We start from the raw sequence: 54,028 nt of genomic DNA on the forward strand, positions 1-54,028 counted from the left end.
GCTCTCGCCGGCGCCCTCGGCCGCGCTCGGACTGGGCCACGATCCGGAGGACGGCGTCGACGACGCGGCCGCTTCCGACGACGAATCAGCGGGGGAGGAAGCGGGGGACCAGAAGGCGGAGTGAGCTGCGGAGAGCCGGCGGGACCGGGAGGCGGGCTCAGGCGCGGGTCGGCTCGTGATCGTGGCCGACGAGGAACGCGACGGCGTTCAGTGCCAGCAGCGCACAGAACAGCAGCGGCTGGTCCCACACCGCGCCCGTGGCCACGAGCGGGAGGTAGACGAGCGGGAGCGCGACTGCCGACCAGAACGCCGCGGTGCGAACGGGGACGAGCAGCGACGACGCGGCCGACAACGCCGACCGCGGGAGTTTGTCGCCGGCGATCTGCGCCGGCGTGGAGGGTTCGGAGGTGGACATGGTGACTCTACTCCACCCAAGGATCGGGGACCACGTATAAGGGTGAGTTCGTACCCGACGGTTCGTGCCGTTTCACGTCACACGCGAGGAGTCGGACGACGTTTTACGAATCGTTTAGATCGGTTTAGACAGTTTATAATCGGTAACGAGACACTATCTCAGATCACCCGTCCGTTGGGTGACAACGACCGTCGAGACCCCGGACGAGGGCCTCGACAGCGGTGGCGCTCACGGACGCGGACGACCCGGCAGCCCGGGCGGTCCACCCGGAGGCTTTTGCGCTCCGGGCGCGACCCGGGAGCCATGCCGACCGAACTCCCGGACGCCGAGTACCGTTCCCGCCTCCGCGAGATACGGGGGAAGCTCGCGAACACCGACGCCGACGCCGCCGTCTGGTTTTCCGCGACGAGCATCCACTACGTCTCCGGCTTCGAGCACGTCCAGACCGAACGCCCGGTCTGTCTGGCAGTCACCGACGAGCGCATCGAGATCGTCGTCCCGCGACTGGAGGTCGAGCGCGTCGAGACCGTCGACCGGATCGACGCCGTCCACCACTACTTCGACTACCCGCAGGGGCGGCCGATCGAGACGGTCGCCGGGATGCTCGACGGGCTCGGGGTGGAGGCAGTCGCCGCCGACAGCGACGGCGCGCCGGGCGTGATGGGGTACGAGGGCCCCGCGCTCTCGTCGTTCGTCGACGTGGAGACCCAGTCGTGGGTCTCGCGGATGCGCTGGGAGAAGACCGACGCCGAGATCGACCTGATCCGGGAGTCCGCCAAGTGGGGGAACCTCGCCCACCGCTACCTCGCGGAGTACACCGAGCCCGGCGCCCACCCCGCGACCGTCTCCCAGCGGGCGTCGATGGAGGCCTCGCGGGCGATGCTCGACACGCTGGGCGATCAGTTCGTCGAGAACGTCCGCGGCGACGGCCCGGCCCACGCGGGCTACATCTCGGCTCACGAGACTGCACTTCCCCACGGTCACACCCCCAATCAGCGGTTGGCGCGCGGCGACGTGTTGATCACCGGCGCGAGCGCGAACGTCGACGGCTACAACTCCGAACTGGAGCGGACGATGTTCGTCGGCGAAGTGAGCGACGAGCAGGAGCACTACTTCGAGTTGATGCTCGAGGCGCAGGACATCGCGATCGACGCGCTGGGGCCGGGCGTCCCCCTCTCGCACGTCGACGAGCAGGTCTGGGGGTTCTACGAGGAGCAGGGGATCACCGACCTCGCCCAGCACCACGTCGGGCACAACATCGGTCTCGGCGGCCACGAGCCGCCGTACATCGATCAGGGCTGGGGCGGGTACGACCACGTCGACGACACCGACGCGGAGATGCGGCCGGGGCAGGTGTACACGATCGAGCCGGGGATCTACACCGACGACGAGGGGTATCGCCACTCCGACACCATCGCGATCACCGAGAGCGGGATCGAGTGGCTGACGTACTACCCGCGGGATCTGGCGTCGAACGTGATTACCGAGTAGTTGGCAGGTAGTTTTTCGTCTCGGTTTGGGGTTCAAGCGCGGAGTTCGGTGTTTCTGGCGCGAAGGTGATCTGGGATTTCGGTGGTTCGAGCGTGAACAGCGATAGCGACTCGAACCCTGACCACTTGCGACCGCAACCGCGCCGCACAGCCCTCAGACCTCCCCAGCCGACTCACTCCCTGCGGTCGTTCGTCCCTCGCGCTCGGCTCGCGCACGGAGGCGCGAGCGCTTCGCGCCGACCGCCGCAGCGGTGCGGTGGCGGTGGACGCCTCGCCGGCGCCGTGATCGGCGCCGGCGGGGGGAGGTGTGGGGACTCCGTGCTGCGCCGGACCTCGTGTCCGGCGCACTGCGGCCGCAAGTGGTCTAGCTTCGAGATGCTGTTGCTGTCGCAACCGTTGCCCGATCAGGGACTACCAACATCACCTCAACATCCACCAGAAAATCAACAGAACCCAGTTCCAACACCAGCGCGTCCCCAGTATCGGTGCCCTCGCCCGGTATCGAACCCACTAAGGCGGAAACGGACGATCACCGAGTAATGAGTCTCACGCTCGGCGACGCCAGCGCGGCCCCCGGCGAGACCGCAGTCGGGCGGCTCCGCGTCGGCGAACGCCGCGACGGGAGCCCCGTCTCCCTGCCGGTCTGTGTGGTCAACGGTGCCGACGACGGCGAAACGCTGTACATGCAGGCGGTGTCGGACGGCGACGAACTCAACGGCCTCGGCGTCCTGACCCGGGTCGTCCCGCGGCTCGACCCCGCCGAACTCTCGGGGGCGGTGCTGATCGTCGGTATCGTCAACAGCCACGCGTTCGAGGTCGCCGAGCACCGCAACCCCATCGACGACACGAAGATGAACCGGGCCTACCCCGGCGACGACGAGGGGACGAGCTCGGAGCGCATCGCGGCCGCGACGTTCGACGCCGCGACGCGGGCGGACTACGTACTCGACCTCCACCAGGGCTCCACGTCGCGGATGCTCAACGAGGCCCGGGTGCGGTGTGGGCGCCACCACCGGACCCACGCCGACTGCCTCGAACTCGCGAAGGCGTTCGGCACGGGCCACGTGCTCGACCAGAAAGGCCCCGACGGCCAGCTCGCCCGCGCGGCGCCGGACGAGGGAATCCCCACCATCGACCCCGAGCTCGGCGGCTGCGTGGGCTGGGACGAGGAGAGCATCCAGTACGGCGTCGAGGGCGTGTTCAACGTCCTCCGGCACTACGGCTTCCTCGACGGCGAGGCGCCGATGGCGAAGCAGACCCGCGCCGCGGGGTTCGACCAGTACCGCTCTCCCTCGGGCGGGCTGGTCCGCTTCCGCGCCGGACTGGGCGAGGAGATCCACCCCGGCGACACGCTGTTCGACGTGACCGACCCGTTCGGCCAGCTCGCGAGCCGCGTGACCGCCGACAGCGAGGGGATCTTCTGGCGCTCCCGTCGGCTCCCACAGGTCGCGACCGGCGAGTACGTCTGCTCGGTGGCGACGGGGATCGACTCGTACTGAGCGATGACTGATCCCACCCCCCTCGTCTGCCCCGACTGCGGCGCCGAGTACGCCGACCGCTGGCGCTGCACCTGCGGCCATCCGCTGGAGTTCGCCCGCCAACCGCTGCCCGACGGCCCCGCGCCCGACCCCGCAGCGTTCGACACGCGTGACGGGCTGTGGGCGTTCGCCGACTTCCTCCCCGTCGAGAAGCGCGTGAGCCTCGGCGAGGGGATGACCCCCCTGCAGGCGGCGCCGGAGTGGGAGGCCGAGTTCAAGCTGGAGTACGTGTTCCCCACCGGCTCGTTCAAGGATCGCGGCGCGACGACGACGCTCTCGCGGGCGCTCGAACTCGGCGTGGATCGAGTCGTCGAGGACTCCTCGGGCAACGCGGGCGCGGCGATCGCGACCTACGCCGCCCGGGCGGGGATCGACGCCGAGATCTACGTTCCCGCGTCGGTGAAGGCGAGCAAACTCCGGGCGATCGAGGCCGCCGGCGCGACGCCCGTCCGCGTCGAGGGTTCCCGGCAGGACGTGACCGACGCGTGTGTCGAGGAAGCCGTCGGGGGAGATGCCTGGTACGCCTCCCACGCGTGGAACCCCGCGTTCTTCGCCGGGACGGCGACGATCGCCTACGAGATCGCGCTCCAGCGCGACTGGGACGCCCCGGACGCGGTGGTCACGCCGCTGGGCCACGGCACGCTGTTCCTCGGCGCCTACCGCGGCTTCCGGGCACTGGCGGAGGCGGGCTGGATCGACGACGTTCCGCGAATGTACGGCGGGCAGGCCGCGGGGTACGCACCGATCGCCGCCGAACGCCGCGGCGACGCGGCGGGCTCGAACGACGTGGCCGACGGGATCCAGATCCGCGACCCAGTCCGGAAGGACGCGATCCTCGACGCGATCGAGGCGACGGGCGGCGACGCGATCGCGCTGGGGGAGCAGCCGGTCGCCGACGAACTCGACCGCCTCCACGAGGCGGGGTTCTACACCGAGCCCACGTGTGCGGTCGCGCCCGCGGCGCTCGCGGAACTGCGCGACCGGGGGGAGATCGGAGAGTCGGAGGACGTGGTCGTGCCGCTGACCGGGAGCGGGCTGAAGTCGTAGTCCGGACCGCGCCGAACCGCTTTTGCCGGCGCCGGCGGACCCACGGACGATGGTCGCCGTCGACGCGAACTACTGCCCGACCTGCGGCGCCGCCCTCCGTTCCCGAGCGTTCGAGGGGCGCGAGCGCCGATTCTGGCCCGACTGCGAGCAGTTCGTCTGGCGAAACCCCGTTCCGACCGCCGGCGTCGCCGTCCGCGACGGGAACGCGGTCCTGTTGGTCCGCCGGGGTGGCGGGCCGAGCGAGGGGTTCTGGACGCTACCCGGCGGCTACCTCGAAGCCGACGAGCCGGCGCCCGTGGCGGCGGTCCGCGAGCTCCGGGAGGAGGCCGGCATCGACGCCGACCCCGAAGCACTCCGACTCCTCGGCACGCATCTTCGAGAGCAGACTGACGGCGCAGCGTACCGCGAGCAGCACGTCCTCCTCGTTCGCTACGTCGTCGACCGCGAGCACGTCGACGGGGCGCCGTCGGCGGGCAGCGACGCCGACGCGGCACGGTTCTTCGAGCGCGAGACGCTCCCCGAACGACTGCGCGACCACAACCGGCGCTTCGTCGAGCGGGCGCTGGCGCGGGAGGAGCCGGGCCGATGACCGACTTCCCGCCCAGCTTTTGCCCGTACTGCGGCGCCGAACTCCGGGGTGAGGAGCCCAGCTACCGCTGTCCCGACTGCGACAGTAGCGTGTACCACTCCCCGGCGGTCGCTGCGGCGGTCGCAGTCGTCGACTCGGGAGCCGACCCGCGCGTGCTGCTCGGCGAGCGCGGCGCCGCACCCGCCGAGGGTCGGTTCTCGACGCCCACGGGGCACGTCGACTTCGGCGAGTCACCGCGGCTCACGGCCGCCCGAGAACTCGAAGAGGAAGCCGGGCTCCGCGTCGACCCCCGCGACCTCCGACTTCTCGAAGCGCGCGACCTCGAGACGGTCGTCCCCGAACCGGGGCTGACCGACGAGAAGCAGGTGATCTGTATCGACTACGCGGTGACACTGAGCGACACCGACGGCGAACCGTCGGCCGGCGACGACCTCGCGGGGCTGTGCTGGGCGAGCGAACCCGCGTTCGGCGAGATCGAGTGGGCGTACACCGACGACGCGGCGGTCTGTCGAGCGGCGATCACGGCCGTCGGGGAGTGAGGACCGAACCGTTTTCCCCGCGCCCGCGAACCACCGTTCGTGATCGCCGTCGACGCGAACTACTGCCCGCTCTGCGGTTCGGGGGTCGAGCACCGCGAGATCGACGGCCGCGAGCGCGCCTACTGCCCGGACTGCGAGCGCGTGCTCTGGCGGACGGCCGTGCCGGGCGTCGCCGTCGCGGTCGTCGACGGCGACCGCGTCTGCTGTATCCGCCGCGGGCAGCCACCCGCCGAGGGCGCGTGGGCGCTGCCCGGCGGCCACCCCGAACACGACGAACCGCTGGCCGAGGGCGCCGCGCGGGAGCTGGCGGAGGAGACCGGACTGGCAGTCGACCCCGCCGATCTGGCGCCGGTGCGGACCCGGCTCTCGACCGGGCCGGAGCGCAACCACGCCTCGGTCCACTTCGCGGTGAATCGCGACGCGACGACCGGCGAACCCGTCGCCGGCGACGACGCCGCGGCGGTGGCGTTTCTCACGCCCGCGGCGTACGACGACCGCGAGTCGCTGGCCCACGACCGGGAGACGGTCGAGGCGGCGATGTCCCGGTTCTGACTACCGCTCGGGGTGCGTCGGCGCGTCGAACCCGCCGCGAACGAGCGGTTTCGCGACGTGCCGGCGGGCACACGGCGGCACCTCGTACCAGCCGCGGTCGAGCGCGCGGTCCACCTCGATCTCGACTTTGGCGGGGGCGCTCGTCCCGCAGTCCCGGCAGCGGTACCCCTGACCGCTCCCCGCCGAGCTCATGCGGTTCCCGCAGTCCGGACAGGTCGGCGTGACCAGTTCGGTTCGGTTCAGCGCGCGGACGGCGAACTTCTCCAGCTTGAGCGTCCCGTCGCTCACCTCGCCGCAGACGGTGAGTTCGTCGCCCGGGCGTAGCGCGCGAACGCGGTCGCGGAAGCGCTTGGTCGGTTCGAACGCCGCGGCCCGAATCGCCGCCCCCGACTCACCGCGGATCGGCACGAACACGTGGCCACCCTCCCGCGTTTCGGGCTCGCCAGCGACGACGCAGTCGACGCGGTAGGCGCCGGCGTCGTCGAGGGCTGTGAGGTCGTCGACGGCGGCCTCCCGGAGGTGGGCATCGGTGCCCTGATTCGTCCGGAACAGCGCAGTCCGCTCGACCGGTTCGGCGTCGATGTCCGCAGCCATCTCGCGGAGCGCGTCGGGGTCGTCGCCACGGAGGCCGTAGAGGATCGGCCCGGGCGCGCTGGGGACACAGACCGCCTCCCCCTCGCCGCGGTCGACGGTGTCCCACGCGTCGGGGTAGGCGTCGTCGGCCGCGGCGAACAGTGTGTTCTCGTCGACTTCGCGCGGCGTCCCACAGCGATCGAACTCGCGGTACGCGATCAGTTCGTACGTCCACTCGGAGAAGGCGCCGGCGGCGCCGACCGCCGCGAGCGCGCCGATACGGCCGTGGCCGCTTCCCCACCCCTCGGCGTGGAAGCCGGCGTCGTCGACGAGCGCGAGCGCGTCGTCGAGCTCGTGCATCTCGCGGACGGCGTCGCGGGCGAACCGGGTCACGGCGTCGGGGATCTCGTCGGCCCCGCAGTCGGCGACGACGAGGCCGGGCGAGGTTCGGGGATCGTCGGTCTCGGCGAGCGGTTCGAGCTCCTCGCGGGCGATTTCGGCGGCGCGGTCGGCGTCGAGATCGGTGTGGATCGCGAGCGCGGCGTTTCCGCGAGTCTTCCGCTCGACGGCGGGGTTGAGCCGGATCAGCAGTCGCTCGTCGACGCGCCCGCCCGCGGCCGCGATTCGCTCGGCGATCCGGGCCGCGAGGTAGGTCGTGCACATCCCCCGCCGTCGGGAGTCGGTGTCGTCGACGCCGATGACCGTCACGGCTGGAGGGAGGCGGTCGGCGGGCAAGGGGGTTTCGCGTCGGGCGGAACGTGACGGCCCCCGAGGGTTTTCTGCACAACGCATTTATACGACGAATCGACTAAACTCGTCTATGAGCCGTACAGCGCTTATCGAGAACGTCACGGCGATGCTGCAGGACGCCGGGTTCCTCGTCAGCGAGCGCTGTGCGATCCGGCCCAAGAGCTTCGACGTCGCGGCCCGCCGCGGCGAGGAGCTCGTACTGCTGAAAGTACTCGGGAACGTCGACGCGTTCGACGCCGCCACCGGGCGGGAGATGCGCCGGTTGGGCGAGTACCTCTCGGCGACGCCGATGGTCGTGGGGATGCGCACCCGCGACGAGGAGCTGAAGCCGGAGGTGGTGTACTTCCGCCACGGCGTGCCCGCGATGCATCCGGACACCGCGTTCGACCTGTTCGTCGAGGACGTGCCGCCGCTGATCTACGCGGCCCCCGGCGGGCTGTACGTCAACATCGACGGCGACCTGCTCTCGGAGAGCCGGCAGGAGCAGGACTGGAGCCTCGGGAAGCTGGCGTCCGAACTCGGCGTCTCCCGGCGAACCGTCTCGAAGTACGAGGACGGGATGAACGCCTCCATCGACGTGGCGGTGAAGCTGGAGGAGCTGTTCGACCAGCCGTTCACGTCGCCGATGAACGTGATGGAGGGCGCCGAGGAGGTCCGCGACGCCGAACCCACCCCGGATCCGCCGGAGGCCGACCCCGACGACGAGCACGTGGTGGGCGTGCTGACGCGGGCGGGCTTCACGGTCCACCCGACCACGCGGGCGCCGTTCAACAGCGTGAGCGAGGACGAGGAGCGCCGCGGCCGCGACGGCGCGAAGCTCCTGACGGGGCACTCGGAGTTCACCCCCAGCGCCGAGAAGCGCGCCCGGATCATGTCCTCGCTCGGGCAGGTGACCAAGACGCGCTCGGTGTACTTCGTCGAGGACGAGGCCAGCCGCGAGTCCGTAAAAGGCACCGCGCTGGTGTCGTGTGACGAACTGGCCGAGACCGACGACCCCGAGGCGGTGCGGGACCTGATCCGGGAGCGGGCCGCGGAACCGGGCGAAGCCTGATACGGGTCGTTTTCGAGTTCGACGGGTAGCGAGGTAGTTTTCGAGGCCACGAAGGGTAGCTCGGACAGCGACCGCGACAGCAGCTCTATCGCTGGCAACTGAAACAGCAACCGCGACAGTGACAGCAGCTCGTTCGCTGACCACTTGCGACCGCAGGGTGCCGGGCACAAGGCCCGGCACAGCACCGAATCCCCACCCCTCCCCCCGCCGGCGCCGTGATCGGCGCCGGCGAGGCGTCCACCGCAACCGCCCCGCTACCGCACCACGACCGCCCCGCTACCGCACCGCGGCCGCAGCCGTCGCTGCCCGTCTGATTCACAACGAAAACGAGAACCGAATGCGACCGCTTACGCCGCGCTACCGTACGTCTCTTCGAGGTACTCGACGATGTCGTCGCTCTCGGGCATCCCCTCGACGCCGTGCTCCTCGTCGACCAGCACGGGCACGCCGGTCTGCCCCGAGACCTCCTTCACCTCGTCGCGCTTGTCGTGGCTGGAGGGGACCATCACCGAGTCGTACTCCAGTCCGAGTTCGTCGAGCTTGTCGATCACTTTCGCACAGTACGGACAGCCGTCGAGTTCGTACAGCGTGAGGTTCGCCATCACCGGTGGGTAGGTGATCGCGACTCAAAAGGGACGCGGCGGCGGCGAGCGTGCCGGCGACCTCAGGCGGCAGTTTCCCGGAGCGAGCGGGCAGCGTGGACGACCCGATCGCGGCCGCGGACCAGCTCTGAGACCCCCCCAGCCGAACAGGATCAGCGTCGCGCCGACGACGCCGGTGAACTCCCAGGAGTCGAGCCAGACCGGCTGGAACCACGGCGCCAGCCGGCCCCAGAGCCCCGCGAACTCGGTGACCGGTCCCTCGACGATCGTCCCCTGTGCGTTCGCCGCGAGCCACGAGGAGAACGTCGCGGAAAGCCCGCCGGCGGAGCCGTAGATCGTCTTGTGGCCGCTCACCCCCTGATCGCGCATCGTCGGGCCGTTGGACTCGTCGCCGGTGCCGATGCGCTCGGCGTCGTAGGGGCCCCACGTGGCGAAGTACTCCCAGACGATCTCTCCCTCGGGCGTGATCTCGATCACGCGGTGGTTCATCGAGTCGACGATCAGCGTGTTGCCGTTGGGGAGTCGGTCGGCGTCCCGCGGCCACGAGAGCGACGCCGAGGAGCCCGCGCTCCAGACGTGCTCCCACTCGCCCTGATCGTTCTTGGTGTACTCGATCACGCGGTCGTTCTCACTGTCGGCGACGAGGATCGTCGGGTCGCCCTCGTCCGTCGTCAGCCAGTCGGGGTTGTGCTGCTCGTACAGCGTCGAGTGGTCGCCGTCCTCGCCGAGGCGTTCGGTGATCTGCTTGGACTCGATGTTCACGGCGATCACCTGATCGAAGTTCCGCGGCGAGAGCAGCAGTTCGCTACCGTTGCGGATCACCTCCACGTCGTTGACGTGGGTCCAGTCCTTCGCGAAGCCGCCGTCGGTGGAGTTGGGGTAGTGGTTGCGGAACGTCCACTCCCAGTCGACCTCGCCGTCGACGCGGTCGTACAGCACCGCGCGGTCGTCAGAACACCCGCAGGACTCGTTCCAGTTGCGCATGTTGGCGATCGCGAGATGCGTGTCGTTGTACACGTCGATGTCGTGGGTGTCGTGATAGGGGAGCGTCTCCTCCCAGACGCGCTCTTTGCTCTCCGGGTCGAGCTCGTAGACGTTCGTCCCGTCGGGGTTCGTCGAGACCACGAGCAGGTTCCCGTTGTCCATCGGATCCACGTCGTAGAACCAGCGGGCGCCGATCATGTCCTCGTGGACCCACTGAGTCGTGCCGTTGCCGCTCGCGGACACGACCCGGGCGGGCTTCTTGGCGTTCCCCTGGCCCTGGAAGTGGTAGCCCTGAATCCCGACCACGGTGGCGTTGTACGCCGGCTGTTCCATCGTGCCGGCCTCGAGTTCGCTCACGGCGCTTTCCTCACCGCCGACGCCGAGCGCGGCGCCCGCGGCGGGCGCGAGCAGCGAGAGAACCAACAGAAGCGCCATCCCGCGGACGAGCCAGAGTCGGGATGGGAGACTGCGTTGCATACTCGCGCAAACGCAGGAGCGTGGGAAGGTGTTGCGGTCCGGGGCGGGCTACATCACGCCGCTGGTCCGCACCGCGAAGTAGACCACGAACGCGCCCGCGAGCACCCACTGGCCGACGTGGATCTCCTTCCGCTCGCCGGCGGCGAGTTTCACGATCGGGTAGGAGACGATCCCCGCGGCGATCCCGTACGCGATCGAGAACGTAAAGGGCATCACCATGATCGTCATCCCGGCCGGGATCGCGTAGGTGAGGTCGTCCCACGCGACCTCGACGGCGTTGCCGAGCATCACGACGCCGATGACCACCAGCGCGATGTGGGAGGCGTACTCGGGGATCCCTGCCGCGATCGGGACGAACGCGAGCGAGAGCACGAACAGGACGGCGACGGTCAGCGCCGTCAGGCCGGTGCGGCCGCCCTCCTCGACGCCGGAGGCGGATTCGATGTACGTGGTCACCGTGGAGGTGCCGAGCATCCCGCCGACGGTGGTGCCGACCGCGTCGGCCATCAGCGGCCTGTCGATGTCGGGGAGGTTCCCGTCCTCGTCGAGGAAGCCCGCGGACTGGCCGACGCCGACCAGCGTCCCCGCGGTGTCGAAGAAGTCGACGAAGAAGAACGTGAACACGATCAGCGCGAACGTGAACGCGTCGACGTTGCCGAAGCCGGAGAGGAACGCCCCCGCCAGCGGCCGGATGTCGTACGCCGCGAGGCTGTACGTCGTCGTCGAGCCGGTGAGGAAGATGTCCGTCGCGATCGAGGCGCCGGCCACGTTCTCGGGGTTGTAGGCGGTGTAGCCCAGCGCCGCGGCGACGTAGCCGGCGACGGTCGTGCCGAGGATGCCGATCACGATCGACCCGCGGACCCCGCGGGCGTACAGCCCGAACGTGAACAGGAGCCCGGCGACCGAGATCAGCGCCACCGGGTCCTTCGCGAACACCGGCGAGAGCGTCAGGAACGTCGCGGGATCACCCGCCACGACCCGCATCGACTCGAAGCCGATCAGCGCGAGAAACAGGCCGATCCCCGACCCCACCGCGAGCTTCACCGGCTCGGGGAACAGCTTGATCACGTACTCACGCGCGCCGACCGCGGTGAGCGCGATGAAGATGACCCCCTCGACGACGACCGCGGCGAGGGCGGTCTGCCACGGCACGCCCATGCCGAGGACGACCGTGAACGCGAAGAAGGCGTTCAGTCCCAGCCCGGGCGCCTGCGCGAACGGGCGATTGGCGTACAGCGCCATCACCAGCGTCGCCGTCGCCGCCGACAGCAGCGTGACGACGGCGATCATCGCGCGCATCCGGCCGATTCCGATCCCCTCGATCGTGATCGCGTTCGCGAGCACCGCGGGGTTGACGACCACGATGTAGCTCATGGTCAAGAACGTGGTCAACCCCGCCAAGAGTTCGGTCCTGACGGTGGTGTCGTGGCTGTCCAGATCGAAGTAGTCGGCCAGCGTCTCTGTGAGACCCATCCGTATAGGTGCACATCGAGACGGACGAGTACTTGAGGCTTTCTCTCCGGTATGCACAAACGCGCTCAAACATGACGTTCGAGTGGCGTATTCGCGGGGCTATCCGGAGAGAGTATGCACGAAAGTGGATAATCAGCGGGAGACTGCCGCTGTCAGCGGTCGTCGAACGTCGTCAGCGCGCCCACGGGCGCGTCGGTGATCTCGCGGGCGCGGTCCATCCCCTCGTCGCCGACCGCGATCAGGGTGAACACGCCGCCGACGGTCGCGTTGACCTGCGTCACGATGTCGAGCAGGAGTTCCTGCGTCTCGCCGGAGCGGATCAGGTCGTCGACGACGAGCACGGTGTCGCCCGCCGAGACGGCGTCGGCGGGGAGGTAGTAGGTAAGTTCGATCCCCGACGCGAGCCGCTGGCGGGACTCCACGAACTCCTCGACGGCGGTCTCCTTGCGCTTCTTGGCGTAGGCGATGTCGGCGTCGAAGTAGGAGGCCATCGCGGCGCCGAGGGTGATCCCGTCGGTCGCCGCCGTGAGCACTACGTCCGGGCGGTCGAACGCGAACGACTCGGCGGCGACGGGCGCAACGAGGTCCAAGAAGGACTGGTCGAACACGACCTCGCTGTTGTCGACGTACCCCTCGTCGTCGACGGAGATCCGGGACTCAAGCTCCTCGGCCAGCGCCTCGCGGCCGACGCTCTCGACGGTCTCGCGGGCGCGCTCGATGCCGGGCAGGACGTGCCCGTTGACGTAGCGGTTCAGGTCGCCCGCCGGCAGGCCGGTGAGCTCCGCGAGCTCGTCGTACGTTCGACTGCGCTTCAGCGTCCGCAGGACGGCGACGGCCCGCAGCTGCAGGGCCGCCTTCTCTGCACGGTTCATGGAAACCCTCACGGTTGCACAACCATGAACACGTCGAACGACGATCGTGCGGGAATCCGCAGGGGGAGGCCTACCGCTCGGCCAGCAGTTCGGAGGCGGTCACGAGCGCCTCCATCTCGACGCCGTGGTCCGCGAGGTTCTCCCGGCCGCCCTCCTCGCGGTCGACGACCAGCAGCGCGCGGTTCACCTCGGCGCCGGCGTCGCGCAGCGCTTCGACCGCGTCGACGGCGGACTGGCCGGTGGTCGCGATGTCCTCGACGACGACGACCTCCTCACCCTCACTGAGCCGGCCCTCGATTCGGTTCCCGGTGCCGTACTCCTTCTGCTCCTTCCGGGCGATGACGTAGGGCACGTCGGCGGTGATGCTCGTCGCCGCCGCGAGGGGGACGCCGCCCAGCGCGACGCCGCCGAGCTTCTCGCCGTCGAGTTTCTCGGCGAACGCCTCGGCGATCAAGCGGAGACAGCGCGGGTCCGTCTCGAACAGGTACTTGTCGACGTAGTAGTCGCTGGTGCCGCCGTGGGAGAGTTCGAACTCGCCGAACTGGACCGCGTCGGCGTCCCGGAGCGCCTGAATGAGTTCGTCGGTCATGGGCGTGGGTGGGCGCGGGGTCGGCAAAAACTGGTCGGTGCAGCTCTCACCACGGTTCGTCCTTCACGCCGAGCCAGTACGCGATCCCGTTGGTCGCGAGGTGGAGCAGCGGCGTGACGACGACGACGACGGCGACGCGTGCAGGCGTGAACACCGACAGCGTCCAGTCCGGCGCGAACAGCAGCGCGAGCAGCAAGGCGCCGACCACGAAGTCGAGTTGGTCGAGGCCGGGGAACGCCGCGCCGCGCTCGCGGCCGCTGCGGCGTTTGACGAACGAGGCGCCGATGTCGCCCAGCATCGCACCGAGTGCGAGCCCCAGCGCGGCGTTGATCGGGAAGCCCGGCAGCGAGATCCCGAGGGCGTTCCCGACCGCGGGTGCGGCGGCGTCGAGCGCGAGCGCGAGCGCGACCCCGACCGCGGTGCCGACCGCGGTGCCGCGCCACGTCTTCCCGTCGCCGAGCAGGCGCGCGCCGCCGAGGGTTCGGCCGCCGTCGATCGGTCGGCCGCCGCCCGCGAGCACGGCCGCGTTGTTCGGGACGTACGCCGGGAGCATCGCCCAGAGCGCGCCGGCGATCAGTTCGAGCATGGGCGGATCGATGGCGGGGGAGGCCGTAAGTCCGGTGGGTCAGCCCGGCACGGTGAGGCGGGCTGGACGTGGGTCCGGCCGGTACAGTGAGGCGGACAGGACCGAGGCTACACGCCGAGAACGCCGGCGGGACGGGGCGATCCAGCCCGAACCCGCGCCAGGCCTAAATACGGGGCTTTTTCAGGCCGAAGGACCTCGTTCGAACTATGCAGGGTAGTCTGCCGCCCGAGGCACAAGAGAAGATCGAGGAGCTACAGGACCTTCAGGAGACCACCGAGCAGCTCGCGGCCCAGAAGACGCAGGCCGAGACCTCGCTCAACGAGGCCCAGACCGCGCTGGAGGCGCTCGACGACATCGACGAGGACACGACGATGTACCGAGAGATCGGCGAGCTCCTCGTCCACACCGACTACGAGAGCGCCAAAGAGGATCTCGAGGAGAAGGTCGACAGCCTCGAAGTCCGCGTCGACCAGCTCGAGAAGCGCGAGCAGAAGACCCAAGAGCAGTTCGAGGAGCTGCAGGAAGAGCTCCAGCAGATGCTGCAGGGTGGCGAGGGCGGCGGCCCGATGGGCCCCGGCGGCCCCGGCGCCGGCGCGTAAATGAGCACCGGCGAACCGACCGACGAGGAGGTCGTCGAAACCGCCAGCGCGGCCGCCGAGGGCGTCGTGCTGGACCGCTACAAGCAGTCCGAGCTGACCGACCTCGACGTGACGGTCACGTTCGAGGACGGCGTGCTCGACGTGGACGTGTACCTCAATCCGCCGGAGGACGCCGAGCCCGACGCCGAGGCGGTCGCCGACGAGGCGGCGCTCGCAGCCCAGGACGCGGTCGACGAGCTTTTCGACTGACGGGGGACGCGCCCCCGCGACACTCCCTTTCACCAGCTGTTTGCTCGGAGTGACCGCTCTCTACGTATCGTGAGGGGCGCGTGCAGTCGCGCAGAGATGGTGTCCAACGACCAGCCGGGAACGGTCCGGGTCGCGACCGCGGCGCTCCGCTCGTTGCCGCTGTCGAACGTGAGACTCGGTCGAAGCTGGCGGTCGACAGCGACGCGCTAGGCCACGAAGAACAGCAGCACGCTGATCGCGACGACCGCGAGGATGACCGCGACCGCGAACGCCCCGCCCAGCGAGACCACCGCGTTGGCGTGGGAGGCCAGCGTCTCGGTGCGGTCGTTGCCGAACACGGTCACCTCCGCGCGCTCGGTCGCCATCCCCGCCTCGACGGGTTCGAGGTCTGTGCGGGCCGCCTCGACGAGGTCGGACACGACGGCGATGAACGCGCTGTGGTCGATCTCTGCACCGACCTGATTGTCGGCCTCGACGGTGTTGACGATGTGTGTGTCGGTGGTCATCACCTCCGCGGCGTCGACCGTCTCCAGCAGCTCGTCGACGGTTCGGTCCCGGAGCCACGGCTCCATGTTGTTGCCGTCGACGAGCACGTACGCCGTCTCCTGCCCGTCGACTTCCGTCACCGCGACCCGGATGCCCAGCGGGCCGATCCCCTCCTGGGGCTCCCAGTCGGTCTCGTCCCACGCCGTCCCCAGCGAGAGCGACGCCTCGGGCGCGTCGCCGAGCCGTGAGCCCGCCTGCTCGGCGGCGTTGATCATGTCGAACGAGCGGGGGCTGCCGGGGGTGACGTGGCCCAGATCCGGCCCGTCGAGGCCGTTGTTACAGTTGTGGGCGTCCGCGAGCAGCACGTCGTCGAGGCCGTTCGTCCGGGCGCCCTCCCGCGCCGTGAGGCCGACGCCGTACTCCACGTCGTCGGCGAAGTCGGGCGAGAACGTGTTCACCAGCAGGCCGTCGCCGCCGAACGCCTGCCCCAGCAGCTTGGCGTCGCCCGCGACGGTTCGGGTGCTCCGGGTGGCCGCGCCGTCGTACTCGATGCGCTGGTGGGCGCGGTCGGCGGCGTCGATCAGGCGGTCGACCTCGCGCTCGGTGACGAGGTTGAAGTCGTGGCCGGCGGTGGCGTGTGGCGGGAACGCCAGCCCCTCGGCGGTGTCGGCGACGCGCTCGGGGAGGTTCCCGCCGCCGATCTCGCCCATCGGCCCGGGGTGGATCATCGGGAGCACGAACCGCGCCTTCTCCGTGCCGTCGGGGCGGCGGAACGCCAGTACGGTGACCGGGACGATCGCCTCCTCGCCGAGCTGTTCGAAGAAGTCCTCCAACTCCCGGGTGCCCTCGGCGACGTGGCCGATGAACCCCCGGAGGAAGTCGAGCATCGAGACGCCCATCGAGCGCCGCCAGGGCTGATCGACCGCGACGAGGAACACCCAGACGGCACCGGCGTAGAACACACAGAGCACGTTCAGCAGGACGAACTGTTGGGGCGAGAGCGTCGTCAGCACGCCCGGCGCCTCGGCGGACTCGTGGAGGAACGGCGTGAGAAACGCCTCCATCGCCGGCCCGCCGTCGGCGAGGTAGCGGATCGTGCCGCTGTAGACGAACAGCAGCGCGGCCGCGACCGCGGTCTGAATGCTGGCGGGGAAGATCGCGACGGGGAGCGAGGTGCGCGACACCGCCATCACCACGAGCAGGCGGAGCGCGAACACCGACGCCAGCGCGAACATCAGCGCGTCGAAGACGAACGGCTGGTCGAGTTCGGGGACGAGGTAGGCGATCAGGGCGGCGGCGCTCACGACGGCGACGATCAGGAGTTCACCGATCAGCGCGAGCAGCGACGCGCGGTTGTAGGTGAGGCGCCCGCCCGTGTAGCGGTCGACCCACGGCGTCGCGAAGCCCGCGACCACCGTCGGCACGCCGATGAAGAAGATGCCTTCCCACGCGTCCTGCCCGACGAAGAGGATGCCGCGGAACACCGCGTTCGCGTCGCCGCTGTCGAAGGCGCCGATGCCCGCGACGGCGGCCACCAGCAGGGCGAACGTGAGGCTGGTGTACCAGTTCGGGGCCCGGAAGATGAACCGCGAGAGCCCCGCGAGGTTGCTCTGGGACGCCGTCATCGATACTGGGTGTGACCCGGACGGCCTAAAACCCGTGACTTTCCGTTTCCGGCCCGATCCGGCCGCCGGCTACCAGTTCTCGCAGATGGTCTCGAACGCCTCGAACACCGCATCGCCCTCAGCGGTGTGGGCGACCTCGGGGTGCCACTGGACGCCGTAGAGCCCCCGATCGGGGTCGCTCATCGCCTCGACCTCGCAGACGTCGCTCCGGGCAGTACGCTCGAACCCTTCCGGCACCTCGTCGACCTCGTCGGCGTGGCTGGCCCACACCCGAGTCTCGGGCGCGAGGCCGCCGATCAGCGGGTCCTCGTCGTCGAGGATCTCGACGGTCACGTCGGCGTAGCCGCCGTACTCGCCGCTGTGGGTGCTGCCGCCCAGCTCCTCGGCCATGAACTGCATCCCGAGACAGATGCCCAGCACGGGCACGTCGAGATCGAGATAGTCGGCACAGCGCCCGACACGGTCGATCGAGGGGCCGCCCGAGAGCACGAGCCCGTCGGCGTCGATCTCGGCCGGATCGGTGTCGTTGTCGAGGATCTCGGTGTCGACCCCGGCGTCCCGGAGCGCGCGCCCCTCCAAGTGGGTGAACTGCCCGTGATTGTCGATGACGACGATTCTGGTCATGGGCTAGGTTGGCCGACAGGGCTCAAAAACGCCTCGGAAGCGGGTAGATGTGGGCACGTCCGTGCAACGCCTCAGAGCGAGAACGGGTCGAACCGCTCGTTCCGGCCGTTCCACTGCTCGATGTCGCGCGCCTCGCGGGTGTCGAGGTACACCTCGACCCCGTTGCCGTCCGGATCGTCGAAGTACAGCGCCTTGCTGACGCCGTTGTCGACCGGGGAGACCGCCACCTCGCGCTCGCCCAGTCGCTCGGCGGTCGCCCGGAGCTCCGCGGCGCTGTCGACCTCCCACGCGGAGTGGTAGAGACCGACCCGGGGGCCGCGGGGGTCGGCGGGGACGCCGTCGTCGACCTCCTCGGCGCCGATCCCCTGCAGCGCGAGGTCGTGGTGGTGCTCGCCGAAGGAGAGGAACGCGTAGCGGTCGACGCGCTCGGTCACGTCGAGGCCGAGCACGTCGCGATAGAACGCGACGGCGCGGTCGACGTCGGTGACTTTCAGGTGGACGTGTCCGAGGTGGTCGGCGGGCATGGCCGGACCGACGGGCCCGAACACGACGTGATTTACGCCGGCGGCGGTCACTCCTTGCGGCGCTCGCTGGCCGACCGGAACCCCAGCTCGGAGAGCTCCTCGCCGCGGCGGCGTTCGCGCTCGGCCATCGCCTCGGGGTCCGGGTTGGCGTCGTCGTCGATCCGGGCGAACGAGCGGTGGACCTTGGTGTGACACCAGCGACAGAGGCCGACCGTGATCTCGTGGGCGGTGTCGGCGTCGTGGTTGCCGTAAGAGAGGTGGTGTTCCTCGATCAGCGGCCGCGCGCTCTCGTCGTGGGCCAGCCTGACCTCCTCGAGCCCGCAGCGTGCGCACTCCTTGGCCTCTGTCGTCGAGCGGTAGTGCGGGCAGCGCGACCAGTCCGGATCTTCGCCGTCGGTCGCCGCCGCCTCGGTGTCGGCGACGACGCAGGCGTACCCCTCGCCCCGGCGCTCGGCCGCGAACTCCGGATCGGCCTCGGCGTGATCCAGCGCGTACCGGCAGCGGCCGTCGCTCGTGAGGTGGTCACAGCGCCCGGCGACCGCGTAGGGGTCGTCGACGCCGACCGGCGTCCCCTCGGGCGTCTCCTCCATACCCGCGGTGGGGCGCGCTCGGCCTTGAACGCTCGGGGCGACGGAACGCTTAGTAGGGCGGCGGCGGGAACGGGTGGCGTGCGACTCGTCCACCACCGCGACGGCGGGCCACGCCAACTGACCGACGAGGCCGGCGACGGCCCCGTAGACGAGGACGCGCTCGCCGACGGCGTCGAGCGCCGGGTGCTCGCCGACGAGGTGGAGCGGGCCGAGGGGCCGCTGACCCAGGCGCTGGGGCTCATGTTCCGTCCGTCGATCCCCGAGGGGTACGCGCTGGCGTTCCCGTTCGAGGAGCCGGCGAGCCGGACGATCCACACGCTGTTCGTGCTCGAGCCGATCGACGTGCTTTGGCTGGTCGAGGACGAGGTGGTCAAAGTCGAACGCCTGCGGCCGTTCCGCGGGCTGGCCCACGGGCTCGCGGACACGGTGGTAGAACTCCCGGCGGGCGCCGCCGACGGCGTCGAGCCGGGCGACACGGTCGAGATCGTGGAGTGACGCCGGACTGGCCGACGAGGTGAACGAGTCCGTCACGGGTCGGCCGGCGCCGAAGTGTCCGTGGTTCAACCGCTCTAGTTATTTTCTCAGAGTATGAGTTGATTGTAAGGTAAGTACTATGAGGGTAGTTCCCGTATACGGGGCGTGTCGTTCTCAGCCGAGAGAATCCGGGCGGAACACGGCGTCTACTTTCTGGGACTGCTCTGTTTCTGGCTCGGGGTGGTTCACCTCTTCACCGAGGGGGAGGGGCTGGGAACGGTGCTCGAATCGTTCATCATCTGCAGCATGTCGGGGCTCGTTCTGGTGACCGGGTATCAGCTCCCGAACCGACCGATCTCGGAACGGGGACAGTGGCGAACGGTGTGGGTCGGACTGGGAGTGATGGTCTCGTTCGCGCTGTTGGCGCTGTCGATCTGGCTGATCTGGAAACTCAACGGGACGGAGACGGAGTTCTTCTTCCTGATTTCGTTCGCGAGTAGCCTCGGAGCGGCGGTCGGTTCCCGCGGGGGGCTGTACGCGATCGAGTCCGAGGAACGGCTCGAGGAAGCCCGGGATCTCGCGAACCTCCTCACGATCAATCAGCGTGTGCTCCGGCACAACCTCCGGAACGAGCTCTCGATCTCGTTGGGGTATCTCAGGAACATCGAGGCGGGCGATCGAGACGAGGACGTGGGCGACGACGTCCGGATGATCGAGAAGCATCTCCGACGGCTGCTCACGACGACCGAGCGGACGCGGGAGATCGTCTCGATCTGGGAGAACGACCAGACGGCGACGTTCGATCTCGCCACAGTGCTCGAAGCACAGATAGCGCGGATCGAGGAGGAGTACCCGGACGTCGAGATCGCGACGGAGTTCGACGCGGACTGCCGTGTGGAGTGCCACCCCGCGCTTCCCCGAGCGATCAGGGAGGCGCTCGAGAACGCGATCGAGCACACCTCGGAGGGCACCCCCATCACTGCCCGCGTCCGCCGGGATCAGGACGGGATGGCGGTGGTGGAGGTCAGCGATACGGGGAAGGGAATCCCCAAGTTCGACGTCGAAGCGATCGAGGGCCAGCGGGAAACGCCGCTCAACCACACGCAGGGGTTGGGGCTGTGGATCATCTACTGGACCGTCAAAATGTCGGGCGGGACGCTCGAACTCGTGGAAGGGACACCGCAGGGGACGACCGTGCGAATCACGCTCCCGGAAGCGAGGTAGTCGGCGGCGGGCGTCGACGCCCGTCTACCGCGATCGGCCAGCACTTCCGCTGTGCCCGGTTGATCGTCTCCGAAAAGTGGGACCACCGAGAATCGACTGCGTCGATTCTCTTGGACCTACGTTCCGCTCCTCACGGTGTTCGTCGCGAAAAGTGGGACCGCCGAGATTCGAACTCAGGTCCTACCGACCCCATCGGCAGAGGATACCACTACCCTACGGTCCCGCACGTAGAGACAGCGCCGTCCGGCAGTTAAGCACTTCGCTTCGTTCCCCCCACTACGAGCCCTACTCGGCCTCCCGCGGCGCCACCAGCGCGCCGTCGTCCCGGACCGCCATACTCAGCACCGCGTCGCCCTCGTAGGCCGCCAGCCCCTCCTTCCGGCCGAGCACGTAGCCGTCGTGTTCCGCCTCGACCGTGTCCAACTGCTCGCCGGCCGCGCTCACCACGTCCGCGACCACTTCGCCCGTCGAGACGGCGTCGCCGGCCTCGACACGGTGACGCAGGAGGCCGGCCGTCTCCGTCCGCGGGCCGCGGAACCGCCGCACGGGGAAGTCGACGGGCGACTCGTACACGCCCGGCTCCCCGACCGCGTCCGGCCACTCCCGGAGCATCCCGAGTTCGGCCATCACGCCGTAGGCGGCGGCGACGCCCGCCGCCCGGGCCGCCTCGGTGACGACGCTGTGGCCGCCGAGTTCGGTCGTGAACGCCGGGATACCCGCAGCGTTACAGACCGCTCCCGCCGTCGAGCGCTGGAGCCCCTTGTCGACGTACTCCTCGGCGGGGTACTCCGTCACCACCGGCAGCCCCGTCGACTCGACGAGCGCCTCGAGCCCGTCGGCCAGCGTTTCGGCCTCCGACTCGGTCCGCCGCTCGCCGTACAGCACGCGATCCCGGATCACGAACGGCCGGGAGTTCACGCCCGCGGTGTGGTTGTCGATCAGCGCGTCCGCGGAGTCGACGATCGTGTCGTACAGCCGCTCGTCGATCCGTTCCTGTACCTCTGCGGGCGTCGACGAGTCGCTCTCGGGGTCGGGAAAGTTCCGGTTCGGGTCGTCGTCGCCGTAGTAGGAGGTCCGCGCGTTCCGGCGCAGCCCCGCGGGGTTGACCACGGGGACGGCGACGACCGTGCCCGAAATTCGCTGGGGGAGGTCCTCGCGCATCACGTCCTGCGTGACCGCGACGCCGGTGGCCTCGTCGCCGTGGACGCCGCCGGTGATCCACAGCGTCGGGCCGTCTTCGCTTCCGTTCGCGACGATCACGGGGAGCTTCTCGGGCGTCCCCGTCGGGAGGTCGGTGAGTTCGAGGTGGCCGCGTGCCAGTTCGCCGGGCGCCGCGCTCGCGGTGCCGATGTCCATGCCCGGAGTCCGACGGGCGCGAGGAAGAAGCTACGCCCCGGGTCGGCGTTTGCCGGGACTGTCAGACCAGCACACGCTCCAAGCTCACCACCTCTCTCGACTCGGCGTCGGGGTCGCCGACCAGTTTGCCGAGACAGACGGCGCTGCCGTCGGGCGTGTAACAGGCGAGCAGGTCGTCGTCGCCCGGATCCAGTTCCGCTGCCGCGTCGTCGGTGCCGACGACGCCCGGCGCGTAGACGGGCGCGCCGTCGGCCACTTCGACCGCGGCGCTGCGGGCGATGGTGATCGCAGGCAGGTGCTCCATCGCGCGCTCGGCGGGGGAGACCACCTCGCGGAGGAACGCTTCGTGATCGTCTTCGCGCGCCCACGCGAGCCCGTCCGCGAGGTCGTGGAGCGTCCGGAGGTCGGTGTCGTCGAACGGGCCCGTGGCAGTCCGGCGGAGGTGGCCCATGTGGCCGCCGGTGCCCAGCGCCAGCCCGAGGTCGTGACAGAGCTTCCGGATGTACGTCCCGCTCTCACAGCGGATTCGCAGGAGCGCCTGTCGATCGTCGAGCTCCAGCAGGTCGAGCGCGTGTATCTCCCGGGAGCGCAGCCGGCGGGCGACGGCGCTCTTCCGCGGCGGCTTCTGGTAGATCTCCGTCTCGAACTCCGCGAGCGTCGACTCGATATCCGTCGGCGGGAGCCCGTGGAGTTCGAGGACGGCGACGTACTCCTTCCCGCCTTCGAGGAACACGGGCGCGAGTCGGGTCGCGTCGCCGAGCATCGTCGGCAGACAGCCCGTCACTTTCGGGTCGAGCGTGCCCGCGTGCGCCGCGCGGTCGACGCCCGCGAGGTCGCGGACCCACGCCGCCACCTGGTGGGCCGAGGGGCCGGCGGGCTTGTCCAGGTTGACGACGCCAAAAGTCAGGAGATCCTCGACGGCGCGCTCGCCCGGGGGGTCGCGGAGCGGGTCAGTCACGGTCAGAACTCGTAGCGGACGCCCTCGACGGGGTGTTTCCCCTCGTCCTCGGCCGGGTCGTAGCGCTCGACGGCGGCGGTGAGCATGTCCGGCACGACGTCTTCGCTCCAGCGGGCCGTGTTGATCGCGGCGTCGTAGATCGAGAGGTCGTGGATGTCGATGTCGTAGAGGTCGGCGTACCGTTTGGCCTCGCTCTGCTCGCGGCGCTCGGTGGTCGCGCGGGCCTCCGGGACGGTCTTGTCCTCGCGCTCGGCGATGCGCTCGGCGCGCACGGAAAGCGGGGCGTCGAGCCAGAACCGCAGATCCGCGTTCTCCGCGGCGAGCCAGCCCGCGAGCCGGGACTCGAGCAGCACGTCGTCGCGTGTGGCGGCGATGGTGCGCAGTCGCCGGTCGAGGTCCTTGTCGATCTGCTCTTCCTCCTCGGCGAGCTCGTTGAACTCGACGGGTGGGTAGCCCCGCTCGTCGGCGAGCTGGCGGAAGATGTCGCCGCCGGAGATGTGCTCCAGGTCGAAGCGCTCGGCGAGGATCTCGGCGTTCGTGCTCTTCCCGCTGCCCGGCGGGCCGGAGACGGTGAGTAACATAGCGCTACTCGCGCGTAGAGGGCAAAAATCGTTGCCGTTCGTCCTCGCCCGCGAGAGCGCGCCACGCCCACCCGCCAGCGCTTTCCACCGTCGCCCACAGCACCGACCATGGAGGTCCCCGACTCAGTCGCCGCCGCCCTCGCAGACCGCGACGTGGCCGACAAGACCTGCCTCGAAGCCGGCGCGGGCGTGGGTAACGCCACCGCCGGCCTCCTCGACGCGGGCGCCGACCACGTCTACGCAATCACCGACCGCGCGGACCACGCCGACGGGGTCCGCGAGCGCTTCGCGGGCGACGACCGCGTCGAACTGATCGAGGCCGACCTCCGCGACGTGCCGCTCCCCGACGACAGCGTCGAGGTCGTCACCGCTCACGCGCTGTTCAACGTCCTCCCGAACGACGCCGCGGCGCCGATCGCCGCCGAACTCACCCGCGTCGCCGCGCCGGGCGCGACGCTGGTCGTCGACGACTACGAGCCGATGCCGCCGGAGTCGCCCGTCCGACGGCTGTTCGCGGTCGAGAACGCCGCGGCCGAACTCGCGAACGCCCGCCCGGCGCTGACGTTCTACCCCGCCGACGGCCTGCGACGGCTGTTCGGCGGCCGCGGGTGGGAGCACGACCGGACGCGGGCGATCCTCGAACCCGCGCCGTGGACCGAGAGCCACCTCACGGCCCACACCGCGGAGGTCCGCGGGCACGCCGAGTCGCTGCCCGACGCGCTCGGCCAGCAGCTGATCACCGAGGCCGAACGACTGGCGAAGACGACGGGAGAAAGCGACGAGGGGCGGATGTACAGCGTGGCGATGGAACTGCCAGAGTAGACTCGCGAGATTGGCGTGTGACCGACCACGGCATGGCTCCGAGCCCTGGCACGGCGGCCAGCGCCGGTCGCTCGCTTTATTCGTCTCTACCGACCGCGGCATGGCTCCGAGCGCTGGCACGGCGGCCAGCGCCGGTCGCTCGCCGCGGTCCGTGGTTGCCCCCCTTTTTCACCACGGGCGCGTAATCCCCGCCAATGAGTACCGACCGGAAGCAGTCCGGCTTCAAGCAGCGAACCCGGGTCGACGACGCGCTCGCGGCGCTCAGAGACGCCGTCGACCCCCACGGCCGCGCGGAGGAGGTCCCGCTCGCCGAGGCGGACGGACGCACGCTCGCGGCGACGATGGCCGCACCGGCGAGCGTCCCCTCGGCGCCCGAAGCGGCGATGGACGGCTACGCGGTCCGGGCCGGCGACACGTTCGGCGCCTCGGACCGCTCGCCCGAGGTCCTGCGCGAAGTCGACGCGGAACCGACCGAGGGCACCGTCGGCCCCGACGAGGCGCTCCGGGTCCACACCGGGAGCGCGCTCCCGGAGGGTGCCGACGCCGTGGTGATGATCGAGCAGGTCGAACCGATCGCCGACGAGGTCGAAGTGTTCGACGCCGTCGCCGAGGGGGAGAACGTCGCCGCCGCCGGCGAGGACGTGGAGACGGGCCAGCACCTGTACGACCCCGGCCACGTCCTGCGGCCCTCGGATCTGGGACTGCTGAAGTCCGTCGGCGTCACCGAGGTCCCCGTGTTCGAGAAGCCCGAGGTGACGGTGATCCCGACCGGCGACGAGCTCGTCCAAGCCGACCCGGGCCCGGGCGAGACGATCGAGACCAACGGGCTCACCGTCGCCCGATTCGTCGAACGCTGGGGCGGCAACGCCACCGAGCTCGACGTGGTTCCCGACGACGAGGACGCGCTGAAGGACGCGATCCGCTCCGGCCTCGACGGCGAGCTCGTGGTCACCTCCGGGGGCTCCTCCGTGGGTGAACGCGATCTGCTGCCCGAAGTGCTGGAGGACCTCGGCGAGATCGTCGTCCACGGCGTCGCGCTCAAGCCCGGCCACCCGTTCGGTTTCGCGGTCTGTGAGGGGACGCCCGTGCTGATGCTGCCGGGCTACCCCGTCGCGACGATCGTCAACGCGGTGCAGTTCCTGCGGCCCGCGATCAAGCGTGCGATGGACGCTCCGCTGCCGCCGCACCCGACGACCGAAGCCGAACTGGATCGGAAGATCGCGAGCGAACCCGGCGTGCGGACGTTCGCCCGCGTCCGGCTGGAGGAGCGCCCGGACGAGCCGCTACCGGCCGCCGTCCCGACCCGGGTGTCGGGCTCGGGCGTGCTGTCGAGCGTCGCGCTCGCGGACGGCTGGGTCGTCGTCGACGAGGCCGCCGAGGGGATCGACGCCGGCGAAACCGTCGCCGTGCAGGACTGGGAGGCCCGCCAATGAGCGACCGCAAGGAGTTCCGCGACCTCACCGAGCCGGCGAAGGCCCACGAGGCCATCGCGTCGCTGGAAATCGAGCCCGAGCCCGAGACCGTCCCGCTCGCGGACGCACGGGGGCGCATCCTCGCCGAGCGCGTCGACGCCGACCTCGACGTGCCGGGGTTCGACCGGGCGTCGATGGACGGCTACGCGGTGCGGGCGAGCGACACGTTCGGCGCCGACGAGGCCGACCCCGCGACGCTCGATCTGGTCGGGACGGTCCACGCCGGCAGCGAGCCCGCGGTGTTCGTCGACGACGGCGAGGCCGTCGAGATCTCGACCGGTGCGGTGCTGCCCGACGGCGCCGACGCGGTGGTGATGGTCGAACGGACCGACGAGATCGGAACCGAGGCCGTCGAGATCCGCACCTCGGTCGCGCCCGGGGACAACGTGATGCCCGCCGGCGCCGACATCGCGGCCGGCCAGCGCGCGCTCGGCCCCGGCACCGAACTCACCCCCCGCGAGATCGGCCTGCTCTCGGCGCTCGGGCGGGACACGGTCGAAGTCCGCGGGAAGCCGACGGTCGGCATCGTCTCGACCGGCGACGAGCTCGTCCGGCCCGGCGAGTCGCTGAACAGCGACGCCGGGCAGATCTACGACGTGAACAGCTACACGATCGCCGCGGGCGTCGAGGAGGCCGGCGGCGAGGCGACGCTCTACCCCCACGCCGGGGACGACATGGACGCGATGGAGGACGCGCTCACCACCGCCGCCGAGGAGTGCGATCTGGTGCTCTCCTCGGGCTCGACTTCCGCCTCCGCGGTCGACGTGATCTACCGCGTGATCGAGGAACGGGGCGACCTCCTGCTCCACGGCGTCGCCGTGAAGCCGGGGAAGCCGATGCTGATCGGCCGGCTCGAAAACAGCGCCTACGTCGGCCTGCCGGGCTACCCAGTCTCCGCGCTCACCATCTTCCGCACGTTCGTCGCGCCCGCGATCCGGCGGGCAGCCGGGGTGCCCGAGCCGAGAACGGCGACCGTCGACGGGACGCTCGCGGCAGAGGAGCGCTACAGCGAGGGCCGCACCCGGCTGATGCCGGTCGGGCTGGTCGAGAACGAGGCCGGCGAGACGCTCGTCTACCCCGTCGACAAGGGGTCGGGCGCGACCACCAGCCTCGTCGAGGCCGACGGGGTGGTCGAGGTCGACGCCGACACCGAGTACCTCGCTGAAGGCGAGGACGTGACGGTGACGCTGTTCTCCCCGAACGTGCGCACCCCGGCGGTGCTCGCGTTCGGCGAGGACGACCCCGCGTTCTCCCGGCTGCTCGACCGACTCGGATCGAGTCGGTTCCTCCCCGTCGGCTCCCGGGAAGGGGTACGACGGCTGCGCGACGGGCTGCCCGACGCGGCTGTCGTCGCCGGACCGATCCGCCGGGAGGTCGAGGCGGTCGAACTCGGCGCGTGGGAGCGCGAGTGGGGGCTGATCGTTCCCGAGAGCAACCCCGACGACGTGGAGGGGTTCGCGACGTTAGTCGACGGCGACCTGCGGTTCGTCAACCTCGACACGGCGACGGGCCTGCGCGCGAGCGCCGACGCCGAACTGGAGCGACTCGCCGCGGCCCGCGACACCGACGCCGCCGACCTCCAGTCGGCGATCGACGGCTACGGCTTCGCGCTCAAAGCCCACGAGAGCCCCGCGCGGCGCGTCCTCGCCGGGAAAGCCGACGCCGGGCTCGGCCTCCGTGCGACCGCCGAGAAGCTCGGGCTCGGGTTCGTCCCGGTCGACAGTCAGACCGTGCGGGTCCGGGCCAACCCCGAGCGCGTCGAGAAACAGGGCGTTCGGGACCTCGAAGCGGTGCTGGCTGGCGTCGACGAGGTGCTCGCGGCGCTGCCCGGGTTCGAGCCCGCGGAGTAGTCGATGCCCCCGCTGGACCTGCTGTTCGTCGGGCTGCTCGTCGCCATCTGTGCAGCGATGGTTCGCGAGGCCGCCCGAACGGGGTGGACACCCCGGTACGTCCTCGGCTCCGTACTGGTGCTCGGCGGGCTCGTGGGGACGTTCTTCCTCGACGACCTGCTCGCCGCGTCGCTGCCGGCGTGGAGCGAGTTCGTCTTCGCGGCCGCGCTGTTGGCCGGTTTCGTCCTCCAGTGGTCCGGACGAGACGAGCCGTGAGGGAAAGAGCTTCGACGGCGCCGACGCTGGCTCGGGTATGACCGAGGACACGCCGGCGCGGGTTCTCGCGCTCGGTGACTCCTACACGATCGGTACCGGCGTCGACCCGGACGAACGCTGGGTGTCGAAGCTCGTTGATCGACTCCGGGAGGCCGGCGAGTCGGTCGCCGATCCCGTGGTGATCGCCGAGAACGGCTGGACCACCGACGATCTGGACGGGGCGATCCGGGAGCGCGACCCCGACGGCCCGTTCGACCTCGTGACGCTCCTGATCGGGGCGAACAACTGCTTCCAAGCGGAGTCGGCGAGCGAGTTCGAGCCGAAGTTCCGGACGATGCTCGACCGGGCGCTGGGGTTCGCCGAGGAGCCTGATTCGGTCGTCGTGATCACGGTCCCGGACTACACACTCACGCCGGTCGGACGGGAGAACGAGCCCGACGAACACGCCGAGCGACTGGAACGGTACAACGAGATCGTCCGCGAAGCGGCGCGTGCGGAGGGGACACGGCTGGTCGACGTGGTACCGACGTCGAAGCGCGTGGCCGAGGACGGATCGCTCGTCGCCGGTGACGATCTCCACCCCGCGCCCGAGCAGCACGACCTGTGGCTGGAGCGGATCGTTCCGACCGCCGCGGCGGCGCTGGATTAGTTGCCGAGGACGCCCTCGTCGAGTTCGGTGAAGCGCTCGACGCGGTGGTCCGCGAGCACGCACTGCCCGCGGCGTTCGGGACCGTGACGCTCGACGTGGACCGCGTCGAGGCCGGCGTTCCACGCGGCGCCCACGTCGCTCGGACCGTCGCCGGCCAGCACCCCCGCGCCGGCGGTGTGGTCGACACCGAGTCGGTTCATCGTGTGGTGGACCGGCTCGGGGTCGGGCTTCCAGCCCAGATCGTCCGAGCAGGTGACGAACGCGTCGAACCGCGAGCGCAGGTCGAGCTGGTCGACGACTTCGTTCGCGAGAAACGGCGCGCAGTGGGTGACGACGCCGACCGGGACGCCGGCGGCGTCGAGCTCGTCGAGCAGCGCCGCGGCGTCGTCGTGGACGTACGTCGCTTCCGCGCGGGCGCCGGGGTCCTCGGCCTCGTGCAGCGCGGGCCAGAACGTCCCCGGGTCGAGCCCCATCGACTGGAGCTTCTCGCTCCGGGGGCCGCCGAGCCCGTGCCAGAGGGTTTCGACCTCGCTGTCGGTGAACGTCCGGCCCAGCCGGTCGCCGACCGCCTCGAACACCTCGTGGCGGTAGTCGGGCTCCACGTCGACGATCGTGCCGTCGAGGTCGAGGAGCCAGAAGTCGTACGGCATGGAGGGGTAGCTAGCTGATACGGGGGTAAGTGCTTTTCTCCCTGCTCAAACCGCCTCGGCGTCGACGACGTGCACCGACGAGCCGAGATACTGGTGCAACACTTCGTCGACGCTCTCGGCGTTGAACCGCGAGAGATCGCGCTCGATCTCCGCCCGGAGCGCGTCGAGGTACTCCTCGTCGGCCCGGAGCTCCGAGAACGACAGCGACACCACCTCGACGCCCAGCCAGTCGCTCGCGACTCGTCGCAGCGGCGCCTCGTCGCCGACCTCGCCGTGCCAGAGCCGGTCGCGGAAGAACAGCCAGTCGATCCGCTCCGGGCCGGGTTCGACGCCCGGCGCGGGGGCGAACAGCCGCAGCGTCGTCTCGAAGCGGTTCGGGTCGGCCGCGACACCCTCCGTCGGGAGGCGGAACGCCGCCTCGAAGGTGTACGCTGCCTTCATCGGCGCGTCGAGCGTCGCACCGAGGCCATCAGTACTCGCCGTCGCAGTCGTCCGCGAGCCGGAGGTCCTTCTCCGTGATCCCGCCGGCGTCGTGGGTGGTGAAGCGCACCTCCACCTCGTCGTAGCGGAGGACGATCTCCGGGTGGTGGAACTCCGCCTCGGCGATGTCGGCCACGTCGTTGACGAACCTGACCGCGCTGGGGTAGTCGTCGAACTCGTAGGTGCGGACGATCTCGTCGCCCTCGCGCTCCCAGTGTTCCGGCAGTCGCCGCTCGACTTCCTCGTCGTCGAGTGTGTCAGCCATGAACGGAAGGTGGGCGCCTGAGGGGGAAAAGCTTCGGCCGGCTACTCGCCCGCGCGCTCGTCGGCCGCGTCGGCGGGCGGGTCCACGTCGACGGCGTCAGAGCGGGGGTCGAACAGCTCCATCGCCGTCTGGATGGTGGTCCAGTCGTCCTCGCCGGCGGCCTCGCGCAGGCTCTCGGTCGGCGGCGCGAGCAGCTGGGAGACCAGCGAGTCGGCCAGCGCCTCGACGGTCTCGCGCTGATCGTCGTTCAGGTCGCCCTGGGCCTCCAGCTTGGTGAGCGCGCGGTCGAGCTCGCGGGCCTTCATCCGTTCGGCGCCCTCGTACATGCCGCGGATCGCCTCGTCGGCCCGGGACCGCTTGAACGAGGAGAGCAGGCGGTCGTGCTCTCGATCGATCATCGCCTCGACCTCGCGGGCGGCCGCGCGGCGGTTCTCGTGGGCCGTCTCGGTCACGCGCTCCAGATCGTCGATGTCGTGGACGACGACGCCGTCGAGCGCGTCGGCCGCGGGGTCGATGTCCCGCGGGCGAGCGATGTCGACACAGACCGCCTCCGCGCCGTCGAGCGCCTCGGCGGTCAGCACCGGCTCGTCGGCGCCGGTGGCGGCGACGACGACCGACGCCTCACGGACCGCGGCGGCGGCCTCGTGGATCGGGACCGCCTCGGCGTCGACGCTCACGTCCTCGGCGACGTGTTCGGCGTTGGGGAGCGTGCGGTTCGCGACGAGCAGTTCGTCGACGCCGGCGCCGGCGAACGCCCGCGCCGCGAGCGTCCCCATCTCGCCGGCGCCCAGCACCAGCGCGGTCGCATCGTCGAGGTCCGCCTCGCGGCCGGCGAGCTCGACCGCGGCCGAGCCCATCGAGACGGTCCCCTCGTTGATCGCGGTCTCGGTCCGGGCGCGCTCGCCGACGTGGACCGCCTTCAGCAGCGCCTCCTCGAGCACGGGGCCGAGCGTGCCGTCCTCGCGGGCGCGTTCGAGGGCGTCCTTCACCTGGCCGATGATCTGGTCCTCGCCCAGCACGAGCGACTCCAGCCCGCTGGCGACTCGCATCAGGTGCCGGATCGCGTCCTCGTGCTCGAGGCGGGTGACGGCACCCTCGCGGACCTCCGGCGCGAAGTCCGACAGCGCGTCCTTGCCGTCGGCGGCGCTGTCGGTGACGACGTACGCCTCCGCGCGGTTGCACGTGGCGAGCACGACGCTCTCGGAAACGCCCGGCCGGGCAGCGAGTCGCTGGGCCGCGGCGCTCTCGTCGTCGGGCGCCGCCGACTCCACCTCCTCGACGGTCGCGAGCGCGTGGGAGACGCTCACGCCAGTGATCACTCCGGTCACGGGTCTCTCGACGGGACTAGCCCCGGTACTCGGTAAAAGGTTCCGGATACGGCGTCGGGGTCGGCCGAACGAGTTCGGCTCAGGGGACGGTCGTGACCCGCTCGACGTGCTCCAGCGCGTCGAGATCGTCGGCCAGCGCCGCCTGCTCGACGCCGGCCTCGTAGTAGAACACGAGGTCGAACGTCCCCTCGCGGAGGAGCTGCTGGCACTCCCAGACGAACTCGTCGTCGGCGAGGGTCTTTCCCTGGAACTGGTTCGAGGCGAACTCGTCGGTGTCGTTGCCGGCGTAGATGTAGCTCTCGCCCTTCCCGGCGTGGTCGGCGATCACGTCGTTGATCGCGACGGTGAGCTCGTGCATCTCCAGGTCCTCCTCGCCTTCGAGGCTCGTGTGGACGATACAGCCGACGAGTTCGATCTCGCCGGGTTCGAGGAGTCGTCTGGCCCGCTGGTAGAGGTCGTCGTCGACGGCGTCGGCCATGCTCGCACTCGGTTCGGCGGGGGTTTACCGGTGGCGGTTCGCCGCAGTTGCCGGCCGGAACTACGCGAAAGGGCTATGGGACCGCCGCCGGAACTACGCGAAAGGGCTATGGGACCGCCGCCGGAACTACGCGAAAGGGCTATGGGACCGCCGCCGGAACTGTGGGTGATGCGAACCCGGTACGCCATCGCGGCGCTGCTGCTGATTCCGCTCGCGGACGCGATCATGCTGGTGTTCGTCGCCGGCGAGATCGGAGCGGTCCCGACCGTCCTGCTCGTGGTGCTGACGGGGCTGATCGGGATGCTGCTGGTCCGCGCGGAGGGCCGACACACGCTCGCCCGGATCCAACAGAAGGCCGCCCGCGGGGAGGCGCCGACGGACGAGCTGTTGGACGGCGCCCTGCTGATCGCCGCCGGCGCGTTCCTGCTCACGCCCGGCGTCGTCACGGACGCGCTGGGGTTCCTGCTCACGATCCCCCCGACGCGCTACCCGATCCGGACCCTGCTGAAGAAGTACGTGGTCGTGCCGAAGCTCGACGAACGCACGGGCGGGTTCGTCACCGGCGGCGTCTGGACGGGCGGCTTCCCGAACGGCGGCGACGGCGGGCAGTTCGGCGGCGGCTCGGTCGGCAGCGACGGCGGTGAGGGGCCGTTCGACGGCGGGAACGCCGGCCCGTTCGACGGGACAGGGGGCGAGCAGTCGGACGACGTGTACGACGTGGGCGCCGACGAGTACCGGACGAAAGACGACGAATGAGCCGGCGGAATCGGCCGCGGGCGTCGCGGTCGGCGAAGAGAAAGCCTTAACAGATACGCCGGCCAACGGAGAAATGCGCTCACCTGGGCCAATAGCTCAGTTAGGTTGAGCGCTCGGCTGATAACCGGGAGGTCCGCGGTTCAAATCCGCGTTGGCCCATCCACTTTCGGGCTGACTCCCCAGCCACCTAACTTCGGTCGCTACCTCCCGAGAGAGTTCTCCGTCCCTACTCCACCCGCACCGTCCGGTCCTCGCGAACGGGCGACAGCGGCAGCTCCGGGAACGTCACCTCGACCACGAACCGCAGTTCGTCCTCGTCGGCGCCGAACACCGGCGCCGGCACCGTCTCCGAGTCGCCGAGGTACGTCTCGGTGCCGGTCATCTCCGTCCCGTTGACCGTCACCCGGATCCCGACGCGGGCGCCGCCGCCGAGGTTCCGGACCGTCAGTTCGCACATCTCGTTCTCGCCGGTCGCGATCGTCTCGGGGAACGCCCCCCAGTCGACCGAGATCCGCGGCAGGTCCCGGGCGGCGTCGACGACGCGTTCGGCGACGCTGTCGGAGAGCCCCGCGTTCGTGAGTTTCGCGGCGCCGGCGTCGACCAGCGCCGCGGGCGCGGCGTAGCCGGCGTCGGCCAGCGACTCGGCGCGGCCCGCGCCGACGCCCTCGATCGCGGTGAGCCCCACCGCCTCGCGGGGGACGCCGTGTTCGACGCGGGCTTCCATCCGACGGACGAGGTTCGCGGCCCGTGGGCCCGCGAAGGCGGCGGCGAACTCACGGAGTGCGGCGAGCAGCCGGAGCGCGTTCTGCCGGATGATCCACGCGTCCGAGCGGAGGTCGCTCGGCGTGCGGCCGTCGGTCGCGGCGTGGAGGATCGCGAGCACCTTGCGGTTGCCGTTCTCGAGGTCGGTGTCGACGCCCGCGCCGTCGAGCGCGCGGTCGATCGCGTCGGTCTCGGACTGTCGGGCCGAGACGGAGTCGAACTCCCCCGCGGCGGCAACCGCTTCGAGCACGTCGTCGCCGGTGAGGCGGTCGCGCTCGCAGGTCTCGCGGAAGCGCTCGGCCGTGTCGAGCCGGAGGTAGTAGTTCGAGGCCAGCCGGCCGAGCGTCGTCGCCGCGACGCCGAGCTCGTCGTCCGTCTCGACGAAGCCCGAGTCGACGAGGCTCTCGACGGTCCCGCGCACGCGCTCGCGGAGGTTCTCGAACTCGTACTCGTCGGGCTTGGACTTCGCCCGGACGTAGTAGAACGTCGTCTCGACCCACGACATCACGTCGTCGAGCCCCTGAATGGTGCCCATCGCGACCTCGGCGTTGAGGTGGGTCTCGATATCCCCCGCGAGCATCGACTCGATCTCCTTCCCCTCGCGCAGCAGGCGGCGGTACTTGTCGGCGTCGTCGCCGTCGCAGATCACCCAGCCGTACCCCACGTCGTCGTACCCCGGCCGGCCCGCGCGGCCGAGCATCTGGAGCACGTCCAGCGGCGAGATGTCGACCTCGCCTTCCAGCGGGTCGTGGTACTTCGTGTCGCGGATCACCACACAGCGGGCGGGGAGGTTCACCCCCCACGCGAGCGTCGAGGTGGAGAACAGCAGTTGGATCTTCCCCTCCTTGAACCACTGCTCAACGAGGTCCTTGTCGTTGCGCGAGAGCCCGGCGTGGTGGAACGCGACGCCGTCGACGACGGAGTGACGCAGCGTCTCGTTCTCGACCTCCTTGGCGGCGGTGTGGAAGTCGTACTCGCCGCGGGAGCCCATCTCGATATCCCAGTCGGTGACCTCGTCGCGGGCCTTCTCGGCGGCGCGGACGGTGTCTTGCCGCGAGGAGACGAACACGAGCGACTGCCCCGCCTCGCGGATGTGCGGCTTCGCGAGGTCGAGCGCGCGGTAGAGCCGGCGGTACTTGTCCGCGAAGGAGTTCTCGCCGTGGCTGTACGTCTTCACGCCGGTCTCTAAGTCGACGGGGCGGTACTCGTCGCCGAACGCGAACGTGTTCTCGGGTGGCGCGTCGAGCCACTCCGCCACGTCCTCGACGTTGGGCATCGTCGCCGAGAGCGCGATAATCCGGGGCTCGCAGAGCCGGCGGAGCCGCGAGACGGTCACTTCGAGCACCGAGCCGCGCTTCTCGGAGTCGAGCAGGTGGACCTCGTCGATCACACAGCAGTCCACGTCGGTGATGAAGCCGTAGCGCGCGGAGTCGTGCTTCCGCGTCGCGGAGTCGGTCTTCTCCGGTGTCATCACGAGGATGTCCGCGCGTTCCGCGCGGCGGGGGTCGAGATCGCGCTCGCCCGTGACGACGTACACCGAGTAGCCGAGCTGCTCGAAGCGGTCCCACTCGGCCTCCTTCTCGTTGGTCAGCGCCCGCATCGGGGCGATAAACAGCGCGGTGCCGCCCTCCCGCAGCGTCTTGCAGATCGCGAGTTCGGCGAGCGCCGTCTTCCCGGAGGCGGTCGGCGCGCTCGCGACGACGTTCTCGTCGGTGTCGAGCAGTGCGGGCAGCGCCTCCCGCTGCATCGCGTTGAACTCCTCGAACGCGAACGCCTCGGCGAACTCGGGGACGGCGTCGGCGACGCGGGCCGTGGCGTCGGAGCGCTGAGACACTACTCGGAGTCGGGACGGCCACGGAGAAAGAGGTTTCCTTCGCGCGGGGGCGCGAGCCCGTGCCCGGGGTGTGCCGACCGCGGCGCTAATCCGCCGTCGCCACGTCCGCCGCGCGGTCCATCATCCCCTCGCTGGTCGCGTACTTGAAGTAGACCGCCAGCCCCAGCGCGGCGGCGACGTTCGAGCCCGTCACCGCCCAGAAGATGGCGTCCATCCCCCAGCCGAGGCCGGGCGCGACCGAGAGGCCGAACGCGCCGACGCCCAGCCCCACGGGCAGGGCAAGCACCGCGATCGGGAGCCGGATCCCCCAGTACTTCACGAGGTCGACGATCAGGCTGGTCTTGGTCCGGCGGGCGCCGTTGAGCCCGGCGAGCAGCATGTACGTCGCGCCGATCGCCCAGTAGCCGTACGCGAGGATCTCGAGGTAGCGGATCGCGTACGCCTGCCCCTGTTCGGAGATGTCGGGGACGAACGCCTGCGTGAGCAGGTCGGGGATCAGCAGTTGGACGGCGCCGATCACCGCGAGCACGCCGGCGGCGATCCCGACGCCGATCCACGTCGCCCGCCGAGCGCGGTCCGGGCGGTCGGCGCCGAGGTTCTGTCCGACGACGCTCTGGCCGGCCTGCTGGAGCCCCTGTGCGGGGACGAACGCGATGGTCGCGATCCGGGCGCCGACGGTGTACGCCGCCAGCCCCGCGGCGCCGCCGACGATCGTGACGATCGCGACCACGATCAGTCGGACCGACTGCGAGGCCAGCCGCTGCCCCGCCGAGGGGAGGCCGATGTCGACCATCTCCCGGAGCTCGTCGAGGTCGAACCCCACGTCCGCGAGCGACAGCGAGATCGAGCCGTGGGCGCCGGTCAGCCAGTAGAGCCCGAGCACCATCGACATCGTGTAGCCGAGCACGGTCGCCAGCGCCGCGCCGGCGACGCCGAGTTCGGGGAACACCCAGACGCCGAAGATCAGCAGCGGGTCGAGCACGAGGTTCCCGCCGATCGCGAGGAAGTTCAGGTACATCGCGGTCGTGGAGTCGCCCGCGCCGACGAACCCCATCTCCACGGTGTCGCTCACGGAGGTGAACGGAAAGAGCAGCATGTACGCCGAGAGGTAGGCGGCGGCCTGTGGCGCCACGCCGGGGCCGGCGCCGAGCAGGCGCACCAGCGGCCCCGCGTTGGGCGCGACCAGCAGCGCCATGACCACCCCGGAGACGAACGCCAGCGCGATCCCGTGAAACACCGCCTTCCGTGCGTCCGAGCGGTTCTCCCCACCGATCCGCTGGGAGACGAGCACCTGCGTCCCGACCATCGCCGCCATCAGCGGCACCATCACCAGCGCCATGATCGGCTGGTTCAGCCCGACCGCGCCGACCGCGCCGTCACCGAGGCGGCCGAGCCAGAACACGTCCGCCGCCGAGTTGGCCACCTGCACGAGGTTCTGCGCCACCAGCGGCGCCGCGAGGACGACCAGCGCACGGGAGAGCCGGCCCTCGGTTATGTCGCCGGGTTCGAGATCGAACATCCAGTATCGTACCCACATTAAGCAGAGGGAACAAATACCCATCGGTGCGGAAAGAAAGGGGCGAGGCGGTCGAACGAACCGCACGCTTTTCACGAGTGCGACCCCAGTGCCTGCCATGAGCAGCCGCAGGCGGAAACCCGACTGGCTCAAGAGCCAGCCGCCGACCGGGCAACGGTTCACCGACATCAAGCAGACGCTCCGGGACCGGGACCTCCACACCGTCTGCGAGGAAGCCAACTGCCCGAACATGGGCGAGTGCTGGTCCGGCCGGGACGGGCCGGGCACGGGCCCCGGCACCGCGACGTTCATGCTGATGGGCGAGCGCTGTTCGCGGGGCTGTAACTTCTGTGACGTGGCGACCGGCGGGATGGAGCCGCTGGACCCCGACGAGCCCGCAAACGTCGCCGAAGCGGTCGGCGAGATCGGGCTGGACTACGTCGTCCTCACCTCCGTCGACCGCGACGACCTCGACGACGGCGGCGCGGCCCACTTCGCGGAGACGATCCGGGAGTGCAAGCAGCGCAACCCCGGGACGCTCGTCGAGGTCCTCATCCCGGACTTCGGCGGCGACGAGGAAGACGTGCGAAAAATCATCGACGCCGAACCGGACGTGATCGCCCACAACGTCGAGACCGTCGAACGCCTCCAGTGGCCGGTCCGGGACCGCCGCGCGAACTACGAGCAGACGCTTGACGTGCTCGAACAGGTCGACCGCGAGTCCGACATCTACACGAAGACGAGCCTGATGCTCGGGCTCGGCGAGTACGACCACGAGATCTACCGCAGCCTCTCGGACCTGCGGCAGGTCGGCGTCGACGTGGTGACGTTCGGGCAGTACCTCCAGCCCTCCCGCTCCCATCTCGACGTGTTCGAGTACGTCCACCCCGACGCGTTCGAGACGTGGCGACGGGTCGCCGAGGAGGAGCTCGACTTCCTCTACTGCGCCTCCGGCCCGATGGTTCGGTCGTCGTACAAGGCGGGCGAGCTGTTCGTCGACGCGCTCGTCCGCGACGGAAAGAGCCCCGAGCAGGCGCGAGAGGAGGCGCGGGCGGCGGCGGGAGACTGAGGCGATCGTTCCCCGTGACCGGGAGAACTGGCGTCTCGACAGCGACGGGGGCGTTTCTCACCAACCCGACGGCGTCGAGCGATCGCCGGCTGTCACCGTCGTTCACGAGGCTGTATGCGACGAGCTCACGTCTATCACGATTCTTCCCAAACGTTCGTCCAATTTCTTCGGCGACACCGCCCTTCGCCCGGGCGGAACGGCGATATTCGAGGGAGAAATGAGAAAACGTGAGAATATGGTCGACCTTATCGAAAGAACACAACCGACGGAGGGTGATTTCTGCTCATAGTAAACCTTTTACGAAAGCACTATACCTTCGGCGAGGGAAATTCTGCCCTATGGAGAGGAGGGTCAAGCCGTGAGTACGATACAGCGCGATCCCGAGAACCGGGTACAGGTGCTCGACGAGGACGGCAAGCTCGTCGGCGAGCCCCCGGAGATCGACGAGGAGACGATGCTGGACATCTACCGGGACATGAAGCTCGCCCGGCACTTCGACGAGCGGGCGGTCAGCCTCCAGCGACAGGGGCGGATGGGGACCTACCCGCCGCTGTCGGGACAGGAGGGCGCCCAGATCGGCTCGGCGTACGCGCTGGCCGAGGACGACTGGATGGTGCCGTCCTACCGCGAACACGGCGCCGCGGTCGTGCGGGGCCTGCCGCTGAAGCAGACGCTGCTGTACTGGATGGGGTACGAGGCGGGCAACGACGTGCCCGAGGACACGAACGTCCTGCCCGTCGCGGTGCCGATCGCGAGCCAGATCCCCCACGCGGCGGGGCTGGCGTGGTCCTGGAAGCTGCAGGGCAACGACGACACGGCGGGAATCTGCTACTTCGGCGACGGCGCCACCAGCGAGGGTGACTTCCACGAGGGGCTGAACTTCGCCGGCGTCTACGACGTGCCGATGGTGTTCTTCTGCAACAACAACCAGTGGGCGATCTCGGTGCCCCGCGAGAAGCAGACCGCTTCGGAGACGCTGGCCCAGAAGGCCGACGCCTACGGCTTCGAGGGCGTGCAGGTCGACGGGATGGACCCGCTGGCCGTCTACAAGGTCACGCAGGACGCGCTCGCGAAGGCTCGGGACCCCGACGAGGACCAGCTCCGGCCGACGATGATCGAGGCGGTGCAGTACCGCTTCGGCGCCCACACCACCGCGGACGACCCGACGGTGTACCGCGACGACGAGGAGGTCGAGCGCTGGAAGGCCAAGGACCCGATCCCGCGGCTGGAGACGTACCTCCGAAGCGAGGGCGTCCTTGACGACGAGACAGTCGCCGAGATCGAGGAGCAGGTCGAGCAGCGAGTCTCCGACGCGATCGACGAGGCCGAGTCCGAGCCTCGCCCGGAGCCGGAGGAGATGTTCGAGCACGCCTACGCGGATCTCCCGCCGGCGCTGCAGGAACAGCGCGAGGAGTTCGTCGCGGCGGTCGATCGACACGGCAAGGACGCGTTCCTGGAGGAAGAATGAGCGAGACACAGAACCTCACGCTGGTGCAGGCGGTACGGGACGGTCTCGCGACCGAGATGGAGCTCGACGACGACGTGATCGCGCTCGGGCAGGACATCGGGAAGAACGGCGGCGTGTTCCGGGCCACGCAGGGCCTGCAGGAGGAGTTCGGCGAGCAGCGCGTCGTCGACACGCCGCTGGCGGAGTCCGGCATCATCGGCAGCGCCGTCGGCCTCGCGACCGGCGGGATGAAGCCGGTGCCGGAGATCCAGTTCTCCGGGTTCATGTACCCCGGTTTCGACCAGATCGTCTCCCACATGGCGCGCTACCGCACCCGGAGCCGGTCGCGGTTCTCGCTGCCGATGGTGCTGCGGGCACCCTACGGCGGCGGCATCCGCGCGCCCGAACACCACTCCGACTCGAAGGAGGCGTTCTACGCCCACGAGGCGGGGCTGAAGGTGGTCGTCCCCTCGACCCCCTACGACACGAAGGGGCTGCTGATCTCGGCGATCCGCGACCCCGACCCCGTCGTCTTCCTCGAACCCAAACTCATCTACCGCGCGTTCCGCGAGGACGTGCCCGAGGGGGAGTACGAGATCCCGCTCGGCGAGGCCGCGGTCCGCCGCGAGGGGTCGGACGTGTCGGTGTTCACCTACGGCGCGATGACTCGGCCGACGCTCGAGGCCGCGGAGAACCTCGCCGACGAGGGGATCGACGCCGAAGTGGTCGACCTGCGGACGGTGTCGCCGATGGACCGCGAGGCCATCATCGAGTCGTTCAAGAAGACCGGCCGCGGCGTCGTCGTCCACGAGGCGCCCAAGTCGGGCGGCCTCGCCGGCGAGATCACCGCGCTCCTGCAGGAGGAGGCGCTCGTCTATCAGGAGGCACCGATCAAGCGCGTCACGGGGTTCGACGTCCCCGTCCCGCTGTACGCGATGGAAGACTACTACCTGCCCAACGCCGCGAGAGTGGAAGACGGTATCCGTGAGGCGGTGGAGTTCTAACCGATGACTGTCAAAGAGTTCAAGCTACCCGACGTCGGCGAGGGCGTCGCCGAGGGGGAGTTGGTCTCCTGGCAGGTGTCGCCCGGCGACCGCGTCAGCGAGGGCGACATCGTCGCCGAAGTCGAGACGGACAAGGCGCTGGTCGAGGTGCCCTCCCGCTACGACGGCACCGTGAAGGAGCTGTTCGCCGAGGAGGGCGAGATGGTGCCCGTCGGCGACGTGATCATCTCCTTCGAGGTCGACGAGATCGACGAGGGCGACGCCGAGGCAGAGGCGCCCGACACCGAGGGCGAGCCCGGCGCGTCGACCGACGAAGCGAAGACCGACACCGAGGAGGCGGCCGCGGCGGAGACGCCCGAGGGCCGCGTGTTCGCGCCGCCGGCGGCCCGCCGACTGGCTCGCGAACTCGGCGTCGACATCACCGACGTCGAAGGGAGCGGCCCCGGCGGCCGCATCAGCGAGGAGGACGTTCGGTCCTACCACGAGTCCGCCGAGGCGCACGACGAGACCGCCGACGAGACGCCCGTCACGCCCGGCGAGGAGGCGGCGCCGTCGCCGCCGTCCGGCGCCGGCGCGAGCGGGACCGTGAGCGCGAGCGACAGTCCGGAAGCGATGCGGGAGACGACGCTCGCGACGCCCGCGACCCGCGCGCTCGCGGACGAACTCGGCGTCGACCTCGACGCCGTGCCGACAGAGAAGACCCGCGACGGCGAGGCGTACGTCGAGGAGGAGGACGTGCGCGCGTTCGCCGAGCGCGAGGAGGCCGAAACGGCGGCCGGCGGCGAAACCGGTGCGTCCGCCACCGCCGAGCCCGAGCGTGAGGAGACGATGCCGTACCGCGGGGTCCGCCGGACGATCGGCGAGCAGATGGCGACCTCGAAGTACACCGCGCCCCACGTCACCCACCACGACACCGCGGAGATCGACGAGCTCGTCGAGACCCGTGAGGAGCTCAAGAAGACCGCCGAGGAGAAGGGCGTCCGCCTGACGTACATGGCGTTCGTTCTCAAGGCGGTCGTGGCCGGGCTGAAGGAGTACCCGATCCTCAACTCCGAACTGGACGAGGATGAGGGGGTCATCCGGCTGAAGAACTACTACAACATCGGGATCGCCGTCGCGACAGACGCCGGGCTGATGGTGCCGGTCGTCGAGAACGTCGACGAGAAGGGGCTGCTCGAACTGGCCGAGGAGGTGCAGGAGCTGGCGACGAAGGCCCGCGAGCGCTCCATCTCGCCCCAGGAGATGCAGGGCGGGACGTTCACGATCACGAACTTCGGCGCGTTCGGCGGCGAGTACGCCACGCCGATCATCAACTACCCCGAGACCGCGATCCTCGGCCTCGGCGCGATCGAGCAGCGGCCGGTCGTCGAGGAGGGCGAGGTCGTCGCGGCCCACACCCTCCCGCTCTCGCTCGCGATCGACCACCGAGTCATCGACGGCGCGGAGGCCGCACAGTTCACGAACACCGTGAAGGAATACCTGGCCGAGCCGACCAAACTACTACTCTAAACAATGGTTGTCGGAGACGTGACGACGGGAACGGAGGTACTGGTGATCGGCGCGGGGCCGGGCGGCTACGTCGCCGCCATCCGCGCCGCACAGAACGGACTAGACACGACGCTGGTCGATCGGGACGCGTACGGGGGGACCTGCCTCAACTACGGCTGCATCCCCTCGAAGGCGCTGATCAGCGCGACGGACGTGGCCCACGACGCGGGCAACGCGACGGAGATGGGCGTCCACGCCGATCCGGTGATCCACACCGACGAGATGCAGGAGTGGAAGGAGGGCGTCGTCGACCAGCTCACCGGCGGCGTCGAGAAGCTCTGTAAAGCGAACGGCGTGAACCTGATCGAGGGCGAGGCGACGTTCGTCGACGACTCCACCGCCCGGATCGCCCACGGCGGCGACGGGCAGGGCTCGGAGTCGATCGAGTTCGAGCACGCCATCGTCGCGACCGGCTCCCGGCCGATTCAAGTGCCCGGCTTCGAGTTCGAGCACGACCCGATCTGGTCCTCGCGGGACGCCCTCGACGTGGAGGAGCCCCCGGAGGACCTGCTCGTGGTCGGCGCGGGCTACATCGGGATGGAGCTCTCGACGGTGTTCGCGAAGATGGGCGTGAACGTGACCGTCGTGGAGATGCTCGACGGCATCCTGCCCGGCTACGAGGACGACGTGAGCCGGCCGGTCAAGCAGCGCGCCGACGAGCTCGGGATCGAGTTCAACTTCGGCGAGGCCGCGAGCGACTGGGAGGAGACCGGCGAGGGCGTCGTCGTCACCACCGAGAACGAGGACGGCGAGGAGTTCACCTACGACGCCGAGAAGGTGCTCGTCGCGGTCGGGCGCCAGCCGGTCTCCGACAGCCTCGATCCGGAGGCTGCGGGCGTCGAAGTCGACGACAACGGGTTCATCCACACCGACGATCAGGCCCGCACCAACGTCGACAACATCTTCGCGGTCGGCGACGTGGCCGGCGAGCCGATGCTGGCTCACAAAGCCAGCAAGGAGGGGATCGTCGCCGCCGAAGTGATCGCCGGCGAGCCCGCCGCGCTCGACCAGCAGGCGATCCCGGCGGCCGTGTTCACCGACCCCGAGATCGCGACCGTGGGGATGACCGAAGACGAGGCCGAAGAGGCCGGCTTCACGCCCAAGGTGGGCGAGTTCCCGTTCCGCGCCTCGGGTCGTGCGCTCTCGACGGGTGAGAGCGACGGGTTCGTCCGTATCGTCGCCGAGGAGGAGGCCGGCTTCGTCCTCGGCGCCCAGATCGTCGGCCCGGAAGCGAGTGAGCTGATCGCCGAGTGCGCGCTCGCGATCGAGATGGGCGCGACGTTGGAGGACGTGGCGTCGACGGTCCACACCCACCCGACGCTCGCGGAGGCGGTGATGGAGGCCGCCGAGAACGCCGACGATCAGGCGATCCACACGCTGAACCGGTAGTCGGCGGTACACTTTCTACGTCGCGGGCCACACGCCCACTATGGCCCTCCTCGACGACGGAGACTGGCAGTCCGGCGACTCGTCCGAGGCAGATCCGCTTCCAACGACCGGCCTCGCGACCGAAAACCAGTGACGCCGCCGACGGAGATCCGGACGAAGCGCGGCCGAGCGCGGTTCGTCGACGGCACCGTCCGGTTCGAGGAGTCCACCGTCGGCTACCTCCGCGCGCTGCTCCGGGACTACTGGCACGGCGGCAGCCGCGGCCAGCGCGCGATCGTCGGGGCCTACCTGTTCGCGATCCTCTACGGGCTGGGCGTCCTCGCGTGGGAGCTCGGCCACGGGCGGTGGCGCCTGCCGGCGCTCGTGGTCGGCGTGGTCGGCGTCGGCTGGCTGATCGGTCGCGCACGAGGCTATCGATCGGTCGACTCGCTCGACCTGGACCGGATCGAGTCGGTGGCCGCGACGCGGGGGTCGAAAGCCCTCACCCGGCCCCGGCTGGTGCTCACGTTCCGAACCGACGGCGGGACCCGGAAGCGACGGGTGCTGCTCCCGTCGCTGTACGCGATCGACGGCGACGAGGCGTTCGAGCGCGCCGTCGCGGCGTTCGACGACCGCGGGTTCGACGTGGCGCGGGATCGGTGACGCTGCGGGGGAACGCCGCCGTTCGAACCGGACCCCATGTCCGCCAGCCGCAGGCCTTTCCGGCTGGAGCATGTTTCGAACCGTAATGAGCGACGAACACGGGAGCTTCTCCGAGATCCGTCAGTCGGTCGACGGCCACTCGATGAAGGGGCTCCTGCGCTACTGCGTTCCGTACTGGCGGCGCCTGACCGTGGGCACCGTCGCCGCCTTCGTGGTCCGGTTGTCGAGGCTGATCCCGCCGCTGCTGGTCGGGGTCGCGATCGACCGCGTGATCCGGAACGGCACCGGCGAGGGCGGGCTGCTGGTCACCGCCGGCCTGATCCCCTCGGGACAGATCAGCGGGCAGGCGGCCCGGCTGGCGTTTCTCGAACAGCTCGTGATCATCGCCGGCGCGGCGTACGTCGTCCGGTCGCTGGCCCGGTTCGCGTCGCGGTACCTGTTCATGTCGACCGCCCAGAAGGTTCAGCGGGACTTACGGAACGACACGTACGACCATATCCAGCGGCTCTCGCTGGGCTTCTTCGCGTCACACCAGACCGGCGCGATGATGTCGGTGTTGAACCAGGACGTGAACCGGCTGGAGCAGTTTTTGAACACCGAGATCCGGCAGGCGATCCGGGTCGTGGCTACGGTCGGCGGGATCGCAGCGATCATGTTCTGGTACTCCCCGAAGGTGGCAGTGATCGCGCTGGCGCCGGTGCCGGTCATCGGGCTCGCGTCGGGGAAGTTCCTGACGTGGATCGAGCCGAAGTACCGCGGGATTCGGGAGACGGTGTCCCGGCTGAACTCCCGGCTGGAGAACAACCTCGGCGGCGCGCGGGTGATCAAGACGTTCAACCGCTACGACTTCGAGCTCGACCGCGTCTCCGACCAGAGCGAGATCTACCACGACGAGAAGGTCGGCGCGATCAAGATCCGGCGAGCGTTCTTCTCCTCACTGCGGGTCGTTACGGGGCTGGTGTTCGTCGCGATGCTGTGGGTCGTCGGCAGCGACATCATCACCGGCTCCGCCAGCGCGCTGGAGGCCGGCGTTGTGGCGACGTTCTTCATGCTGCTGCGCCGCCTCTACGCGCCGATGCGCCGGGTCGGGAAGACCGCGAACAAGTACCAGCTCGCGAAATCCTCCTCCGAGCGCGTGTTCGGGATCCTCGGCCACGAGCCCGAGGTGACGACGCCGGAGGACGCCTACGTCCCCGACGAGGTCGAGGGCCACGTCGAGTTCGACGACGTGACGTTCGGCTACGAGGCGGACGAGACCGTGCTGAACGGGATCGACCTCGACGTGACCGCGGGCGAGACGGTCGGCCTCGCCGGCACCACGGGCGCCGGCAAGTCGACGCTGCTGAAGCTGCTGCCACGGTTCTACGATACCGACTCCGGTGCGGTGCGGGTCGACGGCGTCGACGTGCGCGAGTGGGATCTGCCGGCGCTCCGCGAGCACGTCGGGATCGTCGAGCAGAACCCCTACATGTTCTCCGGCACGGCCGAGGAGAACATCGCTTACGGCGACCTGTCGGTGCTCTCCGGCGAGGACGGCGAGGTGAGCGACGCGGTCGTCGAGGCCGCCAAGGCCGCGGAGGCCCACCAGTTCATCACCGACCTGCCGGAGGGGTACGACACCGAAATCGGCGAACGCGGCGTCAAACTCTCCGGCGGGCAGCGCCAACGGCTGGCGATCGCCCGCGCGCTGCTGAACGATCCGGAGATCGTGATTCTGGACGAAGCGACCTCCGACGTGGACACCGAGACGGAGGAGCAGATCCAGCAGAGCCTCGACCGGCTGACGGAGGACCGGACCGCGTTCGTGATCGCCCACCGGCTGTCGACGATCAAGGACGCCGACCGCATCGTGGTGATGGAGCACGGGCAGGTCGCCGAGAGCGGGAGCCACGACGAGCTGCTGCAACAGGACGGCGACTACGCGAAGTTGTGGGAGATGCAGGCCGGCAGCGAGGAAGCGGGGACAGTCGCTGCGGCGGACGACTGATCCTCGACGGCTCGGTCGGTTTCCAGCGTGGGAACGCGCGTGTCAGTTCGACGTCGCCGTGTCCTGTTCGTACTCGACGGTGATCCCGTCGGGAACGGGCCGGATCAGGTACCCGCCGCCCTGGGAGCGCTGTACCGGGGTGAAATCCGCGGTGAACACCGTCCGCGTGTCGGCGCGGATCTCGAAGCTACTGTTGAACGTCAGCGGGGCCTCGCCGGGAACGTCGACCTGTGCCGAGTCGCCGTTCGTGAGGGTCGCGTCGACGCCCTCGATATCCAGCTGGAGATAGCTGTACGACGACGTGTCGAGTTCCCGCTCGTCGACGAGCTGTGTCGAACTGTCTTGGAGGTCGACGAGGTCGGCTTCCTGTGGTTCGTCGTACTCGTAGTACTCGCGATCGGCAGAGGAGCCGCCGTCGGTGGCGTTGCCCGCGGGCGTTTCGGCGTCCTCCGGGCCGAGCCACATCCCGACGATCGTGACGATACACGACTCGAAGTCGTCGATGTCGCCGGGCTGGTCGGTCACCTGCGTCGCGAGCGTGCCGGTGCCGCCGCCGAGACAGCCGGCGAGGGCAGTGGCACCGACGGCAGCGGCGCCGGTCGTCGCGAGATACGTCCGTCTGTCAACCGTGAGTTCGTCGGTCATCGTTGAATATCGGAGGAAACGTGAAAACCGGGTCAGTTACGCGTCCGATTCGCCGTCGGCCTCGTCAGGCTGCTCGTCAGCGGCCTGCTCGCCGCCGCCGAGGAACTCGCTCAGCGAGCCGCCGAGATCGTCGATCGAGCCGTTCAGGAACGACTCGATGCGCTCGTGGATCCCGCTCACGTGGTCGGCCGCCTGCTCGGGCAGGCCGTCGCTCGGCCCGACCGTGCCGTCGTCAGCCGGCGCGTCCGGGGCGGTGTCGTTCGCCTGCTCGGCGGGCGTGGCCGCGCCGACCGCGACCGTGCCGGCCAGCAGGAGCATCGTTGCCATCGTGACCGCGGCGATCTTGCTCACTCTCATCGCATCCCCCGCTTGGCCGGGGAGTCGGATAAGGGGTGACGACGACGAAGGCGAAGTTCGGCCGTTTCGGCGGTCCTAAGCGCGTTTTAACTCGAATGAACGCCGGATTTAGCCCCGCAACGACAGTTCCGGCGACGATCGCCCCACGTCGTCCCCGCGGGCGGCCCGTGCGCGTGTGTACACGTTCGGAACCGCTTTGAACCCGGCACCATGACCCCCACCCGAATGAAGGTCTTCGGCTCCAGCGGCACCCGGGGGGTCGCCGGCGAACAGCTCACCGCCGAGTTCGTCCTCCGGGTCGCCAAGGCCGCCGGCACCGTCTGGGACGCCGACCGCGCAGCGATCGCCCGCGACACGCGAACCACCGGGGAACTGTTCGCCAACGCCGCCGACGCCGGCCTCACCGCCGTAGGCGTCGACGCCGACCGACTCGGCGTGCTCCCCACGCCCGCGGCCGTCCGCTACGCCGAGGTCGAGGAGATCCCCGCCGTCGTCGTCACCGCCTCCCACAACCCCCCGGAGTACAACGGGATCAAGCTCGTCGGCGCCGACGGCGTCGAACTCCCCGTCGCCGAACTCGAACGCGTCGAGGACTGCCTGCTCGGCGAGACGTTCGACGAGGCGGGCTGGGACGGGACGGGGGCCTCCCGAACCATCGACGGCGTCGCCGCCGACTACGTCGACGACCTGCTCGCGAACGTGGACCGCGAGTCGATCGCCGACGCCGAGCTCACCGTCGCGCTCGACCCCGGCCACGGCGCGGGCGCGCTGACCAGCCCCGAGTTCTTCCGCCGGCTGGGCTGTGACGTGGTGACCGTCAACGGCCAGCCCGACGGCCACTTCCCCGGCCGCGACCCCGAGCCCGTCCCGGAGAACCTCGGCGATCTCGGCCGGGTCGTCCGGGCGAGCGACGCCGACGTGGGGGTCGCCCACGACGGCGACGCCGACCGCGCGATCTTCTTCGACGAACACGGCGAGTACGTCGAGGGCGACGCCTCGCTGGCGGCGCTGGCGGCCGAGGCGCTCGAACCGGGCGACGCCACCGTCGCCGCGGTGAACGTCTCCCAGCGCCTCGTCGACGTGTGTGACGAAGTCGGGGCCGATCTCGAACTCACCCCCATCGGCGCGACGAACATCATCACCCGAATTCAGGAGCTCGAAGCCGAGGGGCGCCGGGTCCCGATCTCGGGGGAGGGCAACGGCGGGATCTTCTTCCCGAACTACCGGCTGGTCCGGGACGGCGCGTTCATCGCCGCGAAGTTCCTCGAACTGCTGGCCAAGATCGGCGACAGCCCGAGCGAGGTCGTCGCGCCGTATACCGCCTACGAGAACGTCCGGCGGAACCTCAGCTACGACGAGGAGTCCGAACTCAGCGCGATGCTCGCCGCCGCCGAGCGCTACGCCGAGGCGGCCGACGTGGAAGCGAGTACCGTCGACGGCTACCGGCTCGACTACGGCGACGCGTGGGTGCTGGTCCGGCCCTCCGGCACCGAGCCGAAGGTCCGCATCTACGCCGAGGCCCGCGAACGCGAGCGCGCGGTCGAACTCGCCGACGCCGTCGAGCGCGAGCTCGCGGCGGCGCTCGAGAACTGACCGGTCGGCCTCAGTTCTCCAGCGCCCGCTCCAACCGCTCGCGCTCCTCGCGGAGTCGTTCGGCTTCGGCCTCGATCTCGCCGTTCCGGAGCGCCTCGCGCTGGTCTTCGGTGAGCTCCGTCTCGGCGACGACCGCGTTCCGCAGTCGGTCGTAGTCGTCCCGCCGGGCGAGATCTCGGAGGGTCCGGGCGAGCGCGACCGTCTCCTCGTCGGCGAAGCGGCCGACGACCGAGACGAGTTCGCTCGCGAGGTAGCGCAGTTCGTCCGCGGGCGGCGGCGAGCCCACCGTCAGCGGCTCCGGTCCGATGCGGTCGAGGTAGGTGCGGTGGACCGGGACGGTGGTCTCGAACGCCGTCGGGTCCTCGACGTAGTGGGAGAGCTTCGACCCCGAGTACTCGGCGTAGGAGAGCAGCGTCGACAGCGGCTCCTCGCCCGCAGGGTGGGTTCGCACGTACTCGAGCAGGTCGGGCGGTGGCCGCTGGTAGTCGATCAGCGGGTAGTGTTTCGTCGTCTCGATCAGGTCGAGCAGCTCCCGGACCGGCGCGTCCCGGACGTACGCATCGAACGCCTCGCGGACGGCGGTGTCGTAGCGCTCGATCGGTTCGGTCAGCTGCTCGGTCGGCGCCGAGAGGTCCGCGTCGCCGAGCCGCCGCAGTTCGGCGAGTTCGTCCAGCCGGCGATCGATCGCCGACAGCCGCTCGTTCACGGCGCGCTCGGCGTCGTCGACGCGCTGTTGGGCGGCCTCGCGGCGGTCGAGCAGGTCGGCGATCTCGCCGGCCTCGCTGATCGCCTCGCGGGCGCGCCGGAAGTCGCTCTCGGAGATGGTGCGCTGATCGACCGCCTCGTTGGCTTCCTCGAACCCGTCGCGTTCGGGGACCGTCTCGGGGAGGCTCTCCACCAGTTCGGCGAACTGGCTCTGGAACTCCAGATACGCCTCGAAGTCGCCCGTCCCGGTCGCCGAGTCCTCGTAGCGATCGAACAGCCGGGTCGCCTCGTGTACCGCGTCGGCGACGGCCTGTACCGACTCCTCGCCGTAGCGTTCGATCTCGGCGGCGATCGCCTCGCGCTCCTCGCGGGCGTCGCGGAGTTCGGCGACGAGATCGTCGGCGCTCGGGCTCTCGGGGACCGGCTCGTCGGCGACGCTCATTCGTAGGCGTCGTCGGGATCGAACACTCGGTCACCCGTCGTTTCCACCTGCACGGTCTCGCCGTCGTCGGTCTCCTGAACGGATCGGTGGAAGCAGGAGCGGTAGCCGGTGTGGCAGGCGCCGCCGTCCTGCTCGACCTCGTACAGCAGCGTGTCGGCGTCGCAGTCGACGCGCACGTCCACCACCGACTGGGTGTTGCCGCTGGTCGCCCCCTTCTCCCAGAGCTCGTCCCGGGACCGGGAGTAGTAGTGGGCCCGGCCCGTGTCGACGGTGCGTTCGAGCGCCTCGGGGGAGACGTACGCGAGCATCAACACCTCGCCGGAGTCGGCGTCCTGTGCCACCGCGGGGACCAGCCCGTCGTCGCCGAAGTCGATATCGACCGCCGAGAGGTCGGCCATACGCCACGGTTGGCCCTCGGGGGTAAAGAGTGCGCGGGCGACGCCCACAGAGTCTTGACGGTGGCCGCGAACCGTGGAGTGTGACGGACGATCGATCGGATCCCGTGGGCAGCCGGCCGGAGTTCGGCGACAGCCTCGACGACCGGATACTCGCGTTCAGCCAGCGGCTCATCCGCTACACCGAGGTCGTCGCGGCCGTGGTGCTTGGGGTGCTGTTCGCGATCGGCGTGTTCGACCTCGCGCTCCAGATCGTCCAGAGCGCCGCCTCCGGCTCGATCACCGACCCGCTGGTCGTCGTCGGCTTCATCGATACGGCGCTGCTGCTGCTGATCATCGTCGAGGTGTACCACACCGTCGTCGCCTACACGCAGGAGTCCGACACCCGCCGGATCGTCCGGCTCGTGCTCTACACCGGCGTGATCGCGATGGTGCGGAAGGCGATCATCTTCCGGACCGGCGAGTACGCCGACGAGGCCGGCGCGCTGCTGGCCGCCGCGGCGTACACGCTGCTCATCCTCGGCCTCGCCGCGCTGCTCGTCGTCGAGCGCCGGCGGTGATCAGGCCAGCCCGACCGCGGTCAACAGCCCGTACAGCAGGTCGCCGTACGTCAGCCCGAGCAGCAGGCCGACGAACATCGGCACGAGGAACGGGAGGCCGGGCGAGAGCCACACCTCGTCGTTCCGGGTGACGGTCTCCAGCCCCGCGCGGAGCGTCTCGGCGTCGGTGCCGTACGCCGAGCCGTCGAGTTCGTCGAGGAAGCGCTCGGCGGCCCACGGGTCGTCGTACTCGGCGTCCGTCCCGGCGTCTTCGCTCCCCGTCGCCGGCCCGTGTTCGACGGCGGTCTCGTCGACGGCACCGTCGGTCGGGTCGAACGTCTCGCCGACGCTCCCGGGGTCGCGGTAGCGGGCGGGCGCCGCGCGCAGTTCCGCGAGCGCGAGCCCGCGCCAGCGCAGGTACATGCGGAGGGCGTCGACGTCCAGCCCCGAGCGTGTGAACCCCGACCGGTCCTCGAACAGTCGGCCGTGGTGGTGGAGGAGGTCGTCGACCGGCACGACCCGGGCGAGGAACATCACCGGCTCGATCCGACCCGCGAGCGCGTTCCGGGCCGCGAGCGCGAGCGGGAACAGCGCGCCGACGAGCACGGTGTTCGTCAGCACCGTCAGCGAGAACACGCCGACGAGGGTGGGTTCCGCGGGGAGCACCGGCGGGAGGGGGACGCCGAACAGCGTCGCGGGCAGGTAGTACGCGGGGTAGGTCGGAAAGAGAACGGCCAGCGCCATCAGCGCCTTCGCGTCGGCGCCGCCGAAGCCGCCGATCCGCCAGAACAGGTACGACAGCGGGACGACCAGCCCCACGCTCATCGCGACACGGAACAGTTCGAGGCGAGCGTAGCGGCCGGTAAACGGTGCCGCCCGCACCAGATCGACGGCCAGCAGGGCCACGCCGAGACCGCCGAGGACGTACCAGACCCAGTTGGGGACCCGACGGGTGCGAACGTCGCGCAGCGCGGCCCAGCCCAGCAGCGGCACCGCGAGCAGGCGCGCGAGGTCGCCCGGCGAGGCGAGGGTTCCCAGCGAGTCCAGCATACCCCCGAACCCAGCGGCGACGGGCAAAGCGTTTGGGGAAACCGGGCGGCGAGACGGTGCCGCAGGAGGTAGCCTTATTGCTCCCCGTCAGAACGTCCACGTATGTCGACACGTTCGGTACGTGGCACGATCAGTGGACTGGGGAGCCGGGCGAACCCGGCGTTCGCGGGCGGCGTCGTCGCGATCTCGATCCTCGCGACGGCGTACGTGACCTCGGGGATGGCGTCGGTCGAGGTCCACACGTACGTCCACGTGATGGCGGGGCTGCTGTGGACCGGGACGGACCTGTTCATGGGCGCAGTGCTCGGTCCGGCGATCGGCGGGCTGGACGAGGAGGAGAGCGCCGCGGTGTTCACGCGGCTGACGCCGAAGACGACGTTTTTCCTGCCCGCGATGGCGCTCGTGACGATCGCCGGCGGCATCACGCTGGCCCAGCGGCTCGGCTACTTCCCCAACAGCGAGCCGTGGCTCGCGCTGTTCACCGCGGCGAACCTGCTGCCCGCCCTCCTGCTCGCGGGCTGGCGGCTGGACGTCTTCGACGACCGGCGCTGGCAGGCGCTGTTCGGGCTCTCGGCGGTCGGCTCGCTCGCGTGGGTGGGGACGACGATCGGCGGGCTGCAGCAGATCCCGCTGCTGGTCGCGCTCTCGCTGGGGATCGTGACGCTGCTGTCGGTGCAGGGCTTTGGCTTCCTGCTGCCCGGCGAGATCCGGATGTACGCCCAGATCACCTCCGCGGAGCCTGACGCGAGCATCATCTCCCGAATCGGCGCGCGGAACGCGAAGCTCGGCGGGGTGCAGGGGCTGCTGCAGTTGGTGCTGATCGGGCTGATGGTGCTGCTGCGGTGGGGTGGGGCCTAGGAGTCGAGATCGTCGATGAGCCCCTGAAGCTGCCGGACGTGCTCCTCGAACAGCGTCTCGCCCTCGTCGGTGAGGACCGCGGTGGTCCGGGGGCGCTTGTCGACGAACTCCTTGCTGATCTCGACGGCGTCCGCGTCCTCCATCCGCCCGAGGTGGCTGGAGAGGTTCCCCTCCGTCAGGTCGAGCTCGTCGGTCAGCTCGGTGAACGTCGACTCGCCGTGCCGGTAGAGGTAGGCGAATATCTCGAGCCGCGTCGGCTGGTGAACGAGTTTGTCGAGATCCATCTACGATCCGGTCAACACCCAGTAGGAGGCGACGGCGTAAACCAGATACGTTCCGCCGTACGCCGCGAACCCCCACTCGTGGAGCGGGTCGACGTTCGCGACCGCGATCCCGAGCCCGATCATCAGGACGCCCCCGACCTGGAACGCCCGGCGGTCGCGGTCGCGGATGCGGTGGGCCTTCAGCGTCTCGCCGGCGACGAGGTAGCCCAGCCCGAGCATCACCAACACGAGCGCGAGGACGAACGCCGTCTCCGCGAGGTAGCCCAGTTCCGGGAGGAACGGCGCCGCCACGAACTGGACCGCGAACGTCCCCGCGTAGACGACCAGTATCAGGAAGCCGACGTTCGGCGTCCCCTCGCCCGGCGCCCACGAGTAGCCGCCGAACCGCCAGTACAGCACCGCGCCGAAGGCGCCGAACAGGCCGAACCAGATCGCCAGAAACCAGATCCCGGGCAGCCGTTCGAGCACGACGTACTGCGAGAGCGCACAGCCCAGCGCGACGACGACGCCGAAGCCGAGCCACTGCTCGGGCGCGCTCTCGTAGCGTTCGGCGATCCCCATCGCATCCTTGATCCGGTCGAGGTCGCGCTGGAGCTCCGCGGGGTCGACGTCCTCACTCATCGTTCCCCTCCGTGTGGACGTAGTAGTTGAACGCGTCGGTGTAGCTGGGCTCGACGGTCTCGACGGTCGCCTCGTCGGGCGCGGCCGCGCGGAGATCCGCGAGCGTCGCGCCCGGGGCGAGGAACCCCCGGCGCTCGTCGCCGTGGTGGAACAGCCGGCCGTCGACGACGTGGGGCTCGAACGGATCGGTCCCGGGGCCGCCGCCGACGACCCGGACCGTCTCGGGCACCGAATCGAGCAGCGCGTCCGGCGCGCCGACGGCGCTGACGCCGTCGCCGGTCACGAACGCGATCCGGTCGGCAAACGCGGCGTCGACCGGGCGGTGGCTGGTGGCGACGACGGTGGCGCCCGCTTCGACCCGCTCGCGGATCGCGCGGTGGAACGTCTGGACCATCGAGAGGTCGACGCCGGCGGTCGGTTCGTCGAGGAGGTACAGCGGGGTGTCGACGGCCAGCGCCAGCGCGAGTTCGAGCTTCCGCGTCATCCCCTCGGAGTAGTGTACCGTTCGCTTCCCGAGCGCGTCGGTGAGGCCGAACTCGGCGACGAGGTCGCGCCAGCGGTCCGTAAAGGCGGGGTGGAGGCTGGCGTAGAACTCCGCGGTTTCCCGCCCGGAGAGGCTGTCGACGCTCGCGCCGCCCTGCAACAGCAACGAGAGGCTGTGGCCGCCGTCGTCGGCGACCGGCTCGCCGAACAGCTCGATCTCGCCCTCGGTCGGTTCGACGCTCCCCGCGAGACACGACAGGAGCACGGTCTTCCCGGTGCCGTTCGGACCCATGAGGAGCAGCGCCTCGTTCTCTCGAACCGTGAGGTCGACGCCGTCCAAGATCCCGTCGTCGCCGAACGCCTTGCGGACGTTTCGAGCCTCGACGGCTGGAGCGCCGGCATCGGCGCTCTCGGGGTCGTCGCCGACGGCGTCAGC

Annotated in this window: 58 protein-coding genes and 2 tRNA genes (2 of these 60 running past the window's edge); 29 read left to right on the plus strand and 31 right to left on the minus strand. The window is 70.0% G+C overall.

The genetic code is table 11. From position 1 onward, the window contains the following. On the plus strand, nt 1–124 hold the final stretch of the coding sequence (locus tag ACQUSM_RS13705; protein ID WP_435119455.1) for an AI-2E family transporter. The gene continues 1,058 nt to the left of window position 1, outside the view; only the last 124 of its 1,182 coding nucleotides appear in the window; the start codon falls outside the window, past its left edge; its stop codon occupies nt 122–124. Between the two features lie 33 nt (nt 125–157). Here the strand turns inward: ACQUSM_RS13705 and ACQUSM_RS13710 are convergent, their stop codons facing one another. Further along, entirely contained in the window at nt 158–415 is a 258-nt protein-coding gene (locus ACQUSM_RS13710) for a hypothetical protein (RefSeq protein WP_435119457.1), read from the minus strand. 303 nt (nt 416–718) lie between these two features. On the opposite strand from ACQUSM_RS13710, the gene ACQUSM_RS13715 reads away from it, so the two are divergent. From ACQUSM_RS13715 to ACQUSM_RS13740, 6 genes are all read left to right on the plus strand, one after another. Continuing rightward, entirely contained in the window at nt 719–1,906 is a 1,188-nt protein-coding gene (locus ACQUSM_RS13715; RefSeq protein ID WP_435119459.1) for a M24 family metallopeptidase, read from the plus strand. Nucleotides 1,907–2,444: 538 nt separating this feature from the next. Continuing rightward, entirely contained in the window at nt 2,445–3,404 is a 960-nt protein-coding gene (locus ACQUSM_RS13720; protein WP_435119460.1) for a succinylglutamate desuccinylase/aspartoacylase family protein, read from the plus strand. A 3-nt stretch (nt 3,405–3,407) separates the two neighbouring features. Then, nucleotides 3,408–4,490, plus strand: coding sequence for a threonine synthase (locus ACQUSM_RS13725; protein ID WP_435119462.1), 1,083 nt, complete (start codon nt 3,408–3,410; stop codon nt 4,488–4,490). Nucleotides 4,491–4,539: 49 nt separating this feature from the next. Then, a complete protein-coding gene (locus ACQUSM_RS13730) occupies nt 4,540–5,079 on the plus strand; it encodes an NUDIX domain-containing protein (RefSeq protein WP_435119464.1) in 540 nt (179 codons plus the stop codon). After that, nucleotides 5,076–5,618 (plus strand): NUDIX domain-containing protein, encoded by a 543-nt coding sequence (locus tag ACQUSM_RS13735; RefSeq protein ID WP_435119466.1) that lies wholly within the window; start codon nt 5,076–5,078, stop codon nt 5,616–5,618. Before ACQUSM_RS13730 ends, ACQUSM_RS13735 begins: the two co-directional genes overlap by 4 nt. A 39-nt stretch (nt 5,619–5,657) precedes the next feature. Continuing rightward, nucleotides 5,658–6,170: an NUDIX domain-containing protein gene (locus tag ACQUSM_RS13740; RefSeq protein WP_435119468.1), complete on the plus strand. Its 513-nt coding sequence runs from the start codon at nt 5,658–5,660 to the stop codon at nt 6,168–6,170. Here ACQUSM_RS13740 and ACQUSM_RS13745 read toward each other — a convergent pair whose 3' ends face one another. Continuing rightward, nucleotides 6,171–7,451 carry a TiaS agmantine-binding domain-containing protein gene (locus ACQUSM_RS13745; RefSeq protein ID WP_435119470.1) on the minus strand — a complete coding sequence of 427 codons (1,281 nt, stop codon included), beginning with the start codon at nt 7,449–7,451 and terminating at the stop codon, nt 6,171–6,173. It lies immediately after the preceding gene. 112 nt (nt 7,452–7,563) lie between these two features. On the opposite strand from ACQUSM_RS13745, the gene ACQUSM_RS13750 reads away from it, so the two are divergent. Further along, nucleotides 7,564–8,544: a transcriptional regulator gene (locus ACQUSM_RS13750; protein WP_435119472.1), complete on the plus strand. Its 981-nt coding sequence runs from the start codon at nt 7,564–7,566 to the stop codon at nt 8,542–8,544. Between the two features lie 347 nt (nt 8,545–8,891). On the opposite strand, the gene ACQUSM_RS13755 is transcribed toward ACQUSM_RS13750, so the two are convergent. The 6 genes from ACQUSM_RS13755 to ACQUSM_RS13780 all read right to left on the minus strand — a co-directional run bounded on the left by ACQUSM_RS13755 (nt 8,892) and on the right by ACQUSM_RS13780 (nt 14,127). Then, the gene (locus ACQUSM_RS13755; RefSeq protein WP_435119474.1) at nt 8,892–9,146 is read right to left on the minus strand and encodes a glutaredoxin family protein; all 255 of its coding nucleotides are present in this window, start codon (nt 9,144–9,146) and stop codon (nt 8,892–8,894) included. Between the two features lie 24 nt (nt 9,147–9,170). Continuing rightward, complete coding sequence (locus ACQUSM_RS13760) at nt 9,171–10,607, minus strand: aryl-sulfate sulfotransferase (RefSeq protein ID WP_435119476.1); 1,437 nt, start codon at nt 10,605–10,607, stop codon at nt 9,171–9,173. 48 nt (nt 10,608–10,655) lie between these two features. Continuing rightward, on the minus strand, nt 10,656–12,080 hold the full coding sequence (locus ACQUSM_RS13765) for an NCS2 family permease (protein ID WP_435119478.1): 1,425 nt from the start codon (nt 12,078–12,080) through the stop codon (nt 10,656–10,658). A gap of 152 nt (nt 12,081–12,232) precedes the next feature. Continuing rightward, nucleotides 12,233–12,952, minus strand: coding sequence for a phosphoribosyltransferase family protein (locus ACQUSM_RS13770; protein WP_435119480.1), 720 nt, complete (start codon nt 12,950–12,952; stop codon nt 12,233–12,235). Between the two features lie 70 nt (nt 12,953–13,022). Next, entirely contained in the window at nt 13,023–13,541 is a 519-nt protein-coding gene (pyrE, locus tag ACQUSM_RS13775; RefSeq protein ID WP_435119481.1) for an orotate phosphoribosyltransferase, read from the minus strand. Nucleotides 13,542–13,587: 46 nt separating this feature from the next. Then, nucleotides 13,588–14,127, minus strand: a complete 540-nt coding sequence (locus ACQUSM_RS13780) for a CDP-2,3-bis-(O-geranylgeranyl)-sn-glycerol synthase (RefSeq protein ID WP_435119482.1) — start codon at nt 14,125–14,127, stop codon at nt 13,588–13,590. 206 nt (nt 14,128–14,333) lie between these two features. Here ACQUSM_RS13780 and ACQUSM_RS13785 point away from each other — a divergent pair, with 206 nt between their 5' ends. Together ACQUSM_RS13785 and ACQUSM_RS13790 are read left to right on the plus strand one after the other, a co-directional pair. After that, nucleotides 14,334–14,726 (plus strand): prefoldin subunit beta, encoded by a 393-nt coding sequence (locus tag ACQUSM_RS13785; protein WP_435119484.1) that lies wholly within the window; start codon nt 14,334–14,336, stop codon nt 14,724–14,726. Beyond that, nucleotides 14,727–14,975 (plus strand): DUF3194 domain-containing protein, encoded by a 249-nt coding sequence (locus ACQUSM_RS13790; RefSeq protein ID WP_435119486.1) that lies wholly within the window; start codon nt 14,727–14,729, stop codon nt 14,973–14,975. Between the two features lie 206 nt (nt 14,976–15,181). Here ACQUSM_RS13790 and ACQUSM_RS13795 read toward each other — a convergent pair whose 3' ends face one another. From ACQUSM_RS13795 to ACQUSM_RS13810, 4 genes are all read right to left on the minus strand, one after another. Continuing rightward, nucleotides 15,182–17,086 (minus strand): DUF2070 family protein, encoded by a 1,905-nt coding sequence (locus ACQUSM_RS13795; RefSeq protein WP_435119488.1) that lies wholly within the window; start codon nt 17,084–17,086, stop codon nt 15,182–15,184. Nucleotides 17,087–17,155: 69 nt separating this feature from the next. After that, nucleotides 17,156–17,710 (minus strand): GMP synthase subunit A, encoded by a 555-nt coding sequence (locus ACQUSM_RS13800; protein ID WP_435119490.1) that lies wholly within the window; start codon nt 17,708–17,710, stop codon nt 17,156–17,158. 71 nt (nt 17,711–17,781) lie between these two features. Further along, complete coding sequence (locus ACQUSM_RS13805; RefSeq protein WP_435119492.1) at nt 17,782–18,234, minus strand: VOC family protein; 453 nt, start codon at nt 18,232–18,234, stop codon at nt 17,782–17,784. 47 nt (nt 18,235–18,281) lie between these two features. Further along, nucleotides 18,282–18,824 carry a DUF7097 family protein gene (locus tag ACQUSM_RS13810; RefSeq protein ID WP_435119494.1) on the minus strand — a complete coding sequence of 181 codons (543 nt, stop codon included), beginning with the start codon at nt 18,822–18,824 and terminating at the stop codon, nt 18,282–18,284. A gap of 78 nt (nt 18,825–18,902) precedes the next feature. Between ACQUSM_RS13810 and ACQUSM_RS13815 the strand changes: the two genes are divergently transcribed. After that, nucleotides 18,903–19,319: a DUF192 domain-containing protein gene (locus tag ACQUSM_RS13815; protein WP_435119496.1), complete on the plus strand. Its 417-nt coding sequence runs from the start codon at nt 18,903–18,905 to the stop codon at nt 19,317–19,319. A gap of 144 nt (nt 19,320–19,463) precedes the next feature. After that, a complete protein-coding gene (locus ACQUSM_RS13820; RefSeq protein ID WP_435119498.1) occupies nt 19,464–20,522 on the plus strand; it encodes a sensor histidine kinase in 1,059 nt (352 codons plus the stop codon). 152 nt (nt 20,523–20,674) lie between these two features. Here the strand turns inward: ACQUSM_RS13820 and ACQUSM_RS13825 are convergent. The 4 genes from ACQUSM_RS13825 to cmk form a co-directional block, all read right to left on the minus strand. Continuing rightward, nucleotides 20,675–20,745: transfer RNA gene (locus tag ACQUSM_RS13825), tRNA-Pro, on the minus strand. Nucleotides 20,746–20,807: 62 nt separating this feature from the next. Beyond that, nucleotides 20,808–21,878, minus strand: coding sequence for a succinylglutamate desuccinylase/aspartoacylase family protein (locus ACQUSM_RS13830; protein WP_435119500.1), 1,071 nt, complete (start codon nt 21,876–21,878; stop codon nt 20,808–20,810). 61 nt (nt 21,879–21,939) lie between these two features. Further along, nucleotides 21,940–22,836: an RNA-guided pseudouridylation complex pseudouridine synthase subunit Cbf5 gene (locus ACQUSM_RS13835; RefSeq protein WP_435119502.1), complete on the minus strand. Its 897-nt coding sequence runs from the start codon at nt 22,834–22,836 to the stop codon at nt 21,940–21,942. 2 nt (nt 22,837–22,838) lie between these two features. Next, entirely contained in the window at nt 22,839–23,417 is a 579-nt protein-coding gene (gene cmk, locus ACQUSM_RS13840; protein ID WP_435119503.1) for a (d)CMP kinase, read from the minus strand. A 108-nt stretch (nt 23,418–23,525) separates the two neighbouring features. Between cmk and ACQUSM_RS13845 the strand changes: the two genes are divergently transcribed. The 5 genes from ACQUSM_RS13845 to ACQUSM_RS13865 all read left to right on the plus strand — a co-directional run bounded on the left by ACQUSM_RS13845 (nt 23,526) and on the right by ACQUSM_RS13865 (nt 28,465). Beyond that, nucleotides 23,526–24,239, plus strand: a complete 714-nt coding sequence (locus ACQUSM_RS13845; protein ID WP_435119504.1) for a class I SAM-dependent methyltransferase — start codon at nt 23,526–23,528, stop codon at nt 24,237–24,239. A gap of 194 nt (nt 24,240–24,433) precedes the next feature. Then, the gene (locus ACQUSM_RS13850; RefSeq protein ID WP_435119506.1) at nt 24,434–25,672 is read left to right on the plus strand and encodes a molybdopterin molybdotransferase MoeA; all 1,239 of its coding nucleotides are present in this window, start codon (nt 24,434–24,436) and stop codon (nt 25,670–25,672) included. After that, a complete protein-coding gene (locus ACQUSM_RS13855) occupies nt 25,669–27,561 on the plus strand; it encodes a molybdopterin biosynthesis protein (RefSeq protein WP_435119508.1) in 1,893 nt (630 codons plus the stop codon). Before ACQUSM_RS13850 ends, ACQUSM_RS13855 begins: the two co-directional genes overlap by 4 nt. A 3-nt stretch (nt 27,562–27,564) precedes the next feature. Continuing rightward, nucleotides 27,565–27,816 carry a hypothetical protein gene (locus tag ACQUSM_RS13860; protein ID WP_435119510.1) on the plus strand — a complete coding sequence of 84 codons (252 nt, stop codon included), beginning with the start codon at nt 27,565–27,567 and terminating at the stop codon, nt 27,814–27,816. Nucleotides 27,817–27,853: 37 nt separating this feature from the next. Then, complete coding sequence (locus ACQUSM_RS13865; RefSeq protein ID WP_435119511.1) at nt 27,854–28,465, plus strand: SGNH/GDSL hydrolase family protein; 612 nt, start codon at nt 27,854–27,856, stop codon at nt 28,463–28,465. Here ACQUSM_RS13865 and ACQUSM_RS13870 read toward each other — a convergent pair. The 5 genes from ACQUSM_RS13870 to ACQUSM_RS13890 all read right to left on the minus strand — a co-directional run bounded on the left by ACQUSM_RS13870 (nt 28,462) and on the right by ACQUSM_RS13890 (nt 31,666). Next, on the minus strand, nt 28,462–29,115 hold the full coding sequence (locus ACQUSM_RS13870) for an HAD family hydrolase (RefSeq protein WP_435119513.1): 654 nt from the start codon (nt 29,113–29,115) through the stop codon (nt 28,462–28,464). The two genes, ACQUSM_RS13865 and ACQUSM_RS13870, sit on opposite strands and share 4 nt — an antisense overlap. A 45-nt stretch (nt 29,116–29,160) precedes the next feature. After that, nucleotides 29,161–29,556, minus strand: a complete 396-nt coding sequence (gene lwrS / locus ACQUSM_RS13875) for an LWR-salt protein (RefSeq protein WP_435119515.1) — start codon at nt 29,554–29,556, stop codon at nt 29,161–29,163. A 28-nt stretch (nt 29,557–29,584) separates the two neighbouring features. Then, complete coding sequence (locus ACQUSM_RS13880; RefSeq protein ID WP_435119517.1) at nt 29,585–29,860, minus strand: 4a-hydroxytetrahydrobiopterin dehydratase; 276 nt, start codon at nt 29,858–29,860, stop codon at nt 29,585–29,587. A gap of 41 nt (nt 29,861–29,901) precedes the next feature. Beyond that, nucleotides 29,902–31,167, minus strand: a complete 1,266-nt coding sequence (gene hemA / locus ACQUSM_RS13885; protein WP_435119518.1) for a glutamyl-tRNA reductase — start codon at nt 31,165–31,167, stop codon at nt 29,902–29,904. 100 nt (nt 31,168–31,267) lie between these two features. Further along, nucleotides 31,268–31,666, minus strand: coding sequence for a DUF5778 family protein (locus ACQUSM_RS13890; RefSeq protein WP_435119520.1), 399 nt, complete (start codon nt 31,664–31,666; stop codon nt 31,268–31,270). Between the two features lie 168 nt (nt 31,667–31,834). Between ACQUSM_RS13890 and ACQUSM_RS13895 the strand changes: the two genes are divergently transcribed. After that, the gene (locus ACQUSM_RS13895; RefSeq protein WP_435119522.1) at nt 31,835–32,422 is read left to right on the plus strand and encodes an FxsA family protein; all 588 of its coding nucleotides are present in this window, start codon (nt 31,835–31,837) and stop codon (nt 32,420–32,422) included. Nucleotides 32,423–32,507: 85 nt separating this feature from the next. Next, nucleotides 32,508–32,581 (plus strand) — tRNA-Ile (locus tag ACQUSM_RS13900). Between the two features lie 67 nt (nt 32,582–32,648). Here the strand turns inward: ACQUSM_RS13900 and ACQUSM_RS13905 are convergent. Further along, the gene (locus ACQUSM_RS13905; RefSeq protein WP_435119524.1) at nt 32,649–35,018 is read right to left on the minus strand and encodes a DEAD/DEAH box helicase; all 2,370 of its coding nucleotides are present in this window, start codon (nt 35,016–35,018) and stop codon (nt 32,649–32,651) included. A gap of 85 nt (nt 35,019–35,103) precedes the next feature. Next, nucleotides 35,104–36,537 (minus strand): MATE family efflux transporter, encoded by a 1,434-nt coding sequence (locus ACQUSM_RS13910; protein ID WP_435119724.1) that lies wholly within the window; start codon nt 36,535–36,537, stop codon nt 35,104–35,106. Between the two features lie 115 nt (nt 36,538–36,652). Between ACQUSM_RS13910 and lipA the strand changes: the two genes are divergently transcribed. From lipA to ACQUSM_RS13945, 7 genes are all read left to right on the plus strand, one after another. Further along, nucleotides 36,653–37,603 carry a lipoyl synthase gene (gene lipA, locus ACQUSM_RS13915; protein WP_435119526.1) on the plus strand — a complete coding sequence of 317 codons (951 nt, stop codon included), beginning with the start codon at nt 36,653–36,655 and terminating at the stop codon, nt 37,601–37,603. A 358-nt stretch (nt 37,604–37,961) separates the two neighbouring features. After that, nucleotides 37,962–39,071 (plus strand): pyruvate dehydrogenase (acetyl-transferring) E1 component subunit alpha, encoded by a 1,110-nt coding sequence (gene pdhA, locus ACQUSM_RS13920; protein ID WP_435119527.1) that lies wholly within the window; start codon nt 37,962–37,964, stop codon nt 39,069–39,071. Further along, complete coding sequence (locus ACQUSM_RS13925) at nt 39,068–40,054, plus strand: alpha-ketoacid dehydrogenase subunit beta (protein ID WP_435119528.1); 987 nt, start codon at nt 39,068–39,070, stop codon at nt 40,052–40,054. The genes pdhA and ACQUSM_RS13925 overlap by 4 nt, the downstream gene beginning before the upstream one ends. Before the next feature lie 3 nt (nt 40,055–40,057). After that, nucleotides 40,058–41,563, plus strand: coding sequence for a 2-oxo acid dehydrogenase subunit E2 (locus ACQUSM_RS13930; protein WP_435119530.1), 1,506 nt, complete (start codon nt 40,058–40,060; stop codon nt 41,561–41,563). 3 nt (nt 41,564–41,566) lie between these two features. Further along, nucleotides 41,567–42,991 (plus strand): dihydrolipoyl dehydrogenase, encoded by a 1,425-nt coding sequence (gene lpdA / locus ACQUSM_RS13935; protein WP_435119531.1) that lies wholly within the window; start codon nt 41,567–41,569, stop codon nt 42,989–42,991. A gap of 129 nt (nt 42,992–43,120) precedes the next feature. Beyond that, the gene (locus ACQUSM_RS13940) at nt 43,121–43,633 is read left to right on the plus strand and encodes a hypothetical protein (protein WP_435119533.1); all 513 of its coding nucleotides are present in this window, start codon (nt 43,121–43,123) and stop codon (nt 43,631–43,633) included. 85 nt (nt 43,634–43,718) lie between these two features. Next, nucleotides 43,719–45,620, plus strand: a complete 1,902-nt coding sequence (locus ACQUSM_RS13945) for an ABC transporter ATP-binding protein (RefSeq protein WP_435119535.1) — start codon at nt 43,719–43,721, stop codon at nt 45,618–45,620. A 42-nt stretch (nt 45,621–45,662) separates the two neighbouring features. Here ACQUSM_RS13945 and ACQUSM_RS13950 read toward each other — a convergent pair whose 3' ends face one another. Together ACQUSM_RS13950 and ACQUSM_RS13955 are read right to left on the minus strand one after the other, a co-directional pair. Continuing rightward, on the minus strand, nt 45,663–46,265 hold the full coding sequence (locus ACQUSM_RS13950; RefSeq protein ID WP_435119537.1) for a DUF4382 domain-containing protein: 603 nt from the start codon (nt 46,263–46,265) through the stop codon (nt 45,663–45,665). Between the two features lie 36 nt (nt 46,266–46,301). Further along, nucleotides 46,302–46,622, minus strand: coding sequence for a hypothetical protein (locus ACQUSM_RS13955; protein ID WP_435119538.1), 321 nt, complete (start codon nt 46,620–46,622; stop codon nt 46,302–46,304). Between the two features lie 225 nt (nt 46,623–46,847). Between ACQUSM_RS13955 and glmM the strand changes: the two genes are divergently transcribed. Then, nucleotides 46,848–48,215, plus strand: coding sequence for a phosphoglucosamine mutase (gene glmM, locus ACQUSM_RS13960; RefSeq protein ID WP_435119540.1), 1,368 nt, complete (start codon nt 46,848–46,850; stop codon nt 48,213–48,215). 10 nt (nt 48,216–48,225) lie between these two features. On the opposite strand, the gene ACQUSM_RS13965 is transcribed toward glmM, so the two are convergent. Next, nucleotides 48,226–49,362 carry a DUF7118 family protein gene (locus ACQUSM_RS13965; RefSeq protein ID WP_435119542.1) on the minus strand — a complete coding sequence of 379 codons (1,137 nt, stop codon included), beginning with the start codon at nt 49,360–49,362 and terminating at the stop codon, nt 48,226–48,228. Beyond that, a complete protein-coding gene (hisI, locus tag ACQUSM_RS13970; RefSeq protein ID WP_435119543.1) occupies nt 49,359–49,760 on the minus strand; it encodes a phosphoribosyl-AMP cyclohydrolase in 402 nt (133 codons plus the stop codon). The genes ACQUSM_RS13965 and hisI overlap by 4 nt, the downstream gene beginning before the upstream one ends. A gap of 80 nt (nt 49,761–49,840) precedes the next feature. Between hisI and ACQUSM_RS13975 the strand changes: the two genes are divergently transcribed. Further along, nucleotides 49,841–50,317 carry a phosphate-starvation-inducible PsiE family protein gene (locus ACQUSM_RS13975; protein ID WP_435119545.1) on the plus strand — a complete coding sequence of 159 codons (477 nt, stop codon included), beginning with the start codon at nt 49,841–49,843 and terminating at the stop codon, nt 50,315–50,317. Here ACQUSM_RS13975 and ACQUSM_RS13980 read toward each other — a convergent pair whose 3' ends face one another. Then, complete coding sequence (locus tag ACQUSM_RS13980) at nt 50,318–51,346, minus strand: prepilin peptidase (RefSeq protein ID WP_435119546.1); 1,029 nt, start codon at nt 51,344–51,346, stop codon at nt 50,318–50,320. Nucleotides 51,347–51,484: 138 nt separating this feature from the next. On the opposite strand from ACQUSM_RS13980, the gene ACQUSM_RS13985 reads away from it, so the two are divergent. After that, entirely contained in the window at nt 51,485–52,204 is a 720-nt protein-coding gene (locus ACQUSM_RS13985) for a hypothetical protein (protein ID WP_435119726.1), read from the plus strand. On the opposite strand, the gene ACQUSM_RS13990 is transcribed toward ACQUSM_RS13985, so the two are convergent. The 3 genes in view from ACQUSM_RS13990 to ACQUSM_RS14000 are tightly spaced (each overlapping or abutting the next) and all read right to left on the minus strand, a layout consistent with a single transcriptional unit that may run on beyond the window. Continuing rightward, the gene (locus ACQUSM_RS13990; protein WP_435119548.1) at nt 52,201–52,488 is read right to left on the minus strand and encodes a transcriptional regulator; all 288 of its coding nucleotides are present in this window, start codon (nt 52,486–52,488) and stop codon (nt 52,201–52,203) included. The two genes, ACQUSM_RS13985 and ACQUSM_RS13990, sit on opposite strands and share 4 nt — an antisense overlap. Next, complete coding sequence (locus ACQUSM_RS13995; RefSeq protein WP_435119550.1) at nt 52,489–53,109, minus strand: hypothetical protein; 621 nt, start codon at nt 53,107–53,109, stop codon at nt 52,489–52,491. Beyond that, nucleotides 53,102–54,028, minus strand: partial view of an ABC transporter ATP-binding protein gene (locus ACQUSM_RS14000; RefSeq protein ID WP_435119551.1) — the 3' portion only. Its footprint extends 6 nt past the window's final position; 927 of the gene's 933 nt are visible here — the last part of the coding sequence; the start codon falls outside the window, past its right edge; the stop codon is at nt 53,102–53,104. The genes ACQUSM_RS13995 and ACQUSM_RS14000 overlap by 8 nt, the downstream gene beginning before the upstream one ends.

Source organism: Halolamina sp. C58, from assembly GCF_051195095.1.
Lineage (GTDB): Archaea > Halobacteriota > Halobacteria > Halobacteriales > Haloferacaceae > Halolamina.

Bases quoted from the DNA above. Each gene is read 5' to 3' on its own strand.
- ACQUSM_RS13710 (WP_435119457.1), bottom strand. From the start codon at position 415: ATGTCCACCTCCGAACCCTCCACGCCGGCGCAGATCGCCGGCGACAAA.
- ACQUSM_RS13715 (WP_435119459.1), top strand. From the start codon at position 719: ATGCCGACCGAACTCCCGGACGCCGAGTACCGTTCCCGCCTCCGCGAG.
- ACQUSM_RS13720 (WP_435119460.1), top strand. From the start codon at position 2,445: ATGAGTCTCACGCTCGGCGACGCCAGCGCGGCCCCCGGCGAGACCGCA.
- ACQUSM_RS13725 (WP_435119462.1), top strand. From the start codon at position 3,408: ATGACTGATCCCACCCCCCTCGTCTGCCCCGACTGCGGCGCCGAGTAC.
- ACQUSM_RS13730 (WP_435119464.1), top strand. From the start codon at position 4,540: ATGGTCGCCGTCGACGCGAACTACTGCCCGACCTGCGGCGCCGCCCTC.
- ACQUSM_RS13735 (WP_435119466.1), top strand. From the start codon at position 5,076: ATGACCGACTTCCCGCCCAGCTTTTGCCCGTACTGCGGCGCCGAACTC.
- ACQUSM_RS13750 (WP_435119472.1), top strand. From the start codon at position 7,564: ATGAGCCGTACAGCGCTTATCGAGAACGTCACGGCGATGCTGCAGGAC.
- ACQUSM_RS13755 (WP_435119474.1), bottom strand. From the start codon at position 9,146: ATGGCGAACCTCACGCTGTACGAACTCGACGGCTGTCCGTACTGTGCG.
- ACQUSM_RS13760 (WP_435119476.1), bottom strand. From the start codon at position 10,607: ATGCAACGCAGTCTCCCATCCCGACTCTGGCTCGTCCGCGGGATGGCG.
- ACQUSM_RS13765 (WP_435119478.1), bottom strand. From the start codon at position 12,080: ATGGGTCTCACAGAGACGCTGGCCGACTACTTCGATCTGGACAGCCAC.
- ACQUSM_RS13770 (WP_435119480.1), bottom strand. From the start codon at position 12,952: ATGAACCGTGCAGAGAAGGCGGCCCTGCAGCTGCGGGCCGTCGCCGTC.
- pyrE (WP_435119481.1), bottom strand. From the start codon at position 13,541: ATGACCGACGAACTCATTCAGGCGCTCCGGGACGCCGACGCGGTCCAG.
- ACQUSM_RS13780 (WP_435119482.1), bottom strand. From the start codon at position 14,127: ATGCTCGAACTGATCGCCGGCGCGCTCTGGGCGATGCTCCCGGCGTAC.
- ACQUSM_RS13785 (WP_435119484.1), top strand. From the start codon at position 14,334: ATGCAGGGTAGTCTGCCGCCCGAGGCACAAGAGAAGATCGAGGAGCTA.
- ACQUSM_RS13790 (WP_435119486.1), top strand. From the start codon at position 14,727: ATGAGCACCGGCGAACCGACCGACGAGGAGGTCGTCGAAACCGCCAGC.
- ACQUSM_RS13795 (WP_435119488.1), bottom strand. From the start codon at position 17,086: ATGACGGCGTCCCAGAGCAACCTCGCGGGGCTCTCGCGGTTCATCTTC.
- ACQUSM_RS13800 (WP_435119490.1), bottom strand. From the start codon at position 17,710: ATGACCAGAATCGTCGTCATCGACAATCACGGGCAGTTCACCCACTTG.
- ACQUSM_RS13805 (WP_435119492.1), bottom strand. From the start codon at position 18,234: ATGCCCGCCGACCACCTCGGACACGTCCACCTGAAAGTCACCGACGTC.
- ACQUSM_RS13810 (WP_435119494.1), bottom strand. From the start codon at position 18,824: ATGGAGGAGACGCCCGAGGGGACGCCGGTCGGCGTCGACGACCCCTAC.
- ACQUSM_RS13830 (WP_435119500.1), bottom strand. From the start codon at position 21,878: ATGGACATCGGCACCGCGAGCGCGGCGCCCGGCGAACTGGCACGCGGC.
- cmk (WP_435119503.1), bottom strand. From the start codon at position 23,417: ATGTTACTCACCGTCTCCGGCCCGCCGGGCAGCGGGAAGAGCACGAAC.
- ACQUSM_RS13845 (WP_435119504.1), top strand. From the start codon at position 23,526: ATGGAGGTCCCCGACTCAGTCGCCGCCGCCCTCGCAGACCGCGACGTG.
- ACQUSM_RS13850 (WP_435119506.1), top strand. From the start codon at position 24,434: ATGAGTACCGACCGGAAGCAGTCCGGCTTCAAGCAGCGAACCCGGGTC.
- ACQUSM_RS13855 (WP_435119508.1), top strand. From the start codon at position 25,669: ATGAGCGACCGCAAGGAGTTCCGCGACCTCACCGAGCCGGCGAAGGCC.
- ACQUSM_RS13860 (WP_435119510.1), top strand. From the start codon at position 27,565: ATGCCCCCGCTGGACCTGCTGTTCGTCGGGCTGCTCGTCGCCATCTGT.
- ACQUSM_RS13865 (WP_435119511.1), top strand. From the start codon at position 27,854: ATGACCGAGGACACGCCGGCGCGGGTTCTCGCGCTCGGTGACTCCTAC.
- ACQUSM_RS13870 (WP_435119513.1), bottom strand. From the start codon at position 29,115: ATGCCGTACGACTTCTGGCTCCTCGACCTCGACGGCACGATCGTCGAC.
- lwrS (WP_435119515.1), bottom strand. From the start codon at position 29,556: ATGAAGGCAGCGTACACCTTCGAGGCGGCGTTCCGCCTCCCGACGGAG.
- ACQUSM_RS13880 (WP_435119517.1), bottom strand. From the start codon at position 29,860: ATGGCTGACACACTCGACGACGAGGAAGTCGAGCGGCGACTGCCGGAA.
- ACQUSM_RS13890 (WP_435119520.1), bottom strand. From the start codon at position 31,666: ATGGCCGACGCCGTCGACGACGACCTCTACCAGCGGGCCAGACGACTC.
- ACQUSM_RS13895 (WP_435119522.1), top strand. From the start codon at position 31,835: ATGCGAACCCGGTACGCCATCGCGGCGCTGCTGCTGATTCCGCTCGCG.
- ACQUSM_RS13910 (WP_435119724.1), bottom strand. From the start codon at position 36,537: ATGTTCGATCTCGAACCCGGCGACATAACCGAGGGCCGGCTCTCCCGT.
- lipA (WP_435119526.1), top strand. From the start codon at position 36,653: ATGAGCAGCCGCAGGCGGAAACCCGACTGGCTCAAGAGCCAGCCGCCG.
- ACQUSM_RS13925 (WP_435119528.1), top strand. From the start codon at position 39,068: ATGAGCGAGACACAGAACCTCACGCTGGTGCAGGCGGTACGGGACGGT.
- ACQUSM_RS13930 (WP_435119530.1), top strand. From the start codon at position 40,058: ATGACTGTCAAAGAGTTCAAGCTACCCGACGTCGGCGAGGGCGTCGCC.
- lpdA (WP_435119531.1), top strand. From the start codon at position 41,567: ATGGTTGTCGGAGACGTGACGACGGGAACGGAGGTACTGGTGATCGGC.
- ACQUSM_RS13945 (WP_435119535.1), top strand. From the start codon at position 43,719: ATGAGCGACGAACACGGGAGCTTCTCCGAGATCCGTCAGTCGGTCGAC.
- ACQUSM_RS13950 (WP_435119537.1), bottom strand. From the start codon at position 46,265: ATGACCGACGAACTCACGGTTGACAGACGGACGTATCTCGCGACGACC.
- ACQUSM_RS13955 (WP_435119538.1), bottom strand. From the start codon at position 46,622: ATGAGAGTGAGCAAGATCGCCGCGGTCACGATGGCAACGATGCTCCTG.
- glmM (WP_435119540.1), top strand. From the start codon at position 46,848: ATGAAGGTCTTCGGCTCCAGCGGCACCCGGGGGGTCGCCGGCGAACAG.
- ACQUSM_RS13965 (WP_435119542.1), bottom strand. From the start codon at position 49,362: ATGAGCGTCGCCGACGAGCCGGTCCCCGAGAGCCCGAGCGCCGACGAT.
- hisI (WP_435119543.1), bottom strand. From the start codon at position 49,760: ATGGCCGACCTCTCGGCGGTCGATATCGACTTCGGCGACGACGGGCTG.
- ACQUSM_RS13980 (WP_435119546.1), bottom strand. From the start codon at position 51,346: ATGCTGGACTCGCTGGGAACCCTCGCCTCGCCGGGCGACCTCGCGCGC.
- ACQUSM_RS13990 (WP_435119548.1), bottom strand. From the start codon at position 52,488: ATGGATCTCGACAAACTCGTTCACCAGCCGACGCGGCTCGAGATATTC.
- ACQUSM_RS13995 (WP_435119550.1), bottom strand. From the start codon at position 53,109: ATGAGTGAGGACGTCGACCCCGCGGAGCTCCAGCGCGACCTCGACCGG.